This is a genomic window from Streptomyces sp. NPDC029296, from assembly GCF_055569255.1.
Map to the genome: position 1 here is coordinate 1 of NZ_JBVHXT010000012.1, position 45,624 is coordinate 45,624.

The following is a 45,624-nucleotide window of genomic DNA, read 5'->3' on the forward strand; positions in this document are numbered from 1 at the left end:
GTGGTTCCGGCGGCTGTGGTGGGTCACTCGCAGGGTGAGATCGCTGCCGCGTGTGTGGCGGGTGCGCTGTCTCTTGAGGATGGGGCGAGGGTGGTCGCGCTGCGGAGTCGGGCGATCGTGGAGCTGGCGGGGACGGGGGGTATGGCCTCTCTGGGTGTTTCGGCTGAGCGTGCTGCCGGGTTGCTGGCTTCTTGTGGGGGGCGGGTGTCGGTGGCGGCGGTGAACGGTCCGGGGTCGGTGACGGTCGCGGGTGCGCCGGATGATCTGGATGCGCTTCTGGCCGGCTGTGATGCGGCGGGTGTCTGGGCGCGGCGTGTTCCGGTGGATTACGCGTCGCACTCGGTGCGGGTGGAGTCCATCCGCGACCGCATCCTCGCGGATCTCGCGGACCTTGAGCCGGTGTCGCCGAGGATTCCGTTCTACTCGGCGGTGACCGCGGAGCGTGTGGAGACGGCTCCTCTGGATGCCCTGTACTGGTATACGAATCTGCGGCAGACGGTTCGTTTCGAGGAGACGGTGCGCCTCCTGCTGGCGGACGGTTTCGATGCGTTCATTGAGGCCAGTGCCCATCCTGTTCTGACGGCGCCGGTGGAGGGCACGGTGGAGGACGCGGCGGTCGTCCTGGGCACCCTGCGGCGTGACGAGGGTGGTCTGCGCCGCTTCGCCACCGCCCTCGGCGAGGCGTACGTCCATGGTCTGCCGGTCGACTGGACACCCCTCGTCGGCACCGGCCGTACAGCCGACATCGACCTGCCCACCTACCCCTTCCAACGCCGCCGCTACTGGCCGACCACCGCCGGCACCTCCACCGGTGACCTCACGTCCGCCGGCCTCGCCAGGACAGACCACCCCCTCCTGGGCGCGTCGGTCTCGCTGGCGGACTCCGAGGATCTGCTCCTGACCGGGTCGCTGTCACTCGCGGGGCACCCGTGGCTGGCCGGCCACCGGGTGGGCGGAACCGCGGTGCTTCCCGGTGCGGCCGTCGTCGACCTGGCGATCCGCGCTGCCGACGAGGTGGGCTGTGACCTGCTCGAAGAGCTCGTCATGGAAGTGCCGTTGGTGATCCCCGAGAAGGGTTCCGTACAGGTCCAGGTCCATGTCGAGCGACTGGAACAGGACGGGGCGTACGGGCTAAGCATCCACTCGCGCAGGGCGGACGCCGACACCGACGATCCCTGGACCCGCAACGCGACCGCCGTGCTGGCGGTGAGGCAGGGATCCGCCGATGAGGCCGGCCGGTTCGAGGTGTGGCCGCCGACGGGTGCGCGCCCCATCGACCTCGATGCCTTCTACGACCGCCTGGCCGAGGTCGGGCATGGATACGAGGGCCTGTTCCGGGGGCTTTCGGCGGCATGGCGTGTCGGTGAGGACGTCTACGTCGACGTGACGTTGCCCTCGGGCGAAGAAGCGCCGCAGGGCTTCGGCATCCATCCGGCGCTGCTGGACGCCGCGCTCCACGGCGTGGCCCTCGACAACAACACAGACGGACAACTCCTGGTGCCCGGCCGTTGGGCCGACGTCTCCCTTTCCGCGACCGGCGCCACCGCCGTCCGCGTACGGATCGCCCGCCTCGGCGCCGACGAGGTTGCCGTCGAACTGGACGACCAGGCAGGCCGACCGGTGATGAACATCGGCTCCCTGTTGCTCCAGCGCGTCTCGATCGAGCAGTTCCAGGCGACGCGGACCGGCGGGGGGATGTACCGGGTCGATTGGGCGCCTGTGGGGTCGGTGGAGGGGGCGTTCTCGGGGCAGGTGGTTGTGCTCCACGGCGACGCCCCCGCTCTGGACGCGGTGGACGGTGCGCCTGAGGTGGTTGTCCTGCCTTGCTTCGACGGGTCGGACGTCCACGGCATGGCTGCTGGGGTGCTGGGTGTGGTGCGGGCCTGGTTGGCCGATGCGCGGTTCGAGTCGTCGCGGTTGGTGGTGGTGACGCGGGGTCCCGGGGGTGTGGTGTCGGGTCTGGTGCGGTCGGCGGAGACGGAGAATCCGGGCCGGTTCGTTCTTGTCGAGACGGATGGGGGCGGCTGGCTGGCGGATGTGCGGGCCGCGTTGGCGGTCGGTGAGCGTGAAGTGGCGGTGCGGGAGGGCGTGTTGAGTGTGCCGCGTCTGGTGCGGCACGTGGTGGCGGAAGGGGAGGTGTCGTGGGGTGAGGGTGCTGTTCTGATCACCGGTGGCACCGGCACGCTGGGTGGTCTGGTGGCCCGGCATCTGGCGGTGCGCCACGGTGTTCGTGAGCTGGTGCTGCTGGGGCGTCGGGGTATGGGCGCGCCGGGTGTGAGCGAGCTGGTGGGGGAACTTGGCGCGCTGGGCGTGTCGGTGGTGGTGGAGGCTTGTGACGCTGCTGACCGGGGTGCTTTGGCGGGTGTTCTGGAGCGTGTGCCGGGTCGTTTGGCGGGTGTGGTGCACGCTGCGGGTGTGCTGGACGACGGTGTCGTGGCCGGTATGTCTGAGGAGCAACTCGACACGGTGCTGCGTGCGAAGGTCGACAGTGCCGTCAACCTGGATGAGCTGACCCGTGACCTGGACCTCTCCGCCTTCGTCCTCTTCTCCTCCGCCGCGAGCGTGTTCGGCAACAGCGGTCAGGCCAACTACGCGGCGGCGAACGCCTTCCTCGACGCACTCGCTCAGCAACGTCGTGCGTCCGGCAAGCCCGCGGTCTCGCTGGGCTGGGGACCCTGGGCGCAAACCAGCGGCATGACCGGCACCGCCGAGGGCACCACGGCGGCGCGTGCTCTGCGCCGGGGAGTCCGGGCCCTCACGAACGACGAGGGGCTCGCCCTCTTCGACGACGCTCTGCGCTCCGACGAGGCGCACCTCCTGCCCGTGATCCTGGACCCGGTGGCGTTGCGCGCCCGGGCGGCATCGGGTTCGCTGCCCGAGGTACTGCGCGGCGTCGTGCGGACGACGAGCCGTCGTACCGCGTCCACCGCTGCCGGCACCGACGGTTCCCGGTTCGCCGCACGCCTGGCCGCGCTCGACGCACCGGCACGCGAGGCCGAGATCCTCAACCTGGTCCGCACGAACGTCTCCCTCGTGCTCGGCCACGAGTCGGGACAGACGGTCGAGGCCGCACGGGCCTTCAAGGAGCTCGGGTTCGACTCGATGCTCGCGGTGGACCTGCGTAACCGCCTGAACGCGGCGACGGGCCTGCGCCTGCCGGCGACACTCGCGTTCGACTACCCGACCCTGTCCACGCTCGCCCGTCATCTGGAGGGAGCGCTCCTCGGATCGGACACGATCCTCGCCGGGCCCGCGCAGACCACCGACGCGGCGAGCGACGATCCCGTGGTGATCGTCGGCATGGCGTGCCGCTACCCGGGCGGAGTGGCTTCGCCGGAAGCCCTGTGGGACCTGGTCGCGGAGGGCCGGGATGCCGTCGCCGGCTTCCCCGAGAACCGAGGCTGGGACCTGGAGAACCTCTACGACCCCGACCCCACGGCCCTGGGCAAGAGCTACGCCTCCGAAGGCGGATTCCTGTACGACGCGGGCGACTTCGACGCCGACTTCTTCGGGATCTCCCCCCGCGAGGCCCTTGCCATGGATCCCCAGCAGCGGTTGCTCCTGGAGACGTCGTGGGAGGCGTTCGAACGGGCCGGGATCGATCCGGCGGGGCTGCGCGGCAGCCAGACGGGCGTCTTCGCGGGCGTCATGTACCACGACTACGTGGACGGCACGGGACCGGCGAACGCCGAGGTCGAGGGCTACGCGCTGACCGGTAAGTCGGGAAGCGCCGTCTCCGGCCGGGTCGCGTACACCTTCGGGCTGGAAGGCCCCGCGGTGACGGTGGACACGGCGTGTTCCTCGTCGCTGGTCGCCCTGCACCTGGCGTCCCAGGCGCTGCGGAACGGCGAGTGCACGATGGCACTTGTCGGTGGTGTGACGGTCATGTCGACGCCCGAGGTGTTCGTCGAGTTCAGCCGTCAGCGCGGGTTGTCGGCCGACGGTCGGTGCAAGGCGTTCTCGGCTGTGGCGGACGGTACGGGCTGGGCCGAGGGCGTGGGCGTGCTGCTGGTGGAGCGGCAGTCGGAGGCGGTGCGTCTCGGTCACCGGGTTCTGGCGGTGGTGTGCGGCAGCGCGGTCAACCAGGACGGCGCCAGTAACGGGCTGACCGCTCCTAACGGGCCGTCCCAGCAGCGGGTGATCCGGCAGGCGTTGGCGAGTGCCGGTCTGGGGACCGCTGATGTGGACGCCGTCGAGGGGCACGGTACGGGTACGACGCTGGGGGACCCGATCGAGGCTCAGGCGGTCATCGCGACCTACGGGCAGGATCGTCCGTCGCGGGAGCAGCCGTTGTTCCTGGGTTCGTTGAAGTCGAACATCGGTCACGCGCAGGCCGCTGCCGGGGTGGCGGGTGTGATCAAGATGGTGATGGCGATGCAGGCGGGCGTGCTGCCGCGGACGTTGCACGTCACCGAGCCGTCGCCGCATGTGGACTGGTCCGCCGGGGCGGTGGAGCTGCTCACCGAGGCGCGGGAGTGGCCCGAGACCGGGCGTCCCCGTCGTGCGGGCGTGTCGTCCTTCGGGGCGAGCGGCACCAACGCACACGTGGTCCTGGAGCAGGGCCCCGGGGTCGCCCCCGCCGAGTCCATTGAGGACGGCGGCAGCACGCTTCCATTCCTCGTGTCGGCCAAGTCGGAGAGTGCGCTCCGTGCTCAGGCGGGTCGAGTGGCCCAGTTCCTCGCCGACCGCCCTGAGACCGAACTGGGCGCGGTCGCCCGGGCGCTGACCTGGGGCCGGGCGGCGCTGGAGTACCGGGGCGTCGTACTGGCCGCCGACCGGGCGGAGTTGACGTCTGGCTTGGAAGCGCTGGCCTCGGGCGAGGCGACGACGGGCAAGGCGCGTCCGGCGGGGCGTCCGGTGTTCGTGTTCCCGGGGCAGGGGTCGCAGTGGGTGGGGATGGCGGCTGGTCTGCTGGATGAGTCGCCGGTGTTCGCGGAGCGGATCGCTGCGTGTGGGGTGGCGCTTGCGCCGTATGTGGACTGGGAGGTGGGGGAGGTCTTGCGGTCCTCGGGGGAGGGCTGGTTGGGGCGGGTGGATGTGGTGCAGCCGGTTCTGTGGGCGGTGATGGTGTCGCTGGCTGGGCTGTGGGAGTCGTTCGGGGTGGTTCCGGCGGCTGTGGTGGGTCACTCGCAGGGTGAGATCGCTGCCGCGTGTGTGGCGGGTGCGCTGTCTCTTGAGGATGGGGCGAGGGTGGTCGCGCTGCGGAGTCGGGCGATCGTGGAGCTGGCGGGGACGGGGGGTATGGCTTCCCTGGGTGTTTCGGCCGAGCGTGCTGCCGGGCTTCTCGCCTCTTGTGGGGGGCGGGTGTCGGTGGCGGCGGTGAACGGTCCGGGGTCGGTGACGGTCGCGGGTGCACCGGATGATCTGGATGCGCTTCTGGCCGGCTGTGATGCGGCGGGTGTCTGGGCGCGGCGTGTTCCGGTGGATTACGCCTCGCACTCGGTGCGGGTGGAGTCCATCCGCGACCGCATCCTCGCGGATCTCGCGGACCTTGAGCCGGTGACGCCGAGGATTCCGTTCTACTCGTCGGTGACGGCGGAGCGTGTGGAGACGGCCTCTCTGGATGCCGCGTACTGGTACAGGAACCTGCGGCAGACGGTTCGTTTCGAGGAGACGGTACGCCTCCTGCTGGCGGACGGTTTCGATGCGTTCATCGAGTCCAGTGCCCATCCTGTTCTGACGGCGCCGGTGGAGGGCACGGTGGAGGACGCGGCGGTCGTCCTGGGCACCCTGCGGCGTGACGAGGGTGGTCTGCGCCGCTTCATCACCGCCCTCGGCGAGGCGTACGTCCATGGTCTGCCGGTCGACTGGACACCCCTCGTCGGCACCGGCCGTACAGCCGACATCGACCTGCCCACCTACCCCTTCCAACGCCGCCGCTACTGGCTGCGTGACAATTCCTCCGCCGGACTCGACGACGTCGCAGGGCTCGGGCTCACCGGTGAGGGGCACCCCCTCCTGGGCGCGTCGGTGTCCCTCGCCGACGGGCAGGGCTTCCTGCTCACCGGGAGACTGTCGCTGTCCTCGCACCCGTGGCTGCGGGACCACGCGGTCAACGGCACGGTCCTCCTGCCGGGCACGGCCTTCGTGGAACTGGCGATCCGGGCCGGGGACTCGGCGGGCTGCGGAGTTCTCGAGGAACTCACCCTTCAGGCCCCGCTGATCCTGCCCGAACACGGCGGAGTACAGGTTCAGGTGCTGGTCGCGGCCCCGAACCCCGACGGCAGCCGAAGTGTCTCCGTCCACTCCCGCCCCGACGACGACACCGACGCGGACTGGGCGAGGCACGCCGAGGGCCTGCTGATCCACGAATCCGCCACCTCGGACGGCCCCGAGCTGTCGACCTGGCCCCCGACCGGCGCCCAGCCGGTCCCACTGGACACCTTCTACGCCGACTTGGCCGAGACGGGCTACGCCTACGGACCCTCCTTCCGAGGACTCCGCGCCGCCTGGCGTGCCACGGACGGCGTGTACGCCGAAGTCGCCCTGCCCGCGGAACAGCGCGACAACGCCCACCGCTTCGGACTGCACCCCGCCCTTCTGGACGCGGCCCTCCAGGCGGCGGCGCTGACGGACCTCGAGGCCGAGGGCGACGCGATCCGCCTGCCGTTCGTCTGGAACGGCGTACGCCTGCGGGCGTCCGGCGCGGCATCGTTGCGCGTCCGGGTCGCCGTCCAGAGCGGCGAGACCGTGACGGTCGACGCCTACGACAGCACGGGGCGCCCGGTCCTCACCGCGCAGGGCCTCACCCTCCGCCCGTTCACGACCGGTCGGCTCGACGACGACACCGCCGACAGCCTCTTCCGCCTGGACTGGATTCCGGCCCCCGCCGCCGCTCCGCACGGTCAGCCCGTCACCCTGCTCGACTGCGCGTCCCTGCCCTTCCCCGGCGAGGACGGGCCCGTGCGGGCGACGGCCGCCGTGCTGGAGCGGATCCAGGCTTGGCTCGCGGAAGGGAACGACTCGTGGCTCGTGGTGGTGACGCACGGCGCGGTGGCCGCCGCGCCGGGCGACGCCGTCCCGAACCTCGCCCACGCCCCCGTGTGGGGGCTGGTCAGGACGGCCCAGAGCGAGCACCCCGGCAGGTTCGTCCTCGTGGACACCGACGACACCGCGCAGTCGGCGGCACTGCTGGACGCCGCGATCAGCAGCGGCGCACCGCAGACGGCGCTGCGTGAGGGCCGGATTCTCGTACCCCGGCTGGTGCGGGGCGGTGGGGCCTTCGACGTGCTGCCGTCCTCCGCTCCCTGGCGTCTGGGGGCGTCGGGGGAGGGGACCATCGAGAGGCTGGCGCTGACGGAGTCTCCGGTGGAGCCGCTGGAGCCGGGTCAGGTGCGGGTCGAGGTACGGGCAGCCGGCCTCAACTTCCGTGACGTGCTGATCGCATTGGGGATGTACCCGGGTGCCACGGAGATAGGGTCCGAGGGGGCCGGGGTGGTGGCCGAGGTCGGCCCGGGGGTCGAGGACCTGGCCGTGGGCGACGCCGTCTTCGGGCTGTTCCCGGCCTTCGGCCCGCAGTCTGTCGCCGATCAGCGCATGGTCACCCGGATGCCCGAGGGGTGGTCGTTCGAGCAGGGCGCGTCGGTGCCCGTGGTGTTCCTGACGGCCTGGTACGGACTCGTGGACCTGGGCGGACTTCAGCCCGGCGAGCGGGTGTTGGTGCACGCAGGTGCGGGCGGGGTCGGCATGGCGGCGATCCAGGTCGCGCGTCATCTCGGCGCCGAGGTGTTCGCGACGGCGAGCGAGGGCAAGTGGGACGCGCTGCGGGCGATGGGCCTGGACGACGCGCACATCGCGAGTTCCCGCACGCTCGATTTCGAGCAGAAGTTCGCCGACGGAGTGGACCTGGTGCTCAACTCCCTCGCGGGCGAGTTCACCGACGCCTCGCTGCGGCTGCTGCGCGACGGCGGCCGGTTCGTGGAGATGGGCAAGACGGACCTCCGGGACGCGGCCGAGGTGGCCTCCCAGTACGAGGGCGTCTCCTACCAGGCGTTCGATCTGGTCGAGGCGGCGGGCGCGGACGGGGTCGCCCGGATGCTCGGCGTGCTGATGCCGCTGTTCGCGGCCGGGGTGCTGGAGCCCATCGGGGTGCGGTCGTTCGATGTGCGGCGGGCGCCGGAGGCGTTCCGGTTCATGTCACAGGCCAGGCACACGGGCAAGCTGGTGCTGCGGATGCCCAGGCGGCTCGATCCGGACGGTACGGTCCTGATCACGGGCGGTACCGGCACACTGGGCAAGCTGGTGGCGCGGCATCTGGTCGCCGAGCACGGGGTGCGGAACCTCGTGTTGCTGAGCCGTAGCGGCGGTGAGGTCCCTGAGGGGCTGGACGCCCGGGTCGTCGTCGAGGCGTGCGACGTGTCCGACCGGGAGGCGCTCGCCGCCGTCCTGGAGCGGATACCCACCCCCCTGACCGGCGTCGTCCACGCGGCGGGTGTACTGGACGACGGTCTCATCGAGTCGCTCACCCCCGAGCGCCTCGAACGCGTCCTGCGCGCCAAGGTCGACGGCGCGGTGAACCTCCACGAACTCACCGCGGGCCACGACCTCGCCGCGTTCGTCCTCTTCTCCTCCCTCGCCGGAATCCTCGGCGGTCCCGCCCAGGCCAACTACGCCGCCGCCAACGCGTTCCTGGACGCCCTCGCCGCGCACCGGCAGGAAGCCGGGCTCGCGGGGACCTCGTTGGTCTGGGGCCTGTGGGGAGAGGCCAGCGGGATGACCGGGCACCTCGACCGCGAGGACCTGGACCGGATGGCGCGCGGGGGTCTCGTGCCGTTCTCCTCGGAGTTCGGGGTGCGTCTCTTCGACGCCGGCCGGTCCCTGCCGCAGGCGCTCGTCGTGGCCGCGCGGTGGGACACGGCCGCATTGCGCACGTTGGCCGGAACCGGTGCGCTTCCCAGTGTGTTCCACGGGCTGGTCCGTGCTCCCGTGCGGCGCGTCGTGGCGGCCGAAGGGGAGCGGGGCGGGTCGGACTGGCAGCACGAAGTCGCCGGGCTCGCGGCCCCCGAGCGTTCGCGCGTGCTGCTGGAACTGGTCCAGGAGCATGTCGCCGCCGTCCTCGGGCACGGCGACCCGATGGCCGTGGCCGCCGACCGAGGCTTCAAGGACCTCGGCTTCGACTCGCTCACCGCTGTCGAACTGCGCAACCGGCTCTCCGCCCGTACCGGGCTGCGCCTGCCCGCCACCCTGGTCTTCGACCACCCGACCCCCGCAGCACTGGCCCGCCACCTCGACGCCGAACTCCCCGGCGCGCGAACGGCGTCGGCCGCTCTGGGAGTGACGACGGCCCGGGCCGACGCCGACGAGCCGATCGCGATCATCGGCATGGCCTGCCGCTACCCCGGAGACGTGCGCTCGGCCGACGACCTGTGGCGGATGGTCGCCGAGGGCGGGGACGCCATCACCGGGTTCCCGGCCAACCGAGGCTGGGACCTGAGCCGCCTCTTCCACCCCGACGCCGACAACGCGGGTACCAGCTACGCCCGTTCCGGAGGCTTCCTGCACGACGCGGACCTCTTCGACGCGGACCTCTTCGGCATCAACCCCCGCGAAGCGCTCGCCATGGACCCCCAGCAGCGTCTCCTGCTGGAGACCTCCTGGGAGGCCCTGGAACACGCGGGCGTCGCACCGGACTCCCTCACCGGCACCCAGACCGGCGTCTACACCGGCCTGGTCGCCCAGGGATACGCCGGCCGACTCGACCGGGCCCCCGAGGAGCTGGAGGGATACCTCGGCACCGGGAACACACCGAGCGTGGGCTCCGGCCGGGTCGCCTACACCTTCGGCTTCGAGGGCCCCGCCGTCACCGTCGACACCGCCTGCTCCTCCTCGCTCGTCGCCCTGCACCTCGCGGTGCGGGCCCTGCGGAGCGGCGAGTGCACGATGGCGCTCGCCGGAGGCGTGACCGTCATGTCGGAACCCGGCCTGTTCGTCGAGTTCAGCCGCCAGCGCGGACTTGCCGCCGACGGCCGCTGCAAGGCGTTCTCGGCGGACGGCGACGGGTTCGGACCGGCGGAGGGCGTCGGTGTCCTGGTCGTGGAGCGGCTGTCGGACGCGGTGCGCAACGGGCATCGGGTGCTGGCGTTGGTGCGCGGCAGCGCGCTCAACCAGGACGGCGCCAGTAACGGGCTGACGGCGCCGAACGGGCCGTCGCAGCAGCGGGTGATCCGGCAGGCGCTGGCCGATGCGGGGCTGGCGGCGGGGGAGGTGGACGCGGTCGAGGCGCACGGCACCGGGACCGCGCTCGGCGACCCCATCGAAGCCCAGGCCCTCATCGCCACCTATGGCCAGGACCGGCCCGAGGACCGGCCCGTCTACCTGGGCTCCGTCAAGTCCAACATCGGGCACACCCAGGCCGCAGCGGGCGTGGCCGGCGTCATCAAGATGGTGCGGGCCATGCACGAGGGCGTCCTGCCGCCCACCCTCCACGCGGCGGAGCCCACCCCGCATGTCGACTGGAACGCGGGAGCCCTGCGCCTGCTCAACCAGACCACCCCTTGGCCGGAGACCGGGCACCCGCGCCGGGCCGGGGTCTCCTCGTTCGGGATCAGCGGCACCAACGCGCACGTCCTTCTCGAACAGGCCCCCGCACCCGCCACCCCCGCACCGGAACCCCGACCGACCGCACTGCCCTTGGTCCTCTCCGGTCACACCACCGACGCCCTGCACGCCCAGGCCCGCACCCTTGCCACCTTCCTGCGGACCACACCGGCACCCCGACTGCCCGACGTCGCCTACACCCTGGCCACCGCCCGCGCCACGCTGCCCGAACGGGCCGTACTCACCGCGACGGACCCGGCCGACCTCCTGCACGCCCTGGACGCACTCGGCCGAGGAGAGACCGCCCCCGGCGTGGTGACAGGCGCCGCCGGAACGGGAGGACGGCTCGCCTTCCTGCTCAGTGGGCAGGGGAGTCAGCGGGTGGGGATGGGGCGTGGGTTGTATGGGGCGTTTCCGGTGTTCGCGGAGGCGTTCGATGCGGTGGTTGAGGAGCTGGACCGGGAGTTGGCGGGTCATGTGGGGCACGGGGTGCGCGATGTGGTGTGGGGGGAGGGGGAGTTGCTGGGGGAGACGGTGTTCACGCAGGCCGGGTTGTTCGCGGTGGAGGTGGCGTTGTTCCGGCTGGTGGAGTCGTTCGGGGTGCGTCCCGATTTTCTTCTGGGTCATTCGGTCGGGGAGTTGGCGGCGGCTCATGTGGCGGGTGTGTGGTCGCTTGCGGATGCGGCTGTTGTGGTGGCGGCGCGGGGGAGGCTGATGCAGGGGTTGCCGGCTGGTGGGGTGATGGTGGCGGTGCGGGCGACGGAGGCGGAGGTTCTGGAGGTGCTGGGGGGTGCGGAGATCGCGGCGGTGAACGGGGTGTCGTCGGTGGTGATTTCCGGGGACGAGAGTGCTGTCCTTGCGGCTGCGGGTGTGTTGGAGGGGCGGGGGTGTAAGACGAGGCGGCTGGCGGTTGGTCATGCGTTTCATTCGGTGCGGATGGAGCCGATGCTGGCGGAGTTCCGTGCGGTTTTGGAGCGTGTGTCGTATGCGGAGCCGCGGGTGGCGGTGGTGTCGAATGTGTCCGGTCGGGTGGCGTCGGTGGGGGAGTTGACGGATCCGGGGTATTGGGTGCGTCAGGTCCGTGAAACCGTCCGCTTCGGTGACGGTGTGGCGGCGTTGCGTGCGGCCGGGGTGAAGACGTTCCTGGAACTGGGCCCCGACAGCGTACTCACCGCCATGGCACGGCAGGACGGCGTTGTCGCGGAGCCCCTGCTGCGGGCCAACCGGGAGGAGTGGGCGACGTTCGTCGGTGCCCTCGCCGCGGTCCCCGTGGACTGGGCGGCCTTCTTCACGGGCAGTGGAGCACGGGTCGTCGATCTGCCCGGGTACCCGTTCCAGCGGCGCCGGTACTGGCTCGAACCGTCCGCCCCCGAACCCGCTGCGGCGGGCGACGTGGACCCGGTGTTCTGGGCCGCCGTCGAAGCGGGCGACGCCGAGCGCGTGGCCGACTCCCTCGACCTCGCCGACGAACGGCGGGACGCGCTCGCCGATGTGCTGCCCGCCTTCGCCTCCTGGCACCGGGGCCGGCGTGAGCGCACGCTGAGCTACGAGACCGTCTGGCAGCCGTGGACGCCGAAGGACGGCCGCCCCCTCACCGGAACCTGGCTCGTGATCGACCGCGCCGACGCCGCGGACCCGGCCCAGCGCTGTGCCGACGCCCTCGCCCGGGCCGGAGCCCGCGTCGAGACCCTGAGCCTGCCCACCGGTCTGTCCCGCGAGGAGTCGGCGGACCGCGTCCGCGCGTTCGGCCCGCTCGACGGGATCGTGTGGCTGCTGGTCGGTGAACCGGGACGGCACCCCGAACACCCGGCGCTGACCGCCTGGTTCGCCGACACCGTGAGCCTCGTCCAGGGCCTGTCCGACGCGGGCTGCACGGCCCCCCTGTGGTGCGTGACCGAGCAGGCGGTGGCCGTCGGCGCCGAGCCCGCGCCCGCGGCGGACCGCGCCCAGGTGTGGGGCTTCGGCCGGTCCGCCGCGCTCGAACTTCCCACTGCATGGGGCGGGTTGGTGGACCTCCCGACGGACGCCGACGACCGGGTGTGGTCCCGGCTGGCCCGCGTCGTCGCGGCGGACAACACCGAGGACCAGCTCGCGCTGCGCGCCACCGGGACCTGGACGCACCGGCTGCGCCGCACCGTCACACCGGACCGGCCGGCGGGCTGGACGCCCACCGGAACCGTCCTGATCACCGGCGGCACCGGGGGCCTGGGCGCCCACGTCGCCCGCTGGGCCGCCGCCGAAGGAGCGGACCACCTGGTGCTCACCGCCCGCAGGGGCGCGCAGGCCCCCGGCGCCGACGCGCTCACCGCCGAACTCGCCGCGCACGGCGCCCGCGTCACCGTCGCCGCCTGCGACGTCGCCGACCGCGACGCGCTGGCCCGGCTGATCGCGGACGTCGAGGAAGAGGGAGCGCCGATCCGGGCCGTCGTCCACACGGCGGGCATCGCCCAGGCCGCCCCCTTCACCGACACGGACCTCGCGACCTGCGCGTACATCACCGAGGGGAAGGTGGTCGGCGCCGAGCACCTCGACGCGATCTTCGGTGACCGGCCGCTGGACGCCTTCGTCCTGTTCTCCTCCATCGCCGGTACCTGGGGCAGTGGAGCGCAGGGCGCCTACGCGGCGGGCAACGCCTACCTCGACGCCCTGGCCCGGCACCGCCGTTCCCGTGGACGCGCGGCCACGGCCCTCGCCTGGGGACCCTGGGCGGGCGCCGGGATGGCGGCCGGGGAGAGCGGCGAGCACCTGGCGCGGCGTGGACTGCGCGCCATGGACGCGGACCGTGCGATCGCTCTGCTGGCGCGAGCCGTGGCCCGGCCCGAGGCGGTCACCGTCCTCGCCGACGTGGACTGGCAGCCCTTCATGCGCCGGTTCACCGCGCTACGGCCCAGCGCCCTCCTCGCCGACCTGCCCGAGGCCCGCGTCCAGCAGGCCCAGGCCGACCGCCCCGCTGCCGGCCACCTGCCGGACGGCGAACCGGAGCTGACCCGACGGCTGGGCCGCGCCACCCCGGAGGAGGGCGAACGGATCCTCCTCGACCTGGTCCGCCGCGAGGTCTCGGCCACGCTCGCCCTCCCGACCGGCGAACTACCCCCCGCCGGGCGCGCCTTCCGCGACCTCGGCTTCGACTCCCTCACCGCCGTCGAACTGCGCGACCGGCTCACCCGCGCCAGCGGCCTCGACCTGCCCAGCACCCTGGTGTTCGACCACCCCACACCGGGCGCCCTCGCCGCCTACCTGCTCGACGAACTCGCCGGCGCAGACCGGCTCGACGGCGACACCCCGGCCCTCGCCGCTCGCGACAGCGACCCGATCGCCGTGGTCGGCATGGCCTGCCGCTACCCCGGCGCGGTCCACAGCCCCGAGGACCTGTGGCGGCTGGTCGCCGACGGAGTGGACGCCGTGTCGGAGTTCCCCGACGACCGGGGCTGGGACCTCGACGCCCTGTACGACCCGGACCCCGACCGCCCCGGCACCACCTATGCGCGCGAAGGCGGGTTCCTCGACACCGCCGCCGAGTTCGACGCGACGCTCTTCGGCATCTCCCCGCGCGAGGCCCTCGCCATGGACCCGCAGCAACGGCTGCTCCTGGAGACGACCTGGGAGACGTTCGAGAACGCCGGTATCGCCCCCACCGCCGTCAAGGGCCGGCCCGTCGGCGTCTTCGTCGGCGGCGCGGCCTGCGGCTACGGCAGCGGCGGTGACCTCCCGCAGGGCGTGGAGGGCTACGCGCTCACCGGCAGCGTCAGCAGCGTCCTGTCCGGCCGGATCGCCTACGCCTTCGGCCTGGAGGGCCCCGCGCTCACCGTCGACACCGCCTGCTCCTCCTCCCTGGTCGCCCTCCACCTCGCCGCCCGCGCCCTGCAACGCGGTGAATGCTCGCTGGCGCTGGCGGGCGGGGTCACCGTGATGGCCACCCCGACGGGCTTCGTCGAGTTCAGCCGGCAGCGGGGACTCTCCCCGGACGGCCGCTGCAAGGCGTTCGCCGCCGCCGCCGACGGCACCGGCTGGTCCGAAGGCGTCGGGCTGCTGCTCGTGGAGCGGCTGTCGGACGCGGTGCGCAACGGGCATCGGGTGCTGGCGTTGGTGCGGGGCAGCGCGGTCAACCAGGACGGCGCCAGCAATGGGCTGACGGCGCCGAACGGGCCGTCGCAGCAGCGGGTGATCCGGCAGGCGCTGGCCGATGCGGGGCTGGCGGCGGGGGAGGTGGACGCGGTCGAGGCGCACGGCACCGGGACCGCGCTCGGCGATCCCATCGAGGCCCAGGCCCTCATCGCCACCTACGGCCGCGACCGGCCCGACGGAACCCCCCTCTACCTGGGCTCCGTCAAGTCCAACATCGGGCACACCACCGCGGCGGCCGGAGTCGCGGGCGTCATCAAAATGGTGATGGCGATGCGCGAAGGCGTCCTGCCCGCGACCCTGCACGTCGACGACCCCACCCCGCACGTCGACTGGTCGTCCGGCACCGTAGAACTCCTCACCGAGCCCCGCCCCTGGCCCCGGCTCGACCGCCCCCGCCGCGCGGGCGTCTCCGCCTTCGGCATCAGCGGCACCAACGCGCACATCCTCCTCGAACAGCCGCCCGCCGCACCCCCGCTCCCCGCCCCCTCCCAGCCGGACGGCACGCTGCTCCCGTTCCTCCTGTCCGGCCACTCCGACCGGGCCCTGCGCGCTCAGGCCCGCCGCCTCGCCGACCACCTCGACACCTCGGCCGCCCCCGCGCTCACCGATCTCGCCCACGCCCTCGCCGCCTCCCGCGCCGTCCTCGCCCACCGGGCCGTCGTCACCGCCACCACCCCGGAGGGGTTGCGCGAGGCCCTTACGGGGTTGGCGGAGGGGGACTCAGGGGTCGACGTGCTCACGGGGGTGGCACAGGCTGAGGCCCGTCCGGTGTTCGTCTTTCCCGGTCAGGGTTCGCAGTGGGTCGAGATGGCCGGCGGGCTGCTCACGGCGTCACCCGCGTTCGCCGAACGGATGCAGGCGTGCGAGGAGGCGCTCGCGCCGTTCGTCGACTGGTCGTTGACCTCGGTCCTGCGCTCTGAGTCGGACGCGTGGCTGGAGCGGGTCGATGTGGTGCAACCGGTGTTGTGGGCCGTGATGGTGTCGCTGGCCGAGCTGTGGCGTGCGCACGGCGTGCGGCCCGCCGCGGTCGTGGGGCACTCGCAGGGCGAGATCGCCGCCGCGTGCGTGGCAGGCGCCCTCACCCTGGAGGATGGCGCGAAGGTCGTCGCCCTGCGCAGCCGCGCCGTGCTCGCCCTGGCGGGCCAGGGCGGCATGGCCTCCGTCGGAGTCTCCGCCGAACAGGCCGCCGGCCTCACCGCCCCGCACGGCGAGCGGATCTCCGTCGCCGCCGTCAACGGCCCGCACTCCGTGACCCTCTCCGGCGACCCCGACGCCCTCGACGCCCTGCTCGCCGACTGCGAACGGGGCGGCATCTGGGCGCGCCGCGTCCCCGTCGACTACGCCTCCCACTCCCCCCAGGTCGAGGAGTTGCGCGAACGGCTCCTCACGGACCTCGCCGACATCACCCCCAAGGCGGCCGGCATCCCCTTCTACTCCACCGTCACCGGCGGCCTGCTGGAGGAGACCACCGGGCTCGACGCCGCGTACTGGTACACCAACCTGCGCGAAACCGTCCTCCTCGACGACGCCGTCCGCGCCCTGCTCGACGCCGGGCACGACGCGTTCATCGAGACCAGCGCCCACCCCGTGCTCACCACCGGCATCCTGGAGACCGTCGAGTCGGCCGGGGCCCGCGCGGCGGTGCTCGGCACGCTGCGGCGCGGCGAGGGAGGCCCCGACCGCTTCACGACCGCCCTCGCCCAGGCGTACGTCCACGGCGTCGACGTCGACTGGCACAGCACCCTCACCGACAGCGGGCCACGGCCGACCGGGCTGCCCACCTACGCGTTCCAGCGGGAGCGCTACTGGCTGACCGGCGCGACCAGCGGCACGGCCGATGCCCGGGGACTCGGCCTCGTCCCCTGCGCCCACCCCGTGCTCGGCGCGGCGGTCGCGCTCGCCGACACCGACGGCGTCGTCCTCACCGGCCGGATCGGCCGGCGCACCCACCCCTGGCTCGCCGAGCACCTCGCCCCCGGCACCACGCTCCTGCCCGGCGCCGCCTTCGTCGACCTCGCCCTGCACGCCGCCCGTTCGACCGGCCTGGACACCGTCGAGGAACTCACCCTCCACGCCCCCCTGCCGCTCCCCGAACACGGCGGCGTCCGGGTCCAGGTGACGGTGGGAGCCGCCCACGCGGACGGCCGCCATCCCGTCGCCGTTCACTCCTGCCCGGACGACCCCGACACCGTCGGCCCCTGGACCCGCCACGCCGACGGGCTCCTCGCCCTCGCGACGGACAGTGCCGACGCCGTGGACGAGATCGCCGACGACCTCGCCGCATGGCCCCCGCCCGCCGCCGAACCCCTGCCGGTCCCCGCCGGGGACGACGCCGACCACGACGTCCTGCGCGGCGTGTGGGCCTCCGGTACGGAGCTCTACGCGGAGGTCGCGCTCTCCCCGGACCAGCGCCGCACCGCCTCCGGCCACGGCCTGCACCCCCTCCTGCTGACCGCCGCCCTGCGCGCGGCCGGCGCGCTGGAGACCAAGGACGCCGAGGAGATCCTGATGCCGTTCGCATGGGCCGGGATCACCCTGCACACGGCCGGCGTGACCGCACTGCGCGTCCGGCTGGAGTCGGACGGCGGCGCCCCCGGCACCCTGTCGCTGGCCGCCGTCACCGACACCGGCGCCCCCGCGCTCACCGTGCGCTCCCTCGCCCTGCGCGCCGTCTCTCCCGCGCGGTTCGCGGACACCCTCGCCCGAGCCGCGGCAGCGCCCCTCGCGCCCAGGCTCCTGACGACGGCCCGCACCGCCGACGAGACCTCCCCGGAGGCCGCCCCCGGCACCGCGGCCGGGGACGCGCTGCGGCGCCGGCTTTCCACACTCGGCGAGGCCGACCGGCAGCGTGCGCTGAGCGACCTGGTCATCTCCCACGTCACGGCCGTCCTCGGCCACAGCGCCGACGACGTCACCGCCGACAAACCGCTGCGCGACCTCGGCCTCGACTCGATGGCCGCCGTCGAACTGCGCGGCCGCCTCGGCACCGCTCTCGGGCTGCGCCTCCCGGTGACGCTCGTGTTCAGCCACCCCACCCCGGCCGGGCTCGCCGCGCACCTGGCCACCGAACTCGCGCTGGACCACACACCGGCGGCCACTCCCGCCGAAGGCGCGTTCGGCCGCTTGGAGAACGCCCTGAACCGGCTCCCGTCCGACCAGGAGACCCAGGCCGCGGTCACCCGCCGCCTGGAGGCCCTGCTGTGGAAGTGGCGCGACCAGGCGGAGGCCGACGCACCGGCCCCCGCCCTGAGCGGAGAGGCGCTCGCCGCCTCCTCCGCCGACGAGATCTTCGACCTGCTCGATCGGGAACTGGGCACCACCTGACCCCCGACGTGGACGTACTCCTACCGGCCTCGCTCCAGGCACCCGGCGAAAGAGGGCTCGCGTGTCGACCAACGAAGACAAACTCCTCGACTACCTCAAGAGGGCCACGGCCGACCTGGGCCGGACCCGGCAGCGGCTGCGTGAGATGGAAGCAGCCGCCACCGAGCCGGTCGCGGTGGTCGCCATGGCCTGCCGCTACCCCGGCGGCGTCCGCACCCCGGACGACCTGTGGCGGCTCGTCGCCGACGGCATCGACGCGCTCGGCGACTTCCCCGGCGACCGGGGCTGGGACGTGGACGGCCTGTACGACCCGGACCCCGACCAGCCCGGCCGCAGCTACGTGCGGCGTGGCGGGTTCCTGGACGGCGCCGCCGACTTCGACGCCGAGCTCTTCGGCATCAACGCGCGCGAAGCCCTCGCCATGGACCCGCAGCAGCGGCTCCTGCTGGAGACGGCCTGGGAGGCGTTCGAGAACGCGGGCGTCGACCCGTCCGCGCTGCGCGGCAGCCGGACCGGGGTGTTCGCCGGAGTCGTCTCCTCGGGCTACGCCGAGCGGCTCACCAGGGTCCCGGACGGCGTCGAGGGCTACCTCGGCACCGGCAGCATGACGAGCGTCGCCTCCGGACGGATCGCCTACACCCTCGGCCTGGAGGGTCCGGCCGTCACCCTCGACACCGCCTGCTCCTCCTCGCTCGTCGCGATCCACCTCGCCGTCCAAGCGCTGCGGCAGGGCGAGTGCACGATGGCGCTCGCCGCCGGCGTGACCGTGATGGTGACCCCGGGCATCTTCATCGAGTTCAGCCGTCAGCGCGGCCTCGCCCCCGACGGGCGCTGCAAGGCGTTCGCCGCGGCCGCCGACGGCACCGGCTGGGCCGAGGGCGCGGGCGTCCTGCTGCTGGAGCGGCTCAGCGACGCCCGCAGGCTCGGACACCCGGTGCTCGCCGTCGTCCGCGGCAGCGCCGTCAACCAGGACGGTGCCAGCAACGGGCTCACCGCGCCCAACGACAAGGCGCAGGAGCGAGTGATCCGTCAGGCGCTCGACTCCGCCCGGCTCACCCCCGAGGACGTCGACGCCGTCGAGGCGCACGGCACGGGGACGACACTCGGCGACCCCATCGAGGCCCAGGCCCTCCTGGCCACCTACGGCCGTGAACGCCCCGCCGGACAACCGCTGCGGCTCGGTGCCGTCAAGTCCAACATCGGCCACACGGGCGCGGCGGCCGGTGTCGCCGGCGTGATCAAGATGATCGAGGCCATGCGGCAGGAACTGCTGCCCCGGACCCTCCACGTGGACGCGCCCACCCCGCACGTCGACTGGTCGTCGGGCGGCGTCGAACTCCTCACCGACCCCACCCCCTGGCCCCGGACCGGCCGCCCGCGCCGCGCCGGTGTCTCCTCGTTCGGCGTGAGCGGCACCAACGCCCACGTGATCATCGAGGAACCCCCGGCCGCACCCCAGGACACCGACGTCGCCGCCGCCCCCGAGACCGCCGCGCCCCGCCGCGCCCTCCCCTGGGTCCTGGGCGCCCGCACCGAGGACGCCCTGCGCGCCCAGGCCGCCCGGCTCGCCGCGCACCTGCGCGAGGAGCCGGGCCCACGCCCCGCCGACGTCGGCTACACCCTGGCCACCGCGCGCGCCGCCCTCGACGCCCGCGCCGTCGTCGTCGGCAGCGACCCCGAGGAGTTCCTCGCGGGCCTCGACGCCCTCGCACGCGGCGAGGACACGCCGAACACCGCACACGGCAGGGCCCGCCCCGGTGGCCGCACGGCGTTCCTGTTCACCGGACAGGGCAGCCAGCGCCCGGGCATGGGCCGCCACCTGCACGCCGCGTGGCCCGCCTTCGCCGACGCCTTCGACGAGACCGCCGCAGCCCTCGACACCCACCTCGCCGCGCACGTCGAACACCCGCTGGCCGAGGTCGTCCTCACTCCCGGCGACCCCGCCACCGCCGACCTGCTCGGACGGACCGTCTACGCCCAGACCGGCCTGTTCGCCCTCCAGGTCGCCCTCTTCAGGCTGTACGAGTCGTGGGGTGTACGCCCCGACCTGCTGCTCGGCCACTCCCTCGGCGAACTCAGCGCCGCGTACCTCGCCGGGGTGTGGTCCCTGCCCGACGCGGCGCGCCTCGTCGCGGCCCGCGCCACCCTGATGGAGAGCCTGCCCGCCGAGGGCGAGATGATCGCGATCGCCGCCTCCGAGGAGGAGATACGCGACGCTCTCGCCGAGCACGGCACCGGCGCCGACCTCGCCTCGGTCAACGGGCCCTCGGCCGTCGTGGTCTCCGGCGACACCGAGGCCGTACGGGTCCTCGCCGGGCACTTCGCCGCCCAGGGCCGCAGGACCAAGCGCCTGCGCACCAGCCACGCCTTCCACAGTGCCCACATGGACGGGATGCTCGACCGCTTCCGCGAGATCGCGGCCGGCATCCCGGCCACGCCCGCCCGGATCCCGGTGGTCTCCAACGTCACCGGCCGTCCCGCCACCGACGACGAACTGGCGAGCGCCGACCACTGGACCCGCCAGCTGCGCGGAACCGTCCGCTTCGCCGACGGCGTCGCGGCCCTCGCCGACGCGGGCGTCACCACCCTCGTCGAGCTGGGCCCCGACGGGGTGCTCACCGCGCTCGCCCAGGACTGCCTGGCCGCCGTCCGCCCGGCCCCCGTGTGCGTGCCCGCCCTGCGCGGCCCCGAGCCCGAGACGGACGCCGCCGTCCGCGCCCTGGGCGCGATCCACCTCGGCGGCGCCCGGATCGACGGTGAGCGGTTCTTCGCCGGCACCGGCGCCCGCCGCGTCCCCCTGCCCACCTACGCCTTCCAGCGCAAGCGCTACTGGCTCGACGCCGGCCAGGCCGCACCCGACGCGGCCGGACTCGGCCTCGCCCCCACCGGCCACCCGCTCCTCGGCGCCGCGCTGAGCCTCGCGGGCGACGGACGCCTGGTGCTCACCGGACGGCTGTCCGCCGCCACCCACCCGTGGCTGACCGACCACGCCGTGCAGGGCGTGGCCCTCCTGCCGGGCACCGCGTTCGTGGAACTGGCCGTCCAGGCCGGCGACCGGGCGGGCTGCCCGCACCTGGCCGAACTCATGCTGGAAGCCCCCCTGCCGGTACCCGCCGACGCGACGGTCCTCCTCCAGGTCACCGTCGGCCCGGCCGAGGACGGCTCCAGGCGCCGCGTGGAGATCCACGCCCGCCCGGCCGACGGCACCACCGGGGAAACCCCCTGGACCCGGCACGCGAGCGGCACCCTCACGACCGCCGCCGACACGCCCACCGAGCCCGCCGGGCCCGCCTCCTGGCCGCCGCCCGGCGCCGAACCCGTCGACGTGAGCGACTTCTACACCGACCTCGCCACCGGAGGCTTCGGCTACGGACCCGCCTTCCAGGGCCTGCGCGCCGCCTGGCTGCTCGACGGGGCCGTGTACGCGGACATCGCGCTGCCCGACGAGCACACCGCCGCCGCATCCGACTTCCTCCTGCACCCCGCGCTCTTCGACGCCGCCCTGCACGCCAGCGGTCTCACCGGACTGGGCCAGGACACCGGAGCGGCCCGGCTGGTGTTCTCCTTCAGCGGCGTCACCGTGCACGCCGACGCGGCCACCACGCTCCGCGTCCGCCTGGCGGCCACCGGCCCCGACACCGTCGAACTGACCGCCACCGACGGCACGGGACAGCTGGTGGTGTCGGTGGCCGAACTCGTGATGCGCCCCGCCTCGGCCACCCCGCCCGCCCGACCGGGCGACGACGGCGTCCTGCTGCGCCCCGGCTGGACCCCGCGGACCCCCGCCGAGCAGCGTTACGAGGCCCTCACCTCGTGGGCGGTCCTCGGCCCCGACCCCTTCGGCCTGTGCGACGCGCTGGAAAGGGCCGGCCTCACGTTCCGCGAGTACCCCGACGTCGTCTCCCTCGCCGAAGAAGCCGAAGAACAGACGGCGCCCTCCGTCGTCCTCCTGCCCCTCGCGCCCGTGGCCGCCGCAGCCCTGCCGAGCGCCGCCGACCGGGCCGTCGACCGCATGCTGCACACCGTGCAGGGCTGGCTGTCGCTCGCGGCGGGGCAGCGCGCCCCGCTGGCCGTGGTGACCTCGGGCGCGGTCGCGGCCCGCCCCGGCGAGGACGTCACCGACCTCGCCCACGCCCCGGTGTGGGGCCTGCTGCGCTCCGTGCAGGCCGAGCACCCCGGCCGGATCCTCCTCGTCGACCTCGGACCCGACCCCGCGTCCCTGGCCGCGCTGCCCGACGCGATCGGGGCCGCGCTGGCCGCCGGTGACCCGCAGACCGCCGTCCGCGAAGGCACCGTCCTCACCCCGCAGATCGTCCCCGCCGAGCCCGGCATGGTCCTGCCCGACGAACCCTGGCTCCTCGACACCACCTCGGCGGGCGACCTCGACCGGCTCGCGCCGCTGCCCTACCCGCCCGCCGCCCGCCCGCTCGCCCCGCACGAGATCCGCGTCGCGGTGCGCGCCTCCGGGCTCAACTTCCGTGACGTGCTCGTGGGCCTCGGCATGGTCCCCGGCCAGAGCGGCATGGGCACCGAGGGCGCGGGCGTGGTCACCGAGGTCGGCACGGACGCGGGGGAGTGGCGGCCCGGCGACCGCGTGATGGGCGTGGTGCCCGCCTCGCTCGGCCCGGTCGCCGTCGTCGACCGCCGGGCCGTCGTCCGCATCCCGCGGACCTGGACCTTCGCCGAGGCCGCAGGGGTGCCGATCGCCTTCCTCACCGCCTACCGCGCCCTGTTCGACCTCGCCGGGCTCAAACCCGGCGAATCGGTGCTCGTCCACGCGGCGGCCGGCGGTGTCGGCATGGCCGCCGTCCAACTGGCCCGGCACTTCGGCGCGGAGGTCTACGGCACGGCGAGCCCCGGCAAGTGGGACACGCTGCGGGCGATGGGCGTCGACGACGCGCACCTCGCGACCTCCCGCTCGCTCGCCTTCGAGGAGACCTTCACCGAGGCGACCGGCGGACGCGGCGTGGACGTCGTCCTCAACTCCCTGGCCCGCGAGTACGTCGACGCCTCCCTGAGGCTGCTCGCTCCCGGGGGCCGGCTGATCGAGATCGGCAAGACCGACCTGCGCGAACCCGCCGCCACGGCCGCCGCCCACCCCGGCACCACCTACCAGCCGTTCATCGACGCCGACCCCGAGCGCATCGGCCGCATCCTCACCGACATCGTCGAACTGATCGAGTCCGGCGCCCTCGAGCGGCTGCCGGTGCGCACCTGGGACATCCGCGACGCCGCCCACGCCTACCGGTACATGAGCCAGGCCAAGCACATCGGCAAGATCGTGCTGACCGTGCCCGCCGCCCCCGACCCCGAGGGCACCTTCCTGATCACGGGCGGCACCGGAGCACTCGGCGCCCTGCTCGCCAAGCACCTGGTGACCCGGCACGGCGCCCGCCACCTCCTGCTCACCAGCCGCACCGGCGAGGACGCCCCCGGCGCCCGGCACCTGCGCGAGGAGCTGACCGCGCTCGGCGCCGCCCGCGTGGAGATCGCCGCCTGCGACATCGCGGACCGCGCCCGCCTCGCCGACCTGCTCGCGGGCATCCCCGCCGCCCACCCGCTGACCGCCGTCGTGCACGCGGCCGGCGTCGTCGAGGACGGCGTCGTCACCTCCCTGACGTCGGAGCGGCTGCGCCGCGTCCTGCGCCCCAAGACCGACGGCGCGACCCACCTGCACCGGCTGACCGCCGGCGCGGACCTCGCCCTGTTCGCCCTGTACTCCTCGGTGGCGGGCGTCCTCGGCGGCGCGGGGCAGGGCGGCTACGCGGCCGCGAACACCTACCTCGACGCCCTCGCCCACCACCGCCGCGCCGCCGGCCTGCCCGCCGTCTCCCTCGCGTGGGGGCTGTGGGACGAGGCCAGCGAGATCAGCGCCTCCGTGGACCGGGCCAAGGCCGCCCGCGCCGGCATGCCGGCGCTGACCGCGGCCGGGGGCCTGGCCCTCTTCGACGCCGCCACCGCCCTCCCCGCCCCGGTCCTGATGCCCGTACGCGTCGACGCCACCGCCGCCGCACTCCCGTCCCCGCACGGCCCGGCCCCCGCCCCCGGCCGCCGCAGCGCCCAGCCCGCCGCCACCCCGGAGCAACCCGCCGACGACCTCGTACGCCGGCTGTCCGCCCTGCCCGAGGACGAGCAGCGGCAGCTGCTCACCGACCTCGTGCGCACCCACGCCGCGACCGTCCTCGCCCTCGGCGGCCCGGACGCCGTCGACCCCCTGCGAGGCTTCACCGAGATGGGCTTCGACTCCCTCACCGCCGTCGAACTGCGCAACCGGCTCGACGCCGCCACCGACCTGCGGCTGCCCGCCACCCTGGTCTTCGACCACCCCACCCCGGCCGACCTCGCGGACCACCTCTTCGAGGAACTCGTCCCCGACGCCGCCGCGGCCGAGATCCCCGCCCTCCTCGACGCCCTCGACCGTCTGGAGGAGCGGCTCACCCGGCTGCGCGCCGACGCCTACGACCACTCCGCGATCGGCACCCGCGTCGACCGGCTCCTCACGGCCTGGCGCGCCGGGCAAGAGACCCAGGAACCGTCCGCGAACCCCGGCGAGACCGCCGCCGCACAGCTCCAGGAGGCGAGTACCGACGAGGTCCTCGACTTCATCGACCGCGAACTCGGCCTCGCGTGAGCGCCCCCGCCTCGCCGCCCCCAGGAAGGACCGACACCACGATGCCGGAGGACGAGAAGCTCGTCGGCTACCTCAAGCGGGTCGCCGCCGAACTCCACGACACGCGGGCCGAGCTGCGCCGTGCCGAGCAGCGGGAGACGGAGCCGATCGCGATCGTCGCCATGGCCTGCCGCTACCCGGCCGCCATCACCTCGCCCGAGGACCTCTGGCGCCTGGTCGCCGAGGGCGGCGACGCCATCGGCCCGCTGCCCGACAACCGGGGCTGGGACCTCGAAGGGGTCTACGACCCCGACCCCGGCGCCCCCGGCAAGAGCTACGCCCGCGAGGGGGGTTTCCTCGACGGCGCCGCCGACTTCGATCCCGAGTTCTTCGGCATCAGCCCCCGCGAGGCCCTCGCGATGGACCCCCAGCAACGGGTTCTGCTGGAGGTCGGCTGGGAGCTGTTCGAGCGCGCCGGCATCGACCCGGCCACCCTGCGCGGCAGCGCCACCGGCGTGTTCGTCGGCGCCGGCTCCTCCGGCTACGGCACCGGCTTCCGCGAGGTGCCCGAGAGCGTCGGCGGCTACCTCGGCACCGGCACCATCATCAGCGTCCTGTCCGGCCGCCTCGCCTTCGTGTACGGACTCGAAGGCCCCGCCGTCACGGTCGACACGGCCTGCTCGTCCTCCCTGGTCGCCATCCACCTCGCCATGCAGTCCCTGCGCGGCGGCGAGTGCACCAGGGCGCTCGCGGGCGGCGTCACCGTCATGTCCAACACCGGCATGTTCACCGAGTTCAGCCGCCAGCGCGGCATGGCCCCCGACGGCCGCTGCAAGGCGTTCGCCGCCGCCGCCGACGGCACCGGCTGGTCCGAGGGCGCCGGCCTGCTCATGCTGCGCCGCCTGAGCGACGCCCAGCGCGACGGCGACCGGGTGCTCGCCGTGATCCGGGGCAGCGCCGTCAACCAGGACGGCGCCAGCAGCGGTCTGACCACCCCCAACGGCCCCTCCCAGCGCCGGGTGATCCGCCAGGCCCTCGCCGGCGCCCGGCTCACCACGCACGACATCGACGCGGTCGAGGCCCACGGCACCGGCACCTCCCTCGGCGACCCCATCGAGGCCCAGGCCCTCATCGCCACCTACGGCCAGGGCCGCGACCCCGAGCGGCCCCTGCTGCTCGGCACCGTGAAGTCCAACCTCGGCCACACCCAGGCCGCCGCGGGTGTCGCCGGGGTGATCAAGACGGTGATGGCGCTGCGGCACGCCACCCTGCCCAAGACCCTGCACGTCGACGAGCCGTCACCGCACGTCGACTGGTCGGCGGGCACCGTACGCCTGCTCACCGACACCCAGCCCTGGCCCGACACCGGGGAGCCCCGCCGCGCCGCCGTGTCCTCCTTCGGCATCAGCGGCACCAACGCCCACCTCGTCCTCGAACAAGCCCCCGAGACCGAGGAACACCGGCAGGCCGAGGCCGAGGCCGAGACCCCGGTGTCCGACCTGCCGCCGGCGCCCTGGCTGCTGTCGGCCCGCGACGGCGAAGGACTGCGCGCCCAGGCGGACCGCCTCGCCGGCTTCCTCGCCGCCCACCCCCACCTGGCCCCCGACGACATCGCCCATGCCCTCGCCACCGCCCGGCCCGCCCTCACCCACCGCACGGCGCTGACCGCCCCGCACCTGGACGGATTCGCCGGACAACTGCGCGCCCTGGCACGCGGCGAAACCGGGGGCACCGACGCCGTACAGGACCGCAGGCCCGTCTTCGTCTTCCCGGGACAGGGCTCCCAGTGGGCCGGCATGGCCCGTGAACTCCTCGACCGGTCGCCGGAGTTCACCGCCACGTTCACCGACTGCGACCAGGCCCTCGCCCGGCACGTCGAGTGGTCCGCCACCGCCGTGCTGTGCTCCCCGGACGAGGACTGGCTGAACCGCGTCGACGTCGTCCAGCCCGTCCTGTGGGCCGTGATGGTCTCCCTGGCCGCCCTCTGGCGCAGCCACGGCGTGCACCCCGCCGCCGTCGTGGGCCACTCGCAGGGCGAGATCGCGGCGGCCTGCGTCGCGGGCGGCCTCAGCCTCGCCGACGGCGCGAAAGTGGTGGCGCTGCGCAGCCGCGCCCTCCTCGACCTCGCCGGCACCGGCGGCATGGCCTCCGTCGCCCTGCCCCAGGCCCGCGCCCACGCCATGATCGGCCCCCTGGACGGGGAGCTGACCGTCGCCGCCGTCAACGGCCCGAACTCGGTGACCGTCGCCGGCGACCAGGCCGCCCTCGACGAACTCCTCGCCGTGTGCGAAGGCCATGACGTGTGGGCCCGGCGTGTCCCCGTCGACTACGCCTCGCACTCCGCGCACGTCGAGGCCGTCCACGACCGGCTGGCCAAGGAACTCGCCGGGCTCTCACCGGCGACGTCCACCGTGCCGTTCTACTCCGCGACCACCGGCGCCCGGCTCGACACCGCCGGACTCGGCACCGCCTACTGGTACGACAACCTGCGCCGCCAGGTCCGGTTCGAGACCGCCGTGCGCGCCCTGATCGCCGCGGGCCACACCGCGTTCATCGAGGTCAGCGCCCACCCCGTGCTCACCGTCGCCCTGGAGGACACCGTCGCGGCGGCCGACGCGCCCGCAGTCGTCCTCGACACCCTGCGGCGCGGCGCGGGCGGCCCCGCCCGGTTCGCCGAGGCCCTGGCCGCCGCCCACACCCACGGCCTCAGCGTCGACTGGCGGCACTCGTTCGCCGGGCGCGGTGCCCCGCCACACCCCGTCGACCTGCCCACCTACCCCTTCCGCCGCCGCCGCTTCTGGCTGGCCGCGGACCAGGACACCGCCCAGGACGCCGCCGGGCTCGGCCTGCACGCCGTCGGACACCCGCTGCTCGGCGCCGCCGCCGCCCTCGCCGACGGCGGCGGCCTCCTGCTCACCGGCCTGCTGAGCGCCCGCACCCCGGCCTGGACGGCCCGGCACACCACGGACGGCACCGCCCGCCTGCCCGCCGCCGCCCTCGCCGAACTCGCGATCCGCGCCGCCGACGAATCGGGCTGCGACCGCGTCGACGAACTCATCCTCGACGCCCCCCTGGACCTCGGCCCCGACACGGTCCGCCTCCAGGTCGCCGTCGGCGCCCCCGCACAGGACGGCAGCCGCTCCCTGGCCCTCTACTCCCGCCCCGCCTCGGCCGGCACCGAGGCCCCCTGGACCCGGCACGCCCACGGCCTGCTGCGCTCGGGCCGCCCCACCCCGCCCACCGACGAGGGCACCTGGCCGCCCCCCGGCAGCCACCCGCTGGACCTCGAACCCCTCGGCGAGCGGGCGACGGACACCGGCCTCGCCCCCGGACCGGCCTTCCGGGGCCTGCGCGCACTGTGGCGGCACGAGGACGACCTCCTCGCCGAGATCACCCTCCCCGAAGAGCACACCGACGAAGCGGGCACCTACGGCCTGCACCCCGCCCTCCTCGACACCGCCCTGCGCCTGCGCCTGTACGACACCCCCACCGCGCCCCTCGCCGCCCTCGGCGGCATCACCCTGTACGCGTCCGGCGCCACCACCCTGCGCGCCCGCCTCACCCCCCGCACCCACGCCGACGGCACGCTCCGCCACGCCCTCGCGCTCACCGACCCCGACGGCGGCCCGGTCGCCCGCATCGACACCCTCACCACCGGCGACGCCCCGGCGCCCACCACACCCGCCCCGGACCGCCCCGCCGACGCGCTGTACCGCCTCGACTGGGTGTCCGTCGCCTCCACCACCGACACCACGGTCACTGGTAGCTGGGCCGTCCTCGGCACCGACCCGCACGGCGACGCGGACGCCCTGCGCGACACGGACGCCGACGTCCGCGCCTTCCCCGGCCTCACCGAACTGATCACAGCCCTGGACGGCGGAGCGGCGGCCCCCGACACCGTCGTCCACGCCGTGGCGGGAGCACCGGACGGCGCCTCCCTCCCCGAGGCCGCCCACCGCACCGCCGCCGCACTGCTGGACGTCCTGCGCGCCTGGACCGCCGAGCCCCGCCTCGCCGCGTCCCGGCTGATCGTGACGACCGCCGGCGCGGTGGCCGCCGTCCCCGGCGAGGACGTCCCCGACCTGCCGGCCGCCACCGCCTGGGGTCTGCTGCGCTCCGCCCAGACCGAGTACCCCGACCAGTTCCTCCTGGCCGACCTCCCGGAGACCGGCCCCGCCACCAGGGCCCGGGCCCTGGCCGCCGTCCCCGGCTGCGGCGAACCGGTCGTCGCCCTGCGCCACGGCGACCTCCTCGCCCCCCGCCTCGACACCCACCGCGAGGCATCCGCGCCGGCGAGCGCGCCGTTCACCCCCGACCGCACCGTCCTGATCACCGGCGGCACCGGCACCCTCGGCCGCCTGATCGCCGTCCACCTCGCCGCCCGCCACGGCGTGCGGCACCTGCTGCTCACCAGCCGCAGCGGCCCCGGCGCCGCAGGCTGCGCCGAGCTGCTCGACGACCTCGCCGCGCACGGGGCCGAGGCCGTGATCGCCGCCTGCGACACCGCCGACCGCGACGCGCTGGCCCACCTGCTCGCCTCGATCCCCGCCGACCGGTCGCTCGGCGCCGTCGTGCACGCGGCGGGTGTCCTGGACGACGGCGTCATCGACTCCCTCACGCCCGAGCGGCTCGCCGCCGTCCTGCGACCCAAGACCGACACCGCCGTCCACCTGCACGAACTGACCCGTGACCTGCCCCTGACCGCGTTCGTGCTGTTCTCCTCCGCCGCGAGCGTCCTCGGCAGCGCGGGCCAGGGCACCTACGTCGCCGCCAACGCCTTCCTCAACGCCCTCGCCCAGCACCGCCGCGCCGAGGGCCTGCCCGCCGTGTCGCTCGCCTGGGGCTTCTGGGAACGGGCCAGCGGCATGACCGGCAACCTCGCCGAGGCCGACCTGCGGCGCATGGCCCGCTCCGGAGTCGTCCCCCTCTCCACCGGCCTCGCCCTCGACCTGTTCGACCGGGCGAGCGCTTGCGACGAACCCCTCGCCGTGCCGCTGCGCCTCGACACCGCCGCGCTGCGCGCCCAGGCCGACGCCGGGGTCCTGCCCGGGCTGCTGCGCCGCCAGGTCCGCGGACCCGTGCGCCGCACCGCCCGCACCGGCGAGCGCGGCCGGGCCGCCGACACCTTCGTCCGCGACCTGCTCGCCCTCGAACCCGAGGAACAGCAGCGCCTCCTGAACGACCTCGTCCGCTCCCAGGTCGCCGCCGTCCTCGGCCACGAGAACCCCGCCGCCGTCGACGTGAAGACGGCCTTCAAGAGCCTCGGCTTCGACTCCCTCATCGCGGTCGACCTGCGCAACCGGCTGGCCACCCTCACCGGCCGCCGCCTCCCGGCGACCCTCGTCTTCGACCACCCCACCACCACCGCCCTCGCCACCCACCTGCGCACCGAACTCCTCGGCGCCCGGGCCATACCCCCCGCCGCCGCGACGCCGGCGAGCAGCGCCACCGGCAGCGAACCCATCGCGATCGTCGCCATGGCCTGCCGCTTCGCCGGCGGCGTCATGTCCCCCGAGGACCTGTGGCGGATGCTCGCCGACGGCCGTGACGGGCTGAGCGGCTTCCCCCTCGACCGGGGCTGGGACGTCGAGCACCTCTACCACCCCGACCCCGACCACCCCGGCACCAGCTACGTCCGCGAGGGCGGCTTCATCGAGCACGCGGCCGACTTCGACGCCGCGTTCTTCGGCGTCTCCCCCCGCGAGGCCCTCGCGATGGACCCCCAGCAGCGGCTGCTCCTGGAGACCTCCTGGGAGCTCTTCGAACGCGCGGGCCTCGACCCGGCCGCCCTGCGCGGCTCCACCACCGGCGTGTTCGTCGGCGCCGCCAACATCGGCTACCTGAGCGGCATGGAGGTGCCCGACGAACTCGGCGGCTATCTCGGCACCGGCAACGCCGCGAGCGTCGCCTCCGGCCGCCTCGCCTACACCTTCGGCCTGGAGGGGCCGGCCGTCACCGTCGACACCGCCTGCTCCTCCTCCCTGGTCGCCCTCCACCTCGCCGTCCAGGCCCTGCGCAACGGCGAGTGCGCGATGGCACTGGCGGGCGGGGTCACCGTCATGGCCAACCCCGGCCTGTTCGTCGACTTCAGCCGGCAGCGCGTCCTGTCGGCCGACGGCCGCTGCAAGCCGTTCGCCGCCGCCGCCGACGGCACCGGCTGGGCCGAGGGCATCGGCCTCCTCCTCGTCGAACGCCTCGGCGACGCCCGCCGCAACGGCCACCGCGTCCTCGCCACCGTCCGCGGCTCGGCCGTCAACCAGGACGGCGCCAGCAACGGCCTCACCGCCCCCAACGGGCCTTCCCAGCAGCGCGTCATCCGCGCCGCCCTCGCCAACGCCCGCCTCGACGCCCGCGACGTCGACGCCGTCGAGGCGCACGGCACCGGGACCGCCCTCGGCGACCCCATCGAGGCCCAGGCCCTCATCGCCACCTACGGCCACGACCGGCCCGAGGGCGCCCCCCTGCTGCTCGGCGCCCTCAAGTCCAACATCGGCCACACCACCGCGGCCGCGGGCGTCGCCGGGGTGATCAAAACGGTGCTGGCGATGCGGCACGGCGTGCTGCCGAAGACCCTGCACGTGGACGAACCCACCCCGCACGTGGACTGGTCCGACGGCACGGTCGAGCTGCTGACCGAGGCCCGCCCCTGGCCGCGGACCGGCCGCCCCCGCCGCGCCGCCGTCTCGGCGTTCGGCATCAGCGGCACCAACGCCCACACCGTCCTGGAACACGTCCCCGACCCCGCACCCACCACCGCACCGGACGACACCTCCGCGGCCCTGCCCCACCTGCTCTCCGCCAAGACCCCCGAAGCCCTCGCCGACCAGGCACGCCGGCTGCACGCCCACCTCGCCGCCGCCGACACCGCCCCGGCCGGCCTCGCCGCGGCGCTCGCCACCACCCGCTCCACGTTCGACCACCGAGCCGTCGTGACGGCCACCGGCCACGCCGAACTCCTCACCGCCCTCGCCTCGCTCGCCGACGGCACACCCGGCCCCGAGGTCCGGACGGGCGCCGTGCGCGCCGACGCCCGAGTGGCGTTCCTGTTCAGCGGCCAGGGCAGCCAACGCGTCGGCATGGGACGCGAACTGCACGCCGCCCACCCGGTGTTCGCGCAGGCCTTCGACGCGGCGGCCACCGCACTGGACCGGCACCTCGCCGGACACGTGGAACACGGAGTGCGGGACGTCGTGTGGGGGGAGCCGGGCACGGAGGGCCTCCTCGACGACACCGTGTACACCCAGGCGGGACTGTTCGCCGTCGAAGTCGCCCTGCTGCGGCTCGTGGAGTCCTTCGGCATACGGCCCGACATCCTGCTGGGCCACTCCATCGGCGAGCTGGCCGCGGCGCACGCGGCGGGAGTGTGGTCCCTGGAGGACGCGGCGACCGTCGTCGCCGCCCGGGGCAGGCTGATGCAGGCGCTGCCCACCGGGGGCGCGATGGTGTCCGTACGCGCCTCTGAGGACGAGGTACGGGCCGTCCTGGAAGGCGTCGACGGCGTGGAGATCGCCGCCGTCAACGGACCCGGCTCCGTGGTCGTCTCCGGCGAGGAGACCACCGTCCTCGCGATGGCCGCCCGCTTCACCAGACAACGCCGCGACGTCCGCAGGCTCACCGTCAGCCACGCCTTCCACTCGGCCCGCATGGAACCCATGCTGGAGGAGTTCCGCGCCGTCCTGGAGAGCGTGTCGTACGCGGCCCCCCGCATCCCCGTCGTCTCCAACCTCAGCGGAGCCCCCGCCGCACCGGGCGAACTGGAGGAACCGGACTACTGGGTACGCCAGGTGCGCGGCGCCGTCCGCTTCGCCGACGGCGTCACCGCCCTGGAGACCGCGGGCGGCACCCCCCTGCTGCTGGAGATCGGCCCCGACGGCGTCCTCAGCGCGATGGCACGCCACAGCCTCGACCCGGCCTCCGGCATCCGCGCCGTACCGTCCCTGCGCCGCGACCGCCCCGAACCCGCCACCTTCGCCTCCGCACTGGGCGCGTTGCACGTCCACGGCGCCGAGGTGGACTGGTCCGCGTACCTCACAGCCCCCCGAGCCCACCTCGACCTCCCCACCTACCCCTTCCAGCGCGAGCGCTACTGGCTGCGCCCCCTGGCCGCCCCCCGCCCCTCCACCGACCGGCGCTACCGGGCCGAGTGGACTCCCTGGACCGGCACCTCCGACGCCGGACTCCACGGCACGTGGGCCGTCGTGGGCCACCCCGAGAGTCCCCTCACCGCCGCCTGCGCGCAGGCCCTGGAGCGACACGGCGCACAGGCGCCCCGGCTCCTCGCCGGCCCCGACGCGTGCGACCGCGCCACCCTCGCCGCCCGACTGCGCGAACTCGGCCCCCTGGAAGGCGTCGTCTCCCTCCTCGCCGACCAGCCGGACGACCTCGAGACCCCGGCCGCGCCCGCCCTCACGGCCACCCTCGCGCTGCTCCAGGCGCTCACCGACGTCCAGCCCGGCGGCAGGCTCTGGAGCGTGACCTCCGGCGCCGTCGCCCGCGAGGCGGGGGAGCCGGTCCCGCATCCGCAGCAGGCCCAGATCTGGGGTCTGGGCCGCAGTGCCGCCCTCGAACTGCCCGGCCTGTGGGGCGGCCTGGTGGACGTGGCGGGAACGGACGCCACCCCCGCCACCGACCTCCTCGACCACCTCGCCGCCGTCCTCACCCACCCCACCGAGGACCAGGTCACGATCCGCCCCGACGGCCTCCACGCCCGGCGCCTGACCCACGCCCCGGCCTCCGACGACACCCCCGCCTGGCAGCCCACCGGCACCGTCCTGATCACCGGCGGCACCGGAGGACTCGGCGCCCACGTCGCCCGCTGGGCCGCCGCGGCGGGAGCCCCCCGCCTGGTCCTCGCCGGCCGCCGGGGCATGCGAGCCCCGGACGCCGCCGGCCTCGCGGCCGAACTCACCGCCACCGGCACCGACGTCCTGATCGAGACGTGCGACACCGCCGACCGCGACGCCGTCGAGAACCTGATCGCACGGATCGACGCCGGCGGACCACCCCTGAGCGCCGTCGTGCACGCCGCCGGCAATACCCAGTCCACCCCGATCACCGACACCCTCCCCGCCGACATCGACGCGATCAGCGCGGGCAAGGCCCGGGGCGCGACCCACCTCGACGCCGTGCTCGGCGACCGCCCGCTCGACGCGTTCGTCCTGTTCTCCTCGATCGCCGCGGCCTGGGGCAGCGGCGCCCAGGCCGTCTACGCCGCGGCCAACGCCCACCTCGACGCGCTCGCCCAGAGCCGCAGGGCCCGAGGCCTCGCCGCCACGTCCGTCGCCTGGGGCCCCTGGGCCGGTGCCGGCATGGCCGAATCGGTCGAAGGCGACCAGCTCACCCGCCGCGGACTGCTTGCCATGGACCCGCAGACCGCACTCACCGCCCTGGCCCGCGCGGTGGGCCTGGGCGACACCGACGTGATCGTCGCGGACGTCGACTGGGGCACCTTCGCCCCCCGCTTCACCGCCCTGCGCCCCAGCCCCCTGCTCACCACCCTCCCCGAGGCCGGCGCGGCCCTCGCCGCCAAGACCGCCCCGAACGAACCCGCCCCCGCCCTCGCCGGACGCCTGGCGGCGGCGTCGGGCGCCGAACGCGACACGCTGCTCCTGGAACTGGTGCGCGGCGAGGTCGCCGCCGTCCTCGGCCACGCCTCCGCCGGACAGGTACGGCCCGACCAGGCGTTCAGCGACCTCGGCTTCGACTCGCTGACCGCCGTGGAACTGCGCGACCGGCTCAGCCGCGCGGCCGGCGTCGACCTGCCCGCCACCGTCGTCTTCGACTTCCCCACCCCCGCCGAACTCGCCGCCCGGCTGCGCACCGACCTGACCGGCGACGAGTCCGTCCTCACCCCCGTCCTCGCCGAACTCGACGGCCTGGAAGCGGCGTTCGCCCGCGTGGCCGACGAGGACCCGCAGACCCGGGCCCGCGTCACCCAGCGCATGCGGCGCTTCCTCGAACGCCTCGCCTCCCTGGAGCGGGACGACACCGCACCACCGGACGCGACCGGCGTCGAGAGCGCCTCCGACGACGAACTCTTCGCCCTCCTCGACGACCACCTCGAAGCCCCAGGGCAGGCCCCGAAAGGTGACCAGGCATGAGCCTCCCGAACCGACCCCCATGCCGTGCACAGGCCCACCCCACGAGGACGGTCGAGCGATGAGCCAAGCGGACGACAAACTGCGGGACTATCTCAAGCGCGCCACCGTCGAACTCCAGCGCGCCCGCGCCCGCATCGCCGAACTCGAACGCCCCGAACCCATCGCCGTCGTCGGCATGTCCTGCCGCTACCCCGGGGGTGTCCGGTCGCCAGAGGACCTGTGGCGGCTGGTCGACGACGGCGTCGACGCCATCGGAGGCTTCCCCGCCGACCGGGGCTGGCCCCTGGCCGACCTGTACCACCCCGACCCCGACCACCTGGGCACCAGCTACGCCCGCGAGGGGGGCTTCCTCGACGGCGCGGGCGACTTCGACGCCGGTTTCTTCGGGATCAGCCCGCGCGAGGCTCTCGCCATGGACCCCCAGCAGCGGCTCCTGCTGGAGACCGCCTGGGAAGCGTTCGAACACGCCGGGGTCGACGGGCGCGCCCTCAGGGGCAGCCGCACCGGCGTCTTCGTCGGCGGCACCCCCACCGGCTACGGCGCCGGCGTCGAGCGCATGCCCGAGGGCGTCGAGGGGTACGCCCTCACCGGCAGCGTCGGCAGTGTGATGTCGGGCCGGGTCTCCTACGCCCTCGGCCTGGAAGGCCCCGCGGTCACCGTGGACACCGCGTGCTCGTCCTCCCTCGTCGCCCTGCACCTCGCGGTCCAGGCGCTGCGTCAGGGCGAATGCGGCCTGGCGCTGGCCGGGGGAGTGACCGTGATGGCCACCCCGGCCGCCTTCATCGAGTTCAGCCGCCAGCGCGGCCTGTCCGCCGACGGCCGCTGCAAGCCGTTCGCCGCCGCCGCCGACGGCACGGGCTGGGCCGAGGGCGTCGGCCTGCTCCTGGTCGAGCGGCTCTGCGACGCCCGCCGCAACGGGCACCCCGTCCTCGCGGTCGTCCGCGGCACCGCCGTCAACCAGGACGGCGCGAGCAACGGCCTGACCGCCCCCAACGGGCCCTCGCAGCGCCGGGTCATCGAGCAGGCGCTCGCCGCCGCCGGGCTCTCCCCGGCCGACATCGACGCCGTCGAGGCCCACGGCACCGGCACCCGGCTCGGCGACCCCATCGAGGCGCAGGCGCTCATCGCCACCTACGGACCGGGCCGCGCCCTTGACCGGCCGCTGCGGATCGGCGCGGTCAAGTCCAACATCGGACACACCCAGGCCGCCGCGGGAGCCGCCGGCGTCATCAAGATGATCATGGCGATGCGGCACGGCACCCTGCCCCGCACGCTCCACCTCGACGAACCGACCCCGCGCGTGGACTGGACCGCAGGACCGGTCGAACTCCTCACCGACCCCGTCGCGTGGCACCCGGCCGCGGCGGGCGAACCGCGCAGGGCGGGCATCTCCGCGTTCGGAGCCAGCGGCACCAACGCCCACGTGATCCTCGAAGAACCCGCCCCGCCCACCACCCCGGCGGCCCCCCGCATCACCCCGCCCCCGCACGACGCCCTGCCGTTCGTCGTCTCCGCCCGGGGCGAGGCCGCCCTGCGCGCCCAGGCCGCACGCCTGGCCCGCTTCACCCGCACCGCGCCCGACACCCCCCTGCCGGACATCGCGCTCACCCTCGCCGCCCACCGCGCCGCCCTCGACGACCGCGCCGTCGTCCTGGCCGCCGACCGCACCCGGCTCCTCGCGGGCCTGGAATCCCTGGCCGCGGGGGAACCCGCGCCCGGCGTCGCCCGGAACACGGGACGCCGGATCACCCGCCCCGTACTGGTCTTCCCCGGACCCGACGCACCCTGGCCGCAGGCCGCCGCCGAACTGCTGGACACCTCACCGGTGTTCGCCGCGCGGATCGCCGACTGCGAGGCGGCCCTCACCCCGTACGTCGACTGGTCCCTGACCTCCGTGCTGCGCTCGCCCGCCTCGGAACGCGCCGACCTGCGGCTGCCGGTGCAGTGGGCCGTCATGGTGTCCCTGGCCGCCGTCTGGGACTCCTTCGGCATACGGCCCGCCGCGGTCCTGGGCCACAGCCACGGCGAGATCGCCGCCGCCTGCGTGGCCGGCGCCCTCTCCCTGGAGGACGGCGCGCGGATCGCCGTCCACCACGGCCGGATCCTCGCCGGCCTGACCCCGGGCACCGCCCTCGGCGAGATCCGGCCGGCCGACCCCACGGCGCCGTTCCACTCGGCCGCCGCAGCGGGCCCGCCGCCGCCCGGCACCCGCCTCGACGCGGCGTACTGGAGCACCGCCCTCGCCGCCCCCGCCCGCTTCGAGGAGGCCGTACGGCTCCTGCTGCGCCAGGGCCACGACGCGTTCGTCGGGACGGGCACCGACCCCGCCCTCACGCAGACCCTCCACGCCACCGCGCAGGAGGCGGCCGTGCTGCCCGGCACGGACCTCCTCGGCACCCTCACCGAGGCGTTCACCAGTGGATTCGACGTGGACTGGCGTCCCCTCCTCGCCCCTCTCGGCGCCTCCCGCGCCGACCTGCCCACCTACGCCTTCCACCGCGAGCGGTTCTGGTTGGAGAACACCCCCGCCCCGGACGCGGGACCCGCCCCGGCCCACGCCGGCGTCGACTCCGACGAGGCCCGCTTCTGGGAGGCCGTCCAGGAGCGGGACGTCGACGCCCTCACCGCGCTCCTCGACCCGTCCGACGCCACGGGCCGCGACGCCCTGGCCACCGCACTGGGCCCCCTCGCCGCCTGGCGCGACAACCGCCTGCTCACCGCAGGCGTGGACGCCGCCCGCTACAGCATCGCCTGGCACCCCCAGACCGCCACCTCCGAACCGGCCCTCACGGGAACCTGGCTCGTCGTCTCGGCGCAGGACGAGGCCGACGACGAGGATCTCGCCGCCCGGTGCGCCGCCGCCCTCGCCGCGCACGGCGCCCACCCCCTCCACCTGACCGTCACGGCCGGCACCGCCGACCGCGCGTCGCTCGCCGCACGCATCACAGAGCTGCGCGAGGAACGACCCGACGGATTCGCCGGAGTGGTCGGCCTCTTCGGCCTGCGCGAGCACGCCCACCCGAGCCACCCCGCCCTCTCCCACGGCACGGCCGCCACCCTCGCCCTCGTCCAGGCCCTCACCGACACCGAACCGGGCGGCGCCCTGTGGTGCCTGACCCGCGGCGCCGTCCACGCCACCGCCACCGACCCGGCCACCCGCCCCGCCCAGGCCGGGATCTGGGGCCTCGGCCGCGTCGTGGCCCTGGAACACCCCCGCCTGTGGGGCGGCCTCGTCGACCTGCCCGACCAGCCCGACACCCACGCCTGGACCCGCGTCGTCGCCGTCCTCGCCGGTATCGACACCGGCTCCGGCACCGAGGACCAGGCCGCCGTCCGCGCCGACGGCATCCTCGTACGACGCCTGGTCCGCGCCCCCGCGGGCGACCGGCCACCCGTGCGCGCCGTCCAGCTCACCGGAACCGTCCTCGTCACCGGAGGCACCGGTGGCCTCGGCGCGCGCGTCGCGCTGTGGGCCGCCGAGAACGGCGCCGAACGCCTCGTCCTGACCAGCAGGTCGGGGCCCGGCGCACCCGGCGCCCGCGACCTCGCCGACCACCTCGGCGCACTCGGCCCCCGGGTCACCGTCGCCGCCTGCGACATGGCCGACCGCGAGGCCGTGGCCCGGCTGATCGCCGAGATCGACGCCGAAGGACCTCCGCTGAGGAGCGTCGTCCACGCGGCCGGCGTCGGCCAGGCCGGCGCGCTCCTCGACACCGATCTGCCCGAGGCCGCCCGCGTGGCCTCGGGCAAGGCCGCCGGCGCCCAGAACCTGGACGCCGTGCTCGGCGACCGCCCGCTCGACGCCTTCGTGCTGTTCTCCTCGATCGCCGGCGTGTGGGGCAGCGGCCGCCAGGCCGTCTACGCCTACGCCAACGCCTGCCTCGACGCCCTCGCCGAACACCGCAGGTCCCGCGGCCTGACGGCGACCGCCCTGGCCTGGGGCCCCTGGGCCGGCGCGGGCATGACCGACGACGACGGCGCCCGCGCCGCCCTGACCGGCCGCGGCCTCGGCCTCCTCGACCCGGACACCGCCGTCGCCGCGCTCCGCCGAGCCCTGGAACTCGACGAGACGACCGTCACCGTCGCCGACATCGACTGGGAACGGTTCCTCACCGGCTTCACCGCCCTGCGCCCGAGCGCCCTCTTCGACGCACTCCCCGACGCACGGCGCACCCCGGACACCCAGGCCCCCGACCCCGCCGCCTCCGCCACCAGCGCCCTCGCCCGCCGCCTCACCGAGGCCACCCCGGCCCAGCGCGAACGGATCGCCCTGGACGCCGTACGCGCCCGCATCGCCGAGGTCCTCGGCCACGCCGACCCGCTGGCCGTCCCCGCCGACCGCACCTTCCGCGACCTCGGCTTCGACTCCCTCACCGCCGTGGACCTGCGCAACCGGCTCAACGCCGAGACGGGCCTCGCCCTGCCCGCCACCCTCGTCTTCGACCACCCCACCGCCCAGGCCCTCGCCCGGCACGTCCTCACCACGCTCGACGGACACCGGGGACCCGCCACCCGCCCCACCGCACCGCCGGCCGTCCGGGAGGACGAACCCGTCGCGATCGTCTCCATGGCCTGCCGCTTCCCCGGCGGCGTCACCAGTCCCGAGGACCTCTGGAACCTGACGACCGCAGGCACCGACGCGATCGGCGGCTTCCCCACCGACCGGGGCTGGGACGTCGGCGGCCTCTACGACCCCGACCCCGACCGCCCCGGCACCTTCTACACCGCCGAAGCCGGATTCCTGGACGCGGCCGGAGACTTCGACGCCGACTTCTTCGGCGTCAGCCCCCGCGAGGCCCTCGCCATGGACCCGCAGCAGCGCCTCCTGCTGGAGACCGCCTGGGAGGTCTTCGAACGCGCGGGCATCGACCCGCAGACCCTGCGCGGCTCCTCCACCGGCGTCTTCGTCGGCGGCACCCCCACCGGCTACGGCTCCGACGTGGCCCGCATGCCCGAAGGCATCGAGGGCTATGTCCTCACCGGCACGGCGGGCAGTGTCATCTCCGGCCGGCTGGCCTACCTGTTCGGCCTCGAAGGGCCCGCCGTCACCGTCGACACCGCCTGCTCCTCCGCCCTCGTCGCCCTCCACCTCGCCGTCCAGGCCCTGCGCCGCGGCGAATGCTCCCTGGCCGTGGCAGGCGGGGTGTCGGTGGCCTCCACCCCCGGCGGATTCATCGAGTTCAGCCGCCAGCGCACCCTCGCCGGGGACGGCCGCTGCAAGGCGTTCGCGGCCGCCGCCGACGGCATGGGCTACGCCGAGGGCGTCGGCGTGCTGCTCGTGGAACGACTCGACGAGGCCCGCCGCAACGGCCACCCCGTCCTCGCCGTCATCCGGGGCAGCGCCGTCAACCAGGACGGCGCCAGCAACGGCCTCACCGCCCCCAACGGCCCCTCCCAGCAGCGCGTCATCCGCGCCGCCCTCACCGACGCCCGGCTCACCGCCGACCAGGTCGACGCCGTCGAGGCCCACGGCACCGGCACCAGCCTCGGCGACCCCATCGAGGCCCAGGCCCTCATCGCCACCTACGGCCAGGGCCGCGACCCCGAGCAGCCCCTGTGGATCGGCTCGGTCAAATCCAACATCGGCCACACCATGGCCGCCGCGGGCGCCGCCGGAACCATCAAGACCGTCATGGCCCTGCGCCACGGCATCCTCCCCAAGACCCTCCACATCGACGAACCCACTCCGCACGTCGACTGGAGCGCGGGAGCCGTCGCCCTCCTGACCGAGGAACGCGACTGGCCCGACACCGGGGAACGCCCCCGCCGCGTCGGCGTGTCGTCCTTCGGCATCAGCGGCACCAACGCCCACCTGATCGTCGAACAGGCCCCCGAGGACACCGGCCCCGACGAGGAACCCGCACCCGGCGCCCTCACCCCGACCGCCACCCTCCCGTTCCCGGTGTCCGCCGCCGTCCCCGAAGGACTCCGCTCCCAGGCCGCCCGCCTCGCCGCCCACCTGCGCACCGGCGCCGGCCGCGACACCGCCCTCACCGACCTCGCCCACTCCCTGCACTCCACCCGCTCCGCCCTGCGCCACCGCGCCGTCGTCCGCGCAGGCGACCGCATCACCCTCCTGGACGCACTCGACCACCTCGCCGCGGGCACCCAGTCCGCCGACGTCGTCCAGGGCCAGGCCCGCCACGGCGAACGCGTCGTCTGGGTCTTCCCCGGCCAGGGCTCGCAGTGGGAACGCATGGCGGTCGAACTCCTCGACCGCGCCCCCGTGTTCGCCGCCCGCATCGCCGCCTGCCAAGAGGCCCTCGCCCCCTACGTCGACTGGTCCCTGGAAGAGGTGCTGCGCGCCGAAGGCGCCGCCGCGCAGAAGTGGTTCGCTCGCGTCGACGTCCTCCAGCCCGTCCTGTGGGCCGTGATGATCGCCCTGGCCGAACTGTGGCGCTCCTGCGGCGTCGAACCCGCCGCCGTCGTCGGACACTCCCAGGGCGAGATCGCCGCCGCCCACATCGCCGGCGCCCTCAGCCTGGAGGACTCCGCCCAGATCGTCGCCCTGCGCAGCCGCGCCGTCACCGCCCTGTCCGGGCGCGGCGGCATGCTCTCCGTCGGCGAACCCGCCGACCAGGTCGCCGCCCGGCTCCAGCCGTGGCAGGGACGCCTGTCGGTCGCCGCCGTCAACGGCCCCGCCTCCACCGTGGTCGCCGGAGACACGGACGCCCTCGACGGACTCACCGCCCTGTGCGCGGCCGAGAACGTCCGCCACCGCCGCATCCCCGTCGACTACGCCTCCCACAGCACCCACGTCGAGGAGATCGAGGACCGTCTCGCCCTCCTCCTCGACGGCATCGAACCCCTCCCCGCGCGCATCCCCTTCCACTCCACGGTCACCGCCGCCGAACACGACACCACCGGCCTCGACGCCGGCTACTGGTACCGCAACCTCCGCCAGACCGTCCGCTTCGAGGAAACCGTCCGCGGCCTCCTCGACACCGGCCACACCGCGTTCGTCGAGATCAGTGCCCACCCCGTCCTCCTCAGCGCCATCGAGGAGACCTTCGACGACACCGGCCGGCAGGCCGTGGCGCTCGGCACCCTGCGCCGCGACGACCCCGACATCGACCGCTTCCTCGGCTCCCTCGCCGAAGCCCACGCCCACGGACTGCCGGTCGACTGGAGCGCGGTCCTCGGCGCAGGCTTCGGCCACTGCGTCCCCCTGCCCACCTACGCCTTCCGGCACCGCCGCTACTGGCTGGAATCCGGCACCGGCCACACCAGCGCGGGCGACGCCCACGGGCTCGGCCTCACCCCTGTCGACCACCCCTTCCTGATGGCCGGCACGACCCTGCCCGAACCCGGCCACCTCGTCCTCACCGGCCTCGTCTCCTCCCGCACCCACCCCTGGCTCGCCGACCACACCGTCGCCGGCACCACCCTGCTGCCCGGCACCGCCTTCGTGGACCTCGCGATCCGCGCCGCCGACGAAGCAGGCTGCGCCCGCATCGACGAACTCACCCTCGAAACCCCCCTGGTCCTGCCCCCGACCGCCACGACCCGCATCCAGCTCACCGTCGGCCCCCCCGACACCACAGGACAGCGCACCCTCACCATCCACTCACGCCCCACCCCCGACGACGACACCGACTGGCAGCGCCACGCGAGCGCCGTGCTCTCCCCGGCCGGGGAGCCCGCCGACTTCACCCTCACCACCTGGCCTCCCGCCGACGCCACCCTCCTCGACACCACCGCCTTCTACGAGCAGGCCGAAGCGTCCGGCTACGCCTACGGGCCCGCCTTCCAAGGACTGCGCCAGGCCTGGCGCTCGGGCGACGAGATCTACGCGGAGGTCGAACTCGCCGACCCCGAACGCGAGGACGCCGCCCAGCACGGACTGCACCCCGCACTCCTCGACGCCGCCCTCCAGGCGTACGGCCTCGCCGGCACCGGACGGCGCGACGCCCGCATCCTGCTGCCCTTCTCCTGGAACGGCGTCACCCTGCACGCCTCAGGAGCCCAGCGACTGCGGGTGCGCCTGACCCCCGCAGGGCCCGACACCGTCACCGTCCTGGCCGCCGACCACGAAGGCAACCCCGTCCTGCGCGCCGACTCCCTCCTCCTGCGCCCCGTCTCCGCCGACCAGCTCACCGACCACCGCGACACCACCCGCGACGCGCTGTTCACCGTCGACTGGAAGACCCTGACCGCGCCCCCCGGTGACGACACCGAGGACACCTGGGCGGTCCTCGGCGAGCCCGACCCCGACCTCGCCACGGCCACCGTGCACAAGGACCCGGCGGCCCTCGCCACCACCCTCGAAGCAGGCGCGCCGGTACCGGACTTCGCCCTCCTGACCATCGCGCCGGAACCCGGCGAGGACGTACACGGCCTGACCGTGCGGACCCTGGCCGTCCTCCAGGCGTGGATCACCGAACCGCGCCTGGCCGGCACCCGCCTCGTCGTCCTCACCCACGGCGCGCTCGCCACCTCCCACGGCGAACCCGTCCCCGAGCTCGCCGCCTCCGCGACCGTCGGCCTCGTCCGCACCTTCCAGAGCGAACACCCCGGCCAGTGCATCCTCATCGACCGGGACACCACCCCCGCCTCCCGCGCCCTGATCCCGGCGGCGGCCCGCGCCTCCCTCGCCCTCGGCGAACCCCAACTCGCCCTGCGCGACGGACAGGTGCACATCCCGCGCCTGACCCGCGCGAACGAGTCCCGCGCCCTGACACCGCCTCCCGGAGCCTGGCGTCTCGACACCCACCGGGCCGGAACGCTCGACAACCTCGCCCTCCTGCCCGCGCCCCCACTCCCGGAGGCCGACGAACTGGGACCGGGCCAGGTCCTGATCGGTGTCCGGGCGGCCGGCCTCAACTTCCGTGACGTGCTCATCGCGCTGGGGATGTACCCGGACGCCGGTGCGACGATGGGCGGCGAAGGCGCGGGCGTCGTGACCGCCGTCGGCCCCGGCACGCCGGGACTCACGGTCGGTGACCGGGTCCTGGGCATGTTCCAGGGCGGCTTCGGCCCGCGCGCCGTCGCCGATCGCCGGATGCTCACCCGGATGCCCGAGAGCTGGTCGTTCGAGCAGGGCGCCTCCGTGCCGGTGGCCTTCGTGACCGCCTGGTACGGGCTCGTGGACCTGGGCGGACTCCAGCCCGGCGAGCGGGTGTTGGTGCACGCAGGTGCGGGTGGAGTGGGCATGGCGGCGATCCAGGTCGCGCGTCATCTCGGCGCCGAGGTGTTCGCGACGGCGAGCGAGGGCAAGTGGGACGCGCTGCGGGCGATGGGCCTGGACGACGCGCACATCGCGAGTTCCCGCACGCTCGATTTCGAGCAGAAGTTCGCCGGTGGCGTCGACGTGGTCCTCAACTCCCTCGCGGGCGGGTTCACCGACGCCTCGCTGCGGCTGCTGCGCGACGGCGGCCGGTTCGTGGAGATGGGCAAGACGGACCTCCGCGACCCCGACGAGGTGGCCGCCCGGCACACAGGCGTGACGTACCAGGCGTTCGACGTGATCCACGCGGCGGGCCCCGACGGGATCGGGCGGATACTCGCCGTGCTGATGCCGCTGTTCGAAGCGGGCGAGCTGGCACCGGTCGCCGTGCGGTCGTTCGATGTGCGGCGGGCGCCGGAGGCGTTCCGGTTCATGTCGCAGGCCAGGCACACGGGCAAGCTGGTGCTGCGGATGCCCAGGCGGCTGGATCCGGAGGGCACGGTCCTGATCACGGGCGGTACCGGCACGCTGGGCAAGCTGGTGGCGCGGCATCTGGTCGCCGAGCACGGGGTGCGGAATCTCGTGTTGCTGAGCCGTAGCGGTGGTGAGGTCCCTGAGGGGCTGGACGCCCGGGTCGTCGTCGAGGCGTGCGACGTGTCCGACCGGGAGGCGCTCGCCGCCGTCCTGGAGCGGATACCGGCCCCGCTGACCGGCGTCGTCCACGCGGCGGGTGTTCTGGACGACGGTCTCATCGAGTCGCTGACCCCCGAGCGACTGGAGCACGTCCTGAGGGTCAAGGTCGACGGCGCGGTGAACCTGCACGAACTCACCGCGGGCCACGACCTCGCCGCGTTCGTCCTGTTCTCCTCCCTCGCCGGAGTCCTCGGCAGCGCGGGGCAGGCCAACTACGCCGCCGCCAACACCTTCCTCGACGCGCTCGCCCAGGACCGGCACGCGTGCGGGCTGAGCGCCACCTCGCTGGCGTGGGGGCTGTGGGCCGAGGCCAGCGGGCTGACGGGCGGACTCGCCGAGACGGACCGGGCCCGCATGGAGCGCGGCGGGACGGTGCCGCTCTCCACCGAGCTGGCCCTGACCCTCTTCGACACCGGCCGCGCCACCGACGAGGCCCTGCTGGCGGCGGTGCGCATCGACACCGCCGCCCTGCGCACCGACCTGACGGCACCGATCCTGCGGGGGCTCACCCGAGGCAGGGCCCGACGTGCCGCCTCCGCCTCCGTCGGAAGGCCGGTCCAGGGGCCCGCCCTCGGCGAGCGGCTCGCCGGGCTGACGTCGGCCGAGCAGGACGAGCTGCTGCTCGACCTGGTCCTCGGGGGCGTCGCCGCGGTCCTCGGGCACGGCTCGCCGGGCGCGCTGGACCCGGACCTGACCTTCCGGGACCTCGGCTTCGACTCGCTCACGGCGGTCGAGCTGCGCAACCGCCTCACGGCGGAGACCGGCCTGCGCCTGCCGGCCACGCTGATCTTCGACCACCCGAGCCCGGTCGACCTCGCCCGCAGGATCCGCGAGGAGATCGCCCCGCAGCCCGACCCGGCCGGTCTCGACGCAGGGGACGTCCCTGCCGCGGATGCCGGCGCGGACATCGCCTCCATGACCGCCGACGACCTCATCCGTATGGCGCTGGGAGGTGCCTCCGAGTCCTGGGAGAAAGGGGGGGGGGGGGGGGGGGGGGGGGGGGGGGGGGGGGGGGGAAGCGGGGGGGGGGGGGGGGGTTGCGTGGGGGGTTCAGCCCCCTTGCGTGCTCG

Annotated in this window: 4 protein-coding genes; all 4 read left to right on the plus strand. The window is 74.7% G+C overall.

Annotation, left to right across the window (positions count from 1 at the left end; genetic code table 11):
* On the plus strand, window positions 1-17,985 hold a 17,985-nt coding region (locus ACZ4W9_RS12855), incomplete at its 5' end, for a type I polyketide synthase (RefSeq protein ID WP_467935196.1).
* Between the two features lie 61 nt (window positions 17,986-18,046).
* Window positions 18,047-24,616, plus strand: coding sequence for an SDR family NAD(P)-dependent oxidoreductase (locus tag ACZ4W9_RS12860; RefSeq protein WP_467935197.1), 6,570 nt, complete (start codon window positions 18,047-18,049; stop codon window positions 24,614-24,616).
* Between the two features lie 41 nt (window positions 24,617-24,657).
* Window positions 24,658-34,695 (plus strand): SDR family NAD(P)-dependent oxidoreductase, encoded by a 10,038-nt coding sequence (locus tag ACZ4W9_RS12865; protein ID WP_467935198.1) that lies wholly within the window; start codon window positions 24,658-24,660, stop codon window positions 34,693-34,695.
* A 58-nt stretch (window positions 34,696-34,753) separates the two neighbouring features.
* The coding region (locus ACZ4W9_RS12870) for an SDR family NAD(P)-dependent oxidoreductase (protein WP_467935200.1) at window positions 34,754-45,624 on the plus strand (10,871 nt) is incomplete at its 3' end.

Bases quoted from the DNA above. Each gene is read 5' to 3' on its own strand.
- ACZ4W9_RS12865 (WP_467935198.1), top strand. From the start codon at position 24,658: ATGCCGGAGGACGAGAAGCTCGTCGGCTACCTCAAGCGGGTCGCCGCC.